This window comes from Janthinobacterium sp. SUN176, from assembly GCF_030587335.1.
Lineage (GTDB): Bacteria > Pseudomonadota > Gammaproteobacteria > Burkholderiales > Burkholderiaceae_D > Janthinobacterium > Janthinobacterium kumbetense.
The window spans coordinates 55856-113526 of record NZ_JAPWIA010000003.1; the positions used below are offsets into that span (position 1 = coordinate 55856).

47 protein-coding genes (2 of these 47 running past the window's edge) are annotated in these 57671 nt (G+C 62.9%); 27 read left to right on the forward strand and 20 right to left on the reverse strand.

Translation table 11 applies throughout. The annotated features are described in order from the left end of the window. The 3 genes from O3299_RS21630 to O3299_RS21640 form a co-directional block, all read left to right on the forward strand. Window positions 1-1616: the 3' portion of a glutamine--tRNA ligase/YqeY domain fusion protein gene (locus tag O3299_RS21630; protein WP_305063171.1), read on the forward strand. It extends 151 nt beyond the left edge of the window; 1616 of the gene's 1767 nt are visible here — the last part of the coding sequence; the start codon falls outside the window, past its left edge; its stop codon occupies window positions 1614-1616. A 201-nt stretch (window positions 1617-1817) separates the two neighbouring features. Next, a complete protein-coding gene (locus tag O3299_RS21635; protein WP_305063172.1) occupies window positions 1818-3677 on the forward strand; it encodes a CHASE domain-containing protein in 1860 nt (619 codons plus the stop codon). A 189-nt stretch (window positions 3678-3866) separates the two neighbouring features. After that, window positions 3867-4583 (forward strand): hypothetical protein, encoded by a 717-nt coding sequence (locus O3299_RS21640; RefSeq protein WP_099665221.1) that lies wholly within the window; start codon window positions 3867-3869, stop codon window positions 4581-4583. Between the two features lie 87 nt (window positions 4584-4670). On the opposite strand, the gene O3299_RS21645 is transcribed toward O3299_RS21640, so the two are convergent. The 3 genes from O3299_RS21645 to O3299_RS21655 form a co-directional block, all read right to left on the reverse strand. Then, window positions 4671-4910, reverse strand: a complete 240-nt coding sequence (locus O3299_RS21645; RefSeq protein WP_029496207.1) for a hypothetical protein — start codon at window positions 4908-4910, stop codon at window positions 4671-4673. Window positions 4911-5612: 702 nt separating this feature from the next. Continuing rightward, window positions 5613-5873, reverse strand: coding sequence for a hypothetical protein (locus tag O3299_RS21650; protein WP_034759943.1), 261 nt, complete (start codon window positions 5871-5873; stop codon window positions 5613-5615). Between the two features lie 83 nt (window positions 5874-5956). Next, a complete protein-coding gene (locus O3299_RS21655) occupies window positions 5957-6874 on the reverse strand; it encodes an SDR family oxidoreductase (RefSeq protein WP_305063173.1) in 918 nt (305 codons plus the stop codon). Between the two features lie 12 nt (window positions 6875-6886). Between O3299_RS21655 and O3299_RS21660 the strand changes: the two genes are divergently transcribed. From O3299_RS21660 to O3299_RS21680, 5 genes are all read left to right on the forward strand, one after another. Beyond that, entirely contained in the window at window positions 6887-7912 is a 1026-nt protein-coding gene (locus O3299_RS21660) for a CDP-6-deoxy-delta-3,4-glucoseen reductase (RefSeq protein WP_251349880.1), read from the forward strand. Between the two features lie 71 nt (window positions 7913-7983). Then, window positions 7984-9255, forward strand: a complete 1272-nt coding sequence (locus O3299_RS21665; protein ID WP_305054376.1) for an MFS transporter — start codon at window positions 7984-7986, stop codon at window positions 9253-9255. A 38-nt stretch (window positions 9256-9293) separates the two neighbouring features. Then, on the forward strand, window positions 9294-9959 hold the full coding sequence (locus O3299_RS21670) for a DUF1345 domain-containing protein (protein WP_305063174.1): 666 nt from the start codon (window positions 9294-9296) through the stop codon (window positions 9957-9959). 224 nt (window positions 9960-10183) lie between these two features. Continuing rightward, window positions 10184-10561, forward strand: coding sequence for an HPF/RaiA family ribosome-associated protein (locus O3299_RS21675; RefSeq protein ID WP_034781728.1), 378 nt, complete (start codon window positions 10184-10186; stop codon window positions 10559-10561). A gap of 258 nt (window positions 10562-10819) precedes the next feature. Then, entirely contained in the window at window positions 10820-11785 is a 966-nt protein-coding gene (locus tag O3299_RS21680; RefSeq protein WP_092612043.1) for a GGDEF domain-containing protein, read from the forward strand. Window positions 11786-11891: 106 nt separating this feature from the next. Here the strand turns inward: O3299_RS21680 and O3299_RS21685 are convergent, their stop codons facing one another. After that, window positions 11892-12521, reverse strand: a complete 630-nt coding sequence (locus O3299_RS21685) for a DUF5610 domain-containing protein (RefSeq protein ID WP_257218719.1) — start codon at window positions 12519-12521, stop codon at window positions 11892-11894. Window positions 12522-12668: 147 nt separating this feature from the next. Here O3299_RS21685 and sbcB point away from each other — a divergent pair, with 147 nt between their 5' ends. Further along, a complete protein-coding gene (gene sbcB / locus O3299_RS21690) occupies window positions 12669-14117 on the forward strand; it encodes an exodeoxyribonuclease I (protein WP_305063175.1) in 1449 nt (482 codons plus the stop codon). 43 nt (window positions 14118-14160) lie between these two features. Here the strand turns inward: sbcB and pyrF are convergent, their stop codons facing one another. Continuing rightward, the gene (gene pyrF, locus O3299_RS21695) at window positions 14161-14985 is read right to left on the reverse strand and encodes an orotidine-5'-phosphate decarboxylase (RefSeq protein ID WP_305063176.1); all 825 of its coding nucleotides are present in this window, start codon (window positions 14983-14985) and stop codon (window positions 14161-14163) included. A 167-nt stretch (window positions 14986-15152) separates the two neighbouring features. On the opposite strand from pyrF, the gene O3299_RS21700 reads away from it, so the two are divergent. The 5 genes from O3299_RS21700 (at window position 15153) to O3299_RS21720 (ending at window position 18950) form a co-directional block, all read left to right on the forward strand. Next, complete coding sequence (locus O3299_RS21700; protein ID WP_034781723.1) at window positions 15153-15767, forward strand: LemA family protein; 615 nt, start codon at window positions 15153-15155, stop codon at window positions 15765-15767. A gap of 1 nt (window position 15768) precedes the next feature. Next, window positions 15769-16602: a YgcG family protein gene (locus tag O3299_RS21705; RefSeq protein WP_305054373.1), complete on the forward strand. Its 834-nt coding sequence runs from the start codon at window positions 15769-15771 to the stop codon at window positions 16600-16602. Further along, window positions 16602-17123 carry a TPM domain-containing protein gene (locus tag O3299_RS21710; RefSeq protein ID WP_251349873.1) on the forward strand — a complete coding sequence of 174 codons (522 nt, stop codon included), beginning with the start codon at window positions 16602-16604 and terminating at the stop codon, window positions 17121-17123. The genes O3299_RS21705 and O3299_RS21710 overlap by 1 nt, the downstream gene beginning before the upstream one ends. Before the next feature lie 87 nt (window positions 17124-17210). Further along, entirely contained in the window at window positions 17211-17975 is a 765-nt protein-coding gene (locus O3299_RS21715; RefSeq protein WP_099665232.1) for an SDR family NAD(P)-dependent oxidoreductase, read from the forward strand. Window positions 17976-18524: 549 nt separating this feature from the next. Then, on the forward strand, window positions 18525-18950 hold the full coding sequence (locus tag O3299_RS21720) for a VanZ family protein (protein WP_305063177.1): 426 nt from the start codon (window positions 18525-18527) through the stop codon (window positions 18948-18950). 21 nt (window positions 18951-18971) lie between these two features. Here the strand turns inward: O3299_RS21720 and O3299_RS21725 are convergent, their stop codons facing one another. Further along, on the reverse strand, window positions 18972-19250 hold the full coding sequence (locus O3299_RS21725) for a hypothetical protein (protein WP_305063178.1): 279 nt from the start codon (window positions 19248-19250) through the stop codon (window positions 18972-18974). Between the two features lie 220 nt (window positions 19251-19470). On the opposite strand from O3299_RS21725, the gene O3299_RS21730 reads away from it, so the two are divergent. Beyond that, on the forward strand, window positions 19471-19959 hold the full coding sequence (locus tag O3299_RS21730) for a hypothetical protein (RefSeq protein ID WP_305054371.1): 489 nt from the start codon (window positions 19471-19473) through the stop codon (window positions 19957-19959). Window positions 19960-20088: 129 nt separating this feature from the next. Here O3299_RS21730 and O3299_RS21735 read toward each other — a convergent pair whose 3' ends face one another. Both O3299_RS21735 and O3299_RS21740 read right to left on the reverse strand, forming a co-directional pair. Further along, window positions 20089-21216, reverse strand: coding sequence for a peptidase M24 (locus tag O3299_RS21735; protein WP_305063179.1), 1128 nt, complete (start codon window positions 21214-21216; stop codon window positions 20089-20091). A 194-nt stretch (window positions 21217-21410) separates the two neighbouring features. Beyond that, on the reverse strand, window positions 21411-22916 hold the full coding sequence (locus tag O3299_RS21740; protein WP_305063180.1) for a dipeptidase: 1506 nt from the start codon (window positions 22914-22916) through the stop codon (window positions 21411-21413). A gap of 214 nt (window positions 22917-23130) precedes the next feature. On the opposite strand from O3299_RS21740, the gene O3299_RS21745 reads away from it, so the two are divergent. Together O3299_RS21745 and O3299_RS21750 are read left to right on the forward strand one after the other, a co-directional pair. Then, the gene (locus O3299_RS21745) at window positions 23131-24129 is read left to right on the forward strand and encodes an LLM class flavin-dependent oxidoreductase (RefSeq protein ID WP_289906289.1); all 999 of its coding nucleotides are present in this window, start codon (window positions 23131-23133) and stop codon (window positions 24127-24129) included. Between the two features lie 208 nt (window positions 24130-24337). Then, window positions 24338-25558, forward strand: coding sequence for an MFS transporter (locus O3299_RS21750; RefSeq protein ID WP_305063181.1), 1221 nt, complete (start codon window positions 24338-24340; stop codon window positions 25556-25558). 45 nt (window positions 25559-25603) lie between these two features. On the opposite strand, the gene O3299_RS21755 is transcribed toward O3299_RS21750, so the two are convergent. The 6 genes from O3299_RS21755 to O3299_RS21780 all read right to left on the reverse strand — a co-directional run bounded on the left by O3299_RS21755 (window position 25604) and on the right by O3299_RS21780 (window position 32938). Further along, complete coding sequence (locus tag O3299_RS21755) at window positions 25604-27226, reverse strand: M28 family peptidase (protein ID WP_305063182.1); 1623 nt, start codon at window positions 27224-27226, stop codon at window positions 25604-25606. Window positions 27227-27376: 150 nt separating this feature from the next. Beyond that, window positions 27377-28213, reverse strand: coding sequence for an HDOD domain-containing protein (locus tag O3299_RS21760; protein ID WP_077400451.1), 837 nt, complete (start codon window positions 28211-28213; stop codon window positions 27377-27379). A gap of 121 nt (window positions 28214-28334) precedes the next feature. Beyond that, window positions 28335-29411 (reverse strand): BMP family ABC transporter substrate-binding protein, encoded by a 1077-nt coding sequence (locus O3299_RS21765; RefSeq protein WP_305054365.1) that lies wholly within the window; start codon window positions 29409-29411, stop codon window positions 28335-28337. Window positions 29412-29432: 21 nt separating this feature from the next. Next, window positions 29433-30362, reverse strand: a complete 930-nt coding sequence (locus O3299_RS21770) for an ABC transporter permease (protein ID WP_099665241.1) — start codon at window positions 30360-30362, stop codon at window positions 29433-29435. Further along, window positions 30355-31431, reverse strand: coding sequence for an ABC transporter permease (locus tag O3299_RS21775; protein ID WP_099665242.1), 1077 nt, complete (start codon window positions 31429-31431; stop codon window positions 30355-30357). The genes O3299_RS21770 and O3299_RS21775 overlap by 8 nt, the downstream gene beginning before the upstream one ends. Next, window positions 31424-32938, reverse strand: coding sequence for an ABC transporter ATP-binding protein (locus O3299_RS21780; protein WP_305063183.1), 1515 nt, complete (start codon window positions 32936-32938; stop codon window positions 31424-31426). Before O3299_RS21780 ends, O3299_RS21775 begins: the two co-directional genes overlap by 8 nt. 440 nt (window positions 32939-33378) lie before the next feature. Between O3299_RS21780 and O3299_RS21785 the strand changes: the two genes are divergently transcribed. From O3299_RS21785 to gluQRS, 8 genes are all read left to right on the forward strand, one after another. Continuing rightward, complete coding sequence (locus O3299_RS21785; RefSeq protein ID WP_099379553.1) at window positions 33379-34191, forward strand: outer envelope protein; 813 nt, start codon at window positions 33379-33381, stop codon at window positions 34189-34191. 78 nt (window positions 34192-34269) lie between these two features. Next, window positions 34270-36135, forward strand: coding sequence for a type VI secretion system baseplate subunit TssF (gene tssF, locus O3299_RS21790; protein WP_305063184.1), 1866 nt, complete (start codon window positions 34270-34272; stop codon window positions 36133-36135). After that, window positions 36099-37139: a type VI secretion system baseplate subunit TssG gene (gene tssG, locus O3299_RS21795; protein WP_305063185.1), complete on the forward strand. Its 1041-nt coding sequence runs from the start codon at window positions 36099-36101 to the stop codon at window positions 37137-37139. Before tssF ends, tssG begins: the two co-directional genes overlap by 37 nt. Window positions 37140-37216: 77 nt before the next feature. Beyond that, window positions 37217-39358 (forward strand): type VI secretion system Vgr family protein, encoded by a 2142-nt coding sequence (locus O3299_RS21800; protein WP_305063186.1) that lies wholly within the window; start codon window positions 37217-37219, stop codon window positions 39356-39358. 2 nt (window positions 39359-39360) lie between these two features. After that, entirely contained in the window at window positions 39361-40659 is a 1299-nt protein-coding gene (locus O3299_RS21805) for a DUF2169 domain-containing protein (RefSeq protein ID WP_305063187.1), read from the forward strand. Continuing rightward, window positions 40656-45626 carry a PAAR-like domain-containing protein gene (locus O3299_RS21810; protein WP_305063188.1) on the forward strand — a complete coding sequence of 1657 codons (4971 nt, stop codon included), beginning with the start codon at window positions 40656-40658 and terminating at the stop codon, window positions 45624-45626. Before O3299_RS21805 ends, O3299_RS21810 begins: the two co-directional genes overlap by 4 nt. Window positions 45627-45634: 8 nt before the next feature. Then, window positions 45635-46063 (forward strand): hypothetical protein, encoded by a 429-nt coding sequence (locus O3299_RS21815; RefSeq protein ID WP_305054357.1) that lies wholly within the window; start codon window positions 45635-45637, stop codon window positions 46061-46063. A gap of 167 nt (window positions 46064-46230) precedes the next feature. Continuing rightward, window positions 46231-47151 (forward strand): tRNA glutamyl-Q(34) synthetase GluQRS, encoded by a 921-nt coding sequence (gluQRS, locus tag O3299_RS21820; RefSeq protein WP_305054356.1) that lies wholly within the window; start codon window positions 46231-46233, stop codon window positions 47149-47151. Between the two features lie 203 nt (window positions 47152-47354). Here gluQRS and O3299_RS21825 read toward each other — a convergent pair whose 3' ends face one another. Continuing rightward, a complete protein-coding gene (locus O3299_RS21825; RefSeq protein ID WP_305063189.1) occupies window positions 47355-49580 on the reverse strand; it encodes a TonB-dependent receptor in 2226 nt (741 codons plus the stop codon). 508 nt (window positions 49581-50088) lie between these two features. Between O3299_RS21825 and O3299_RS21830 the strand changes: the two genes are divergently transcribed. Next, window positions 50089-52764 (forward strand): PAS domain-containing protein, encoded by a 2676-nt coding sequence (locus O3299_RS21830; RefSeq protein WP_305063190.1) that lies wholly within the window; start codon window positions 50089-50091, stop codon window positions 52762-52764. Continuing rightward, a complete protein-coding gene (bla, locus tag O3299_RS21835) occupies window positions 52757-53650 on the forward strand; it encodes a class A beta-lactamase (RefSeq protein WP_305063191.1) in 894 nt (297 codons plus the stop codon). Before O3299_RS21830 ends, bla begins: the two co-directional genes overlap by 8 nt. Before the next feature lie 13 nt (window positions 53651-53663). Here the strand turns inward: bla and O3299_RS21840 are convergent, their stop codons facing one another. From O3299_RS21840 to O3299_RS21860, 5 genes are all read right to left on the reverse strand, one after another. Then, window positions 53664-54098: a DUF695 domain-containing protein gene (locus O3299_RS21840; protein ID WP_070257244.1), complete on the reverse strand. Its 435-nt coding sequence runs from the start codon at window positions 54096-54098 to the stop codon at window positions 53664-53666. Window positions 54099-54137: 39 nt separating this feature from the next. Next, on the reverse strand, window positions 54138-54800 hold the full coding sequence (locus O3299_RS21845) for a hypothetical protein (RefSeq protein ID WP_305054353.1): 663 nt from the start codon (window positions 54798-54800) through the stop codon (window positions 54138-54140). 133 nt (window positions 54801-54933) lie between these two features. Further along, the gene (locus O3299_RS21850) at window positions 54934-55797 is read right to left on the reverse strand and encodes a hypothetical protein (RefSeq protein WP_305054352.1); all 864 of its coding nucleotides are present in this window, start codon (window positions 55795-55797) and stop codon (window positions 54934-54936) included. 74 nt (window positions 55798-55871) lie between these two features. Beyond that, on the reverse strand, window positions 55872-56867 hold the full coding sequence (locus O3299_RS21855) for a PHB depolymerase family esterase (RefSeq protein ID WP_305063192.1): 996 nt from the start codon (window positions 56865-56867) through the stop codon (window positions 55872-55874). 124 nt (window positions 56868-56991) lie between these two features. Further along, a protein-coding gene (locus O3299_RS21860) for a TonB-dependent receptor (RefSeq protein WP_305063193.1) crosses the window boundary here: on the reverse strand, window positions 56992-57671 show its 3' end. It continues 1525 nt past the right edge of the window; 680 of the gene's 2205 nt are visible here — the last part of the coding sequence; its start codon lies off the right edge, out of view; the stop codon is at window positions 56992-56994.

Here is a 57671-nt window from a genome sequence, read left to right on the forward strand (position 1 = left end):
TGCACGTGGGCCACGCCAAGTCGATCTGCGTCAACTTCGGCCTGGCGCGCGATTACGCCGGCCAGTGCAACCTGCGTTTCGACGACACCAATCCGGCGAAGGAAGAGCAGGAATACGTCGACACCATCATGGACAGCGTGAAATGGCTGGGCTTTGACTGGGAACCGAAGCAGGCCGATGGCCAGAGCCACCTGCATTACGCGAGCGACTATTTCGACCAGCTGTACGCGATGGCCGAGTACCTGATCACGGCCGGCTTTGCCTATGTGGACAGCCAGAGCGCCGAAGACATGGCCGCCAACCGGGGCAATTTCGGCCAAGCGGGCAAGAATTCGCCCTTCCGCGACCGTCCGCGCGACGAATCGCTGGCCCTGTTCCGCGCCATGAAGGCGGGCCAGTTCAAGGATGGCGAACACATCCTGCGCGCGAAGATGAGCGAAGATGCCATGAGTTCGCCGAACATGAACTTGCGCGACCCGGCCATCTACCGCATCCGCCATGCGCACCACCACCGCACGGGCGACGCCTGGTGCATCTATCCGATGTACGACTACACGCACCCGATCTCGGACGCGCTGGAAAACATCACGCATTCGATCTGCACCCTGGAATTCCAGGACCACCGCCCGTTCTACGACTGGCTGCTGGAAACCTTGTCCGCCGGCGGCTTCTTCCGGCAACCGGTGCCGCACCAGTTCGAATTCTCGCGCCTGAACCTGACCTACATCGTCACCAGCAAGCGCAAGCTGCGCCAGCTGGTGGAAGAAAAAATCGTCGACGGCTGGGACGACCCCCGCATGCCGACCCTGGTGGGCATGCGCCGCCGCGGCTACACGCCGGAAGCGATTCAATTGATGTGCGAACGCACGGGCGTGACGAAATCCGACGGCTGGATCGACTACAGCGTGCTCGAAGGCTGTTTGCGCGAAGACCTGGACCCGAAGGCGCCCCGTTCGGTGGCCGTGCTGCGTCCGTTGAAACTGATCATCGACAATTTCCCTGAAAACGACAGCGTGGAATGCACGGCGCCCGTGCACCCGCACTTCCCGGAGCGCGGCTTGCGCACCTTCCCCATCTCGCGCGAGCTGTGGATCGAGGAAGACGACTTCATGGAAGTGCCGAACAAGGGCTATTTCCGCCTGTATCCGCCCATCGACGACAAGCCGGGCAGCAAGGTGCGCCTGCGCTACGGCTACGTGATCGAGTGCACGGGCTACGACAAGGATGCGGACGGCAAGGTCATCGCCGTGCACTGCACCTACTTCCCGGACAGCAAGTCGGGCACGGAAGGCAGCGCCAACTACAAGGTCAAGGGCAATATGCACTGGGTCAGCGCGCCGACGGCCATTCCCGCCGAAGTACGCCTGTACGACCGCCTGTTTACGGACCCGCAGCCGGACGCGGGCGGCAAGGACTTCAAGCTGGCCCTGAATCCGCTGGCCAAGGAAGTGGTGCAGGCGTGGCTGGAACCGGGCGCGGAACTGGCCCAGCCGGAACAGCGCTTCCAGTTCGAACGCCACGGCTATTTTGCGGCCGACCGGGTCGACAGCCAGCCGGGCAAGCCCGTCTTCAACCGCATCGTCACCCTGAAAGACAGCTGGCAGCCCGCCAAATAAGGGCTGGACGGCACACGAAAAAAACCGCTGCGGCGGTTTTTTTTCGTTTCAAAGAGAAATATTGCCTGTTGACTATATTCACGATAGTTTTGTATATTAGGCAGCTATTGAGCAATTTGCAATTTCGATAGTCCTTGTGCAACTGAGTACAGCCACCACCACACAGGCGGCACCCGATTCCTCTTCCTGATGCGGATGGCGATGTCTTCTACTGCCGGCGAACACCCCTTAGCTGCTGAAAAAAGACCGCTGTGGCTGTTCGGCTTTGTCGTCTCGACGATGGTGGGCCTGCTGTTCTACATGGCCGCTTCGCTGTCGATCGAAAGCGATGCCAGCGAACAATTCAACAATCTGGCGCGCAACACCCAGAAAAACATCGAATCGCGCACCAAGTCGTATACCAACCTGCTGCGCGGCACGGCCAGCCTGTTCCAGGCCAACGAACACGTGAGCCGCGAGCAATTCCACCGCTACGTGGCCAACATCGCCCTGCAACAGAACTATCCGGGCGTGATGAATCTCAATTACAGCCAGGAACTCGACGAGACGCAGCGCGCCGCCTACGAAACGGCCATGCGGCGCGACTATCCGCCCGGGCGCGACGGCTATCCGGCGTTTGCCATCCACCCGCCCGGCCCGCGCGCCCAGTATTCCGTGCTCGTATACATCGAGCCGATTGCCAGCGCCCCGGAAAAGTATGGCTACGACATCGCCTCGCGCCCGCAGATCGCCGAAGCGCTGGCGCAGTCGCGCGATTCCGGCCACATCAGCAATTCCGGCGTGCCCGTGCCGATGGACGGCCGTCCCCAGTTGACGGGCATGGCCATGCGCCTGCCCGTGTACCGCTTCGGCATGCCCGTCGATACCGTGGAGCAGAGGCGCGCCGCTTACCAGGGCTCCGTCGGCATCGGCTACGACCTAGTGACGATGATGCGCAGCGCGCTGGCCGACATGCCGGTACGCAACGTCCGCCTGACCCTGTTCGATATCGGCCCGCAGGCGCTGCAACAGCGGGACGTGCCGCTGCAGTTGCCGCACGACATGCGCCCCATCTTCGACAGCACGGCGGCGGGCATGCATGCGCCATGGTGGCAGCCCGGCAGTTCGGGCCGCTACCTGAGCAGCACGCTGCTGATCGAGCACAATGGCCGCGCCTGGCAAGCGCTGTTCAGCGTGCGCAAGAACGACCTGTATTCGCGCTTCGACGCCTTCCTGCCGTGGCTGGCCCTGCTGATCGGCTTTGCCAGCACCATGCTGCTGTACGTGCTGTTCCATACCCTGGCGTCGTCGCGCCGGCGCGCCATCCAGATGGCGACGGGCATGACGGAGGAGTTGCGCGCCAGCCAGATCCGATTGCAACTGTCGCACCAGAAACTGCGCCGCCTGGCCGCGCACGCCGACCAGATCAAGGAAGAAGAGCGCAAGCGCATCGCGCGCGAAATTCACGACGACCTGGGACAGAATCTGCTGGTCCTGCGCATCGACGCCGACATGCTGGCCTCGCGCACGCAGCGCCGCCACCCGCGCCTGAACGCCCGCGCCCGTTCGACCCTGGAGCAGATCGACGCCACCATCAAGAGCGTGCGGCAGATCATCAACGACTTGCGCCCTACCGTGCTGGACCTGGGCGTGAATGCGGCCGTCGAATGGCAGGTGGCGCAATTTCGCCAGCGCACGGGCATCGCCTGCGAAGTGAGCGAAAGCCATGACGACATTTGCCTCAGCGACCAATGCGCGACGGCCCTGTTCCGCATTCTGCAAGAGTCGCTCAGCAATATTTCCCAGCATGCGAATGCCAGCCGCGTGCAAGTCAAGCTGGAAAAATGCCGCGATACGGTGTCGATGAGCGTCAGCGACAACGGCGTGGGCGCGGCCATCGACGGGCGCAACAAGCTCGGTTCGTTTGGCCTGGTGGGGATAGAAGAACGCATCAAGTTGCTAGGTGGCACTTTTTACATCGAAAGCAGCCCCGGCGCCGGCATGAGCGTGCACGTCAGCGTGCCGCTGGGCGCGGACGCCACCGCGTTTCCCTACGAGGAAGAAAGCCGGGCCAGCGGCTGACCGGCACGTGCCCCGCATGAATCAAGCTCAGCTTGCATATTTCGTAATAAGATGCAATATTGATGTAGAACAACTTAGCGCCTGCCCGCCATGGGCAAGGCATTCCTCGACTACTTGCCAGGAGTACACACGCGCCGCTTTCCCTTGTTTCACCGTATTTCCCACAACGCTCTTTACCAAAGGACATTCATGGATACGAACGACAGTTTCAAGGCTATTGCCGATTTGAATTTGGACGCGATCAAGGTCAAACTGATGCACCGGGAGTCAGGCGAAGGATGGAGTCTGGAGAAGGCCAACGCGGTGGAATTCGAATACCGCCGCTTCCTGATCCTGATGAAACAGTTTCCGCAAGAAGAAACGGCGCCCTTGATGGACGTCGATACCTTTTGGCACTACCACATCCTCGATACCCTGAAATATGCGGCCGACTGCGAACAGGTGTTCGGCTACTTCCTCCATCACTTCCCCTACATCGGCTTGCGCGGCGAAGACGACGAAGCGGCGCACCATCGCGTGGGCGAGCGCATGAAGCAGTTGTATGAACAAACGTTCGGGGAAGATTATATCCGCGCTGAAACGGCGTATTCGGGGCGCGCCGTACAGGCGGCGTATTCGGGACGTGCGGTGCAGGAGACGGCTTACTCGGGCCGCGCCGTGCAAACGGCGTTTTCCAGTGCGGCGGTGCAAGCGACGGCTTACTCGGGCCGGGCCGTGCAAACGGCGTTTTCCAGTGCGGCGGTACAGGCGACGGCGTATTCGGGCCGCGCGACCGGGGCTGCCAACACCGCATTTTCCAGCGCCCCTGCCTCACTGGCCGCAGCGGTGGTCAAGTCGTCCTCGACTGGCCTGGAAATGGGGCGCTTCTATGTCGATCGTCCGGTGCTGAACCGCGACCCGCAATAGAAAAGCGGAAAACAGATGTGGCTGCCGCACGCGGCAAGCCTGACGTACCCAGACGGCACCTCTCAGTTTGCCGTCTGTCAGGCGCTCTTAGGCAGCCATCAACTCGCGCAGTTCACGAATGCTGAAATCGCTGATTTCATGCATGCGGATGAGGATCGTGGCGCCGATCGGCAAGGTATTGTGACGAATCTTGCTGATGACCGGTGGCGCCACTTCCAGGGCTCGCGACAAGGCGGCATCGTTTTTCAGTTGCAGCTTGTCGATGATCGCATCGAGGACGCGATTCGGGTTGTAGGTAGGCAAAGAGGTAATTTGTTTGAGAGACATGATCGAAAATCCGTACTTGTTGTATTAGAGCAAAAAGAAACCGAATGTCTCTTCTGCAATAATTCAGGGTAAACACACTAAAAAGCGCCATCACTTATGCGGCTTTTACGCCGCAAACAATATAATACACGCTATTGTTGATTTTTGCGTAACTTAACGCAAAATTGTGATAATTGAAGAGAATTGACGCACTTGGAATGTGCTAGAGGATAACTCAAATTGGAAAAATTTGCTGCAAGTCATCAATTTTTACGATGAGCAACACCGCTATGCATGAGCCAAGCTATGGCCATGAGGGCGCTCAGACGCGCCATTTCGGCAGATAGATGCCAGCCTTGCGCGGCCACGCCGGCCGGGGTGGCAAGCGGGCACGTGCCCGGAACGGCATCCACGCGGCACCAGGCCAGTTGCCGGCGGATTTCATCGGGCGGCGGCGGCGGCTGCAGCGCACGTTCGCGACGGCGCATATAAGCGCGTACCTGTTCCTTGCTGGGGTGACTCGTAGCTCGCATGGCTCGCTCCTGCTGACGGGAAACAGCGTCACGCTATGCAGAGCTCGCCACAAGAGCCCAGACGCGTGACGACATTGCTCACCATATCGCCAGCGCGCCATGACGCGTTTGCGCTGCGTCAAAGGTCACGGCCCCGGTGTTGCGCCGAGACCCGTACTGCGCCATGGCCCCAGCGGCCAGGCCCATATTCTTATTTCTTTTGCTGGCGCACGCGCTGCTGCTGCTTTTCCTGCGTTTGCTGGCGATTCTGCTTGCGCTCGAACAAGGTGACCGCATCTTTCTTGGCTTGTTCGACGGTACGCATTTCCTCATGCGCATCGTGCGGGACAAAAAATTCGGCGTCCTGCGCGGCCACGACGAGCTTGATGGCGGCCTCGTCGTCGAGGTCGTACAGTTCCGTCAGGACGGTGGTGACCTCGTCCAGGTATTCTTCGTAAGTGAGGGTGCTCATGCTGTAGTCCTTAAGTGAGTGGCGCAGCGCGGGAACGGCGCGCTGCGCGCCGGCCCAGCAAAGTGCGCAGATAACCGGCCATTTTACCCGATGCCGGCGCCATCGGCTGCCATCGGCTGCAAGGCATCGGCCACGCGCGCGTAGCGCAGGCGCACGCCCAGCTCGCGCTTGAGGCGGGTATTGTGCAGGCGGCGCGATTCGGACATGAACGACAGCAGCATCGGCGTGACCACTTGCCGCAGCTCGGCCCGCGGCAGGCGCGGCGGGCGCGGCAGGCCAAACGTATCGGCCACGGCATCGAAATACTCGGCCATCCTGAGTTCGCTGTCATCGCTGGCGTGATACACGCGTCCCGGCTTGCCCCGCCACAAGGCCCGCTCGATGACGCGCGCCAGGTCATCGGCATGGATATGGTTGGTGTACACATCGTCGCTGGCTTCCAGGGCTGGCGTGCCTTCGCGCAAGCGCTTCAGCGGCAGGCGGTCTTGCGCATAAATGCCCGGCACGCGCAGGATGGCCACGCTGGCGCCGCGGCGCGCGCCCCAGCCGCGCAAGACCTGTTCGGCGTCCACGCGCCGCTTCGCGCGCGCATTCGCCGGCGCCGTCGGCCGCGTCTCATCGACCCAGGCGCCGCCGCAATCGCCATACACGCCGCTGGTACTCACATACACCATGCGTGCATGCTCGGGTAAAATGGCGACCAGATTGCGCGTGCGCCGGTCCAGCAAGCCCGACGACATGGGCGGCGCCAGGTGCACGACCATCGTCGCCAGTCCCGCCAGCCGTTTCAGGCTGGCGCGCTCGTCGAGGTTGGCCACGATGGGCACGGCGCCGGCCGCCCGCAACTGCGCGCAGCGCGCTGGCTGGCTGGTGACGGCAAAGACGCGAAAGCGCGCGCGCAGCAGGGGCAGCAGCCGCATGCCGACGTCGCCGCAGCCCAGGATCAGCAAGCGCGGCAAGCCTGACGGCTTGCGCAAAGAGTGCATTAACATATTTTTCATCTCAAGGATTGTATGACTTTTCAAATTACTGTTCAGCCCAGCGGCCACCAATTCAGCTGCGAAGCGGACGAAACCGTCCTGTCGGCGGCGATACGCGCCGGCGTCGGCCTGCCGTACAGCTGCAAAAGCGGCGCCTGCAGCTCCTGCAAGGGCAAGATCGTGTCCGGCAGCGTACAGCATAAGCCATACCAGGCCCGCTCCCTGACGGAAGATGAAGCGGCGGCCGGCTACTCGCTGCTGTGCTGCGCCGTGCCTCAGGGCGACCTGGTGGTGCAGGCGCGCGAAGTGGCGGGCAGCAGCGACTACCCGATCAAGAAAATGCCGTCGCGCGTGACCACCATCGAAAAAGTCGCGCCCGACGTCGTCGTGCTGACCCTGCAATTGCCAGCCAGCGAGCGCCTGCACTACCGCGCCGGACAGTATATCGAAATCATGCTGCGCGACAACAAACGCCGCAGCTACAGCATGGCCAGCGCACCCGTCGAAGGCGGCCCCGTGAGCCTGCACGTCCGCCACATGCCGGGCGGCCTGTTCACCGACCAGGTGTTCGGCAGCATGAAGGAGCGCGACATCCTGCGCTTCGAAGGCCCGATGGGCACCTTCTTCCTGCGCGAAGATTCCGACAAGCCCGTCGTGCTGCTGGCCTCGGGCACGGGCTTTGCCCCCTTGAAAGCCATCGTCGAGCACATGATCAACGAGCAGTCGCCGCGTCCGATCACCCTGTACTGGGGCGGCCGCCGTCCGCACGACCTGTACATGGACGCCCTGTGCCGCCAGTGGGCCGCCGACTTGCCGCAGTTCACCTATGTGCCCGTCGTGTCGGACGCGCTGCCGGAAGACGCGTGGCAAGGCCGCACGGGCTTCGTGCACCAGGCCGTCATCGCGGACTTGCCCGACATGTCCGCGTATCAAGTGTATGCCTGCGGCGCACCGATCGTCGTCGAGTCGGCCAATCGCGATTTCGTGCAATTGTGTCAATTGCCGGCCGACGAGTTTTACGCGGACGCCTTCACCACGGAAGCCGACCTGGCCAAGTAAGCATCCAGACAGCGGGGTGCTGCTGGCGCGGCATCCGCTGCCGCTCCACCCCGCTGTTTCCTGGAAATTTCATGTCTCTCGCCTCTGCCGGCAACGGCTTCAGTATCCTGCGTCACCGCAACTTCGCCTGTTATCTTTCCGCCCGCGTGCTGGGCACGGTGGCCGTGCAGATGCAAAGCGTGGCCATCGGCTGGCAGGTGTACCAGATCACGGGCAGCCTGTTCGACCTGGGCTTGATCGGCCTGGCGCAATTCGCCCCCTTCCTCGTGCTCATCTTGCCGGCCGGCCACGTGGCCGACCGCTACAACCGCCGCAACATCATCGCCTGGTGCCTGGCGGCGCAACTGGCGTGCGCGCTGGCCCTGCTGGCGTTTACGTTAAGCAATATTTCCATCGTCTGGCCCGTGTTTGCCGTGCTGGTGCTGTTCGGCAGCGCGCGCGCCTTCATGATGCCGGCCACGCAAGCCGTGCTGGTCAACATGGTGCCCACGCAACACTTCAGCCGCGCCGTCGCGCTCAGTTCATCCAGTTCCCACGTGGCCATCATCCTGGGGCCGACTTTGGGCGGCTTGCTGTACTACTTCGGCCCCAAGGTCGTGTATCTGATCTCGTCCGCGCTGCTGGTCGTGTCCGTCCTGCTGATGCGCGCCACCACCCCGGCGCCGCAAGTGGTGAAACGCGAACCCGTCAGCTGGCATACCCTGCTCGAAGGCTTGCGCTTCGTCTGGTCGAAGCCCATCGTGCTGGGCGCCATTTCGCTCGACCTGTTTGCCGTGCTGTTCGGCGGCGCCACGGCCCTGCTGCCGGCGCTCGCGCATGACGTGCTGCATGCCGGACCCAGTGGCCTGGGCTTGCTGCGCACGGCGCCGGGCGCCGGCGCCGCCCTGTGCTCGATCGCGCTGGCCATGTTTCCCATCACGCGCCGCGTGGGCGCGTGGATGTTCGGCGGCGTGGCCGTCTTCGGCCTGGGCACCCTGGTGCTGGGCAGCACCAGCTATTTCCCGCTGGCCCTGGCGGCGCTGTTCCTGATGGGCGCCGGCGACATGGTCAGCGTCTACATCCGCCACCTGCTGGTGCAGTTCGAGACGCCGGACGAGATCCGCGGCCGGGTCAGCGCCGTGAACGCCGTCTTCATCGGCGCCTCGAACGAGCTGGGCGAATTCGAATCGGGCTTGACGGCCGGCTGGTTCGGCCTCGTGCGCGCCGTGCTCTTCGGCGGCGCCGCCACCCTGGCCGTGACGGGTATCTGGGCCGTGCTGTTCCCCGTACTGTCGCGCATGGACCGCTTTCCCCACCACGAGAAGGAAGCTGCCGCCAGGACGGCCACCGCGGCGAGCGCATAAGGTCTAAGATGCGCTATCCCCACTGACGAATCCGCACCATGAAAATCACGCTTCCATTCCACGGCTTCATCCGCAGCCGCCCCCACCTGAGCATGGCCACGGCCATCGGCGTGGCGGCCGGCCTGCTGCTGCCCGCATCCTGGCAACAGATGACGCGCCTGCTGACGGCGTGGAATGTCGCCGTCTGGTTCTACCTGGCGACGATGGCCTGGATGATGATGCGCGCCAACCACCACAAGGTCAAAGCCATGGCGGCGCGCCAGGATGAGCGGGCGGCAACCGTCCTGTCGGCCCTGTCCGTCGCATCCGTGATGAGCCTGGTGGCCATCGTTTCGCAGCTGTCCTCGATGAAAGACATGGCGCCGGACGAGCGCGCGCTGCATTACGGCCTGACGATCCTCACCCTGGTCGGTTCCTGGTTCCTCGTCGGCACCCTGTTCTGCTTTCACTATGCCCACCTGTACTACCAGGCCGATCCCGCGCTGCGCCCCCTGAAGTTTCCCGACGACGAGCAAAACCCCGATTACTGGGATTTCCTGTATTTCGCCTTCACCATCGCCGTCGCCGTGCAAACGTCGGACGTTTCCGTGCAGACGCGCATGATGCGGCAAATCGTGCTGGGACAATCCGTGCTGAGCTTTTTCTTCAACCTGGTCGTGCTGGGGCTGTCGATCAATATCGCGGCCGGTCTCATCAATGGCTGAGGGTAAATAATTTCGTAGTGGAAACTTGACCTGGCTGAAGGGTTAAGCTCATCTTAATCGTGCGCACCCTCTTGAAATACTGGAAAGAGGAGTAAGATAAGTCATGCACAGGGATCAAGTGCATGAGGCAAGAACCAGGCGCCGATGCGCCCTGGCAGCGGGTTTGCCCACTGCCATGCAAGGCGCCTGAGATGGGTTTTTTTTGAATTGACAGGAGTAAGCATATGCAAATCAATATTCATACCGACAGCACCATCGCCAACACCGCTGGACTGAACGAACATGTGCAATCCGTACTTGAAAGCGCACTGAACCGCTTCCGCGACAACCTGACCCGCATCGAAGTCCACATCAGCGACACGAATGGCCCGAAAGGCGGTGCCGACGATATCCGCTGCGTCATGGAAGCACGCGTTGCTGGCTATCAACCGATCGCCGTGACCGAACAGAACGCCACCGTGCATCAATCCGTTGCCGGCGCCACCGACAAACTGAAACGCGCCATCGATAGCGCCCTGGGCCGCCTGCAAGACAGCAAGCGCCACGCCACCGGCAAGAATGCCGTGATCGATACGGCCGAAGCGGAAGAAACCGCCGAGTAATCCCCACCCGCAGGATTTTCAGAGACTGAGGCAGCCGTTCAAGGCTGCCTTTGCACATCCGGCCCGCCTTTCGCGCGAGGCAACATCCATAGCAAAACCGCAAGCATTCCTGCGTATTGACGCGGCAATGAAATAATTGTCGTATTTCTCACAGTAAGTGACCTCAAGCAAGCCTTTGGCGTTACAGCCAAGGCCGCTTTACGCTATCATGAAGCTACCGGCCCCCTGCTCGCGCGCCGGCTTTTTGAAAGTGTGATTGTGGAACAGATCGGCAACTTCGGCGCTTCAGGCTGCAACATCGGCGATTTACAGCTATTTCGCGATGGGGCGGATAGCCAGACGGCCGCCATGCTGGCGCCCTGCCCCGTGATGCGCCTGGAAGCGGGCGAAGCCATTGCCGACACGCAAGGCGCCAGCCTGTACATCGTCCTGCGCGGCTCGCTGGCCGTGGCCGCCGACACCCACACGGGCATGGATGACGGCACCGTCAGCAAGGTCTTGCCCGGCGAAAGCGTGGGCGAACAATCGGTGCTCGATGAAGCGAGCAACCTGGCCGCCATTTCCGCCCTGGAAGAAACCGATTTGCTGGTGATCGACGCGGCCATCGTCTGGGAATTGATCGAACAGTCGAACGGCCTGGCGCGCAACCTGCTGCGGCTGCTGTCCTTCCGCATCCGCGCCGCCAATGCCTTGCTGCGCCGGCGCCAGAAACTGGGCGAATTCTACCGCCAGCTGTCGATGGTCGACAGCCTGACGGGCTTGTACAACCGCGCCTGGCTGACGGATTTACTGCCCAACATGATCGTCACGGCCCACGCCAGCGGCTCGCCGCTGTCGCTGGTGATGATAGACCTCGACCATTTCAAGCGCTTCAACGACACGCACGGCCACCAGGCGGGCGACCAGGCACTGCGCATCGCCGCGCAAGTGCTGGGCGCAGCCCTGCGGCCCACGGATTTTGCCGTGCGCTACGGTGGCGAGGAAATGATGGTGATCTTGCCCGATACCAACGAACACGTGGCCTTGCGGGTGGCCGAGCGCTTGTGCGAGCGCATGCAGCTCGCCGTCATCTTCGCCGACATGCGCAGCGCCTTGCCGCACATCACGGGTTCCTTCGGCGTGGCCAGCCTGGCGGCCGAACAGGACGACCATGCGCTGATCGCCGCGGCCGACGCGGCCCTTTACCGCGCGAAAGCTGGCGGCCGCAACCGGGTAAGCACCTGATAAAAAGCCCATGGCGTCGTTGCATTGCCTCGTCGTACATTCGTACTGCCTTCGGCAATGCGCCTAGCCCTGGACATTTTCTCAGGCGCTTCCGGCGTAATAATGATCAGGCAGCCTTGCTGTCGGCCGGCTTGCCAGCATCCGGCTTGGCGGCATCATCCTTCTTGCTGCTGTGCGCGGCGATGAAGTCGGCATAGCCCTTTTGCACCAGCTCGTACGTCTTGTCGATATTGCCGGCGATGTCGCCATTCAGCACTTTCAAGCCGCCCAGGATGTCGCGCGCTTCCTTGAAGCCTTTTTCCATGCCGCCGCTGATGGTGTCCATGAACTTGGTCAGGGCCGTATCGTCGTCCAGGCCGGGATTCTGTTTCTTGAAAGCATCAAAAAATCCCGTCGACAGCGATACAATGCGGTTCGCCGTCGCTTCGGCGCTGTTGTCCTGCGAAGCCGCGTTCTGGATCGCGTCCTCGCCGTACTGGCCCTTCAGCGCTTCATTGATGTTGGTGATGGCCGTCTTGTACAGCAGCGCCAGCGGTTCGTTCTCGGAACCGATCGACACGTTCAGCGACGCCTGCATGATGGAAGCGTTCAATTGCAGCTTGGTGCGGTCATTCACGCTCATTTCAGCGTTGACGCCGTCCTTTTGCTGGACTTTATCGTCCTTGCCAGCAACGCCCGTACTGACGGAAGTCACGGAAGGGGTGGAATTGCCGCTTGCGGCGATGGGAATTGACACGATAGACCTCCTTGAACGGGCAATGTATGCCACCATGCGGGAAACGCGATGATGACCATCCTCTCGTGTAGTATCGGCAGGTTTTCAGAAAACTGTAGCAGCGGCCGCTTTTGGCGGCCCGGATAACCAATCAAGCAACGACCATCAATGACTAACCAGACCTTTCTTTGGCACGACTACGAAACCTTTGGCGCCCAGCCGCGCCGCGACCGCCCGGCCCAGTTCGCCGCCATCCGCACGGATGCCGACCTCAACGAGATCGGCGAACCCATCATGCTGTATTGCCAGCCTGCCAATGATTTCCTGCCCGACCCGCAATCGTGCCTGATCACGGGCATCACGCCGCAGCAGTGTCTGCAGCTGGGCGTGCCCGAACACCAGTTCGCCGCCACCATCGAAGCGGCCTTTTCGGAGCCGGGCACCATCGGCGTGGGCTACAACACCATCCGTTTCGACGATGAAGTCACGCGTTTCCTGTTCTGGCGCAACCTGATCGACCCGTATGCGCGCGAATGGAAGAACCATTGCGGCCGCTGGGACATCCTCGACGTGGTGCGCATGACGCACGCGCTGCGCCCGGAAGGCATCGAATGGCCGAAGCGCGACGATGGCCAGACCAGTTTTAAACTGGAACACTTGAGCAAGGCCAATGGCCTGGCCCACGAAGCGGCGCATGATGCACTGTCCGACGTGCGCGCCACCATCGCCCTGGCGCGCCTGATCAAGGAAAAGCAGCCGAAACTGTTCGAATTCTGCCTGGCCCTGCACAAGAAGGACCGGGTCGCCAGCGAAATGGGCATGCACCTGGCCGCCGGCGAGCGCCAGCCTTTCCTGCACGTGTCGGGCATGTTCCCCGCCGAACGGGGCTGCCTGGGCGTCGTCTGGCCGCTGGCCACGCATCCGAGCAATAAAAATGAAATCCTCGTCTGGGATTGCGCCTACGACCCGCGCGAACTGTTTACCCTGGACGCCGACACCATCCGCACGCGCCTGTTCACGCGCAAGGACGCCATGCCGGAAGGCATGACGCGCCTGCCCGTGAAAAGCGTGCACCTGAACAAGTCGCCCATGCTGGTCGGCAATTTAAAGACCTTGTCGCCGGCCATGGCCGCGCAATGGGGCATCGATCTGGACGCGGCGAAGGTCAACGCGCAATTCGCCGCCGCGGCGCCGAACATGGATGCCGTCTGGGCCGAAGTGTTCCAGCGCCCGGGCGCGAATGCCGCGCTGGACGTGGATGAGGATTTGTACAATGGTTTCGTCAGCAACGATGACCGCCGCCTGCTCGAATCCTTGCGCCGCGACACGCCGGCCAAGCTGGCCACGGCCCGCCCCTCGTTTGCCGACGAACGCCTGCAGGAACTGCTGTTCCGCTACCGCGCCCGCAATTTCCCGCAAACCCTGAGCGAAGCGGAAAGCCTGCGCTGGGAACAGCACCGCGCCGCCCGCCTGTTCGACGGCGACGCCGGCGCCCGCACCATCGAAATGCTGTTTACGGAAATCGACGTGCTGTCGGAATCCGTCGATGAGCGGGGCGAGGAAATTCTGGGAGAACTCTACGATTACGCGGAGATCGTCGCACCACAGCGTGACTAAATGCAAAATGCCGGGCTAGCCCGGCATTTTTTATGCATGCGACTTAAACCGCGCGGTGTTGATTGATCGCATCGCGCGTTTCAATGGCCACGCGGCGCGCGGCGTCGGCGAAATCTTCGCCCGTCTGCGGCGTGGCGTAGATGATGGCGCGCGACGAGCTGATCATCATGCCCATGCCGTTCGCCGTCTGGCCCGCGCCGACGGTGGCGGCGATGTCGCCGCCCTGGGCGCCGATGCCGGGCACCAGCAGTGGCATGTCGCCGACGATGGCGCGCACCTGCGCCAGTTCTTCAGGGAAGGTGGCGCCGACGACGAGCGCGCACTGGCCGTTTTTATTCCACTTCTCGGCCACCAGGCGCGCCACGCGCTGGTACAGCGGTTCGCCGTCCGTATTCAGGAATTGCAGGTCCGAGCCGCCCGGGTTCGACGTGCGGCACAGGATGATCACGCCGCGGTCTTTCCACGCCAGGTAGGGATCGAGCGAATCCTCACCCATGTACGGGTTCACGGTGACGGCGTCGGCGCCGTAGCGCTCGAACGCTTCGCGCGCGTATTGCGTGGCCGTCGCGCCGATGTCGCCCCGTTTCGCGTCGAGGATCAGGGGGATGTGCGGGTAGTTCTCGCGCACGTAGCGGCAAATGTCTTCCAGCTGCTTTTCCGCGCCCAGCGCGGCAAAATACGCGATCTGCGGCTTGAAGGCGCAAGCCAGGTCGGCCGTGGCATCGATGATGCGCGTGCAAAAGGTGGTGATTCCATCAGGCAGGTCGCGCAGTTCGGCCGGCAGTTTCGCCAGGTCGGGGTCCAGGCCCACGCACAGCAGGGAATTATTGGCCGTCCACGCGGCGGATAATTTATTGATGAAATTCACGGCACACCTTCTCTATATTCAGTTGCAAACCCCGTATTGTAACGCGGCGCAGGCTTGCCACGGCGTCACAAGGCGGTCGGGTCCGGCGGCCGGCGCTTATTAAACCGACATTACGGGCCGTTTCAGGTATATTTGCCTCACCTCCTTTACTCTGCACGGAACCCATCATGCAAATCACCAATCAATTCACCAAATGGCTGCGCCTGGCGCTGAGCGTCACCGTCCTGGCCGGCGTCCTGACGGGCTGCGGCTACAACGACTTCCAGAGCAAGGATGAAGCCACCAAGGCCGCCTGGGGCGAAGTGGTCAACCAGTACCAGCGCCGCGCCGACCTGATCCCCAACCTGGTCAATACCGTCAAGGGCTATGCCACGCACGAGCGCGAAACGCTGGAAGCGGTGACCAAGGCGCGCGCCGCCGCCACCAGTTTCCAGATCACGCCCGAAGTGCTGAACGACCCGGCCGCGTTCGAAAAATTCCAGCAAGTGCAGGGGCAGCTGTCGTCGGCCCTGTCGCGCCTGATGGTGGTATCCGAGAAGTACCCGGACTTGAAGGCCGACACAAGCTTCCGCGACTTGCAGTCGCAGCTGGAAGGCACGGAAAACCGCATCACCGTGGCGCGCCAGCGTTACATCGTTGCCGTGCAGGATTACAACGTGCATGCGCGCAGCTTCCCGAACAACCTGACGGCCATGGTCTTCGGCTACAAGGTCAAGCCATCGTTCACGGTGGAAAATGAAAAAGCCATCTCGACCGCACCGACCGTCAACTTTGGCAAATAAGATGAAAGCCTGGTCCTATCTCGCGGCGCTGGCGACGGCGCTGCTGCTGTGGACGATGCCGCCAGCCGGCGCACAGGGCTTGCAGCCCGTGCCGCCGCTGGCCGCGCGCGTGACGGACAACGCCGGCATGCTGGACGCCAAGCAAAAGGCGGCGCTGGAAGGCGTGCTGGCCGATTATGAAGCCAAGACGGGCAGCCAGATCGCCGTGCTGCTGGTCAAGAGCACGGAACCGGAAGCCATCGAGCAATACAGCATCCGCGTGACGGATGCCTGGAAGCTGGGCCGCAAGGGCGTCGATGACGGCGTGCTGCTGATGGTGGCGAAGGACAACCCCTCGTCCCTGCGCCGCCTGCGCATCGAGGCGGGCCGCGGCGTGCAGGGCGTGCTGACGGATGCGCAATCGAAACGCATCCTGCAAGACGTGATCGCCCCCCATTTCAAGCAAAACGATTACTACGGCGGCCTAGTGGCCGGCGTGGGCTCGATTGCCACCCTGCTGAACCAGGAGCAATTCCCCGCTGCGGCACAGCAAAAGGCGCCAGCCACCGTGGAAGCGGGCGGCATGACCTTTTGGCTGCCGCTGCTGTTCTTCGGCTTCCTCGTCGTGCTGACCCTGTTCCGCTCGCGCGGCGGGCCGACGCGCCTGCAGCGCGGCAGCAACTGGTCCAGCGGCGCCACCGGTGTCGTGCTGGGCAGCATCCTCAGCCAGGCGCTGAACAACCGCGGCGGCGGCGGCTTCGGCGGCGGCGGTTTTGGCGGTGGCAGCAGTGGCGGCGGTGGTTTCGGTGGCGGCGGCGGCGGTTTTGACGGCGGCGGCGCCTCGGGAGATTGGTAATGACGAAACAACTGACATTCGGACAACGCTGCGGACGGGCATTGAAACATTTGCGGGGCACGCCGGCGACGGCGCGCCACGCCTTTCCGGAACGCACCCTGAAAGCCATCGAGACAGCCATCGCCGGCGGTGAAGCGATGCACCAGGCGGAAGTGCGCCTGATCGTCGAAGCGGCCCTGACGCCGGGCATGGCGTACCAGGGCGTAAGCAACCGCGAGCGGGCGCGCGAACTGTTTGCCCAATATGGCGTGTGGGATACGGAAGACAACGTCGGCGTGCTGATCTACATCAACCTGGCCGAACACCAGGTCGATATCGTGGCCGACCGCAACGTGGGCCGCCGCGTCACGCCGGAACAGTGGCAAGCCGTGTGCCGCACCATGACCAAAGGGTTCAAGGATGGCAATTACCACGACAGCACCCTGGAAGCGCTGGCGCAGCTCAATACCCTGCTGCAAAGCCACTTCCCCGCCAACGGCACGCGCGGCAACCAGTTGCCGAACGAGCCCATCCTCCTCTGATTCCTGCCCAGGGATTAAAATCTGCCCATTGCCGCGCGGGCTGGTGTTCCTGTCAGCGCGGCCCCCATACCCCGCCGAGGAGCACACATGAAATTAGTCAATAAAACCGCCATCGTCACGGGCGCCACGCAAGGCATCGGCCTGGCTTGCGCCACCCGCCTGATTGCCGAAGGGGCGCAAGTGATGCTGGTCGACATCAAGGAAGAAGGCGCGCAAGCGGCCGCCGCCCTCGGCCCGCAGGCGCGCTTCTTTTGCGCCGACGTCAGCCAGAAGGCGGATGTGGACGCCATGCTGAAGGAAACCCTGGCGCAGTTCGGCCACATCGATATCCTCGTCAACAATGCGGGCGTCACGCACGCGGCCGATTTCCTCGACGTCTGCGAAGACGATTTCGACCGGGTCATGCGCATCAACCTGAAATCGATGTTCCTGTGCGGCCAGGCCGTGGCGCGCGAAATGGTCAAGCGCAACAGCGGCTGCATCATCAACATGTCCAGCGTGAACGCGGAACTGGCCATTCCGAACCAGGTGCCGTACGTGGTGTCGAAGGGCGCCATCAACCAGCTGACCAAGGTCATGGCCCTGAACCTGGCCTCGCACGGCGTGCGCGTCAACGGCATCGGGCCGGGCACCATCCTGACGGAACTGGCCAAGCAGGCGGTGCTGTCGAGCCCGGAAGCGCGCCACACGATTTTGTCGCGCACGCCGCTGGGCCGCTGCGGCGAACCGGAAGAAGTGGCCGGCATCGCCGCCTTCCTGGCCAGCGACGACGCCACCTACATGACGGGCCAGACCATCTATGTCGATGGCGGGCGCATGGCGCTCAATTACACGGTGGCCGTGAAGGAATGAAGGCAGGCGCGGCAAGTTATATCAAAAAAGAATAATGGTTATCCGAAAAGATCATTAGACACATATCGTGCAACGCAGCATAATGCACCTGTCTCCACTATTCTCCTCCAAGAAAATAGTTTTAAGCCCGCTTTCACCAGCGGGCTTTTTTTTCGCTATCAGTCTTGAAACATGGCTATTCTTGCCATGCTCCACACTCTTTCCGACAATTTGCGCTGCCGCAAAAAAATGTTGCGGCGTGTCATCAGGCCGTCATCTTCACCTCCTATACTTGCTTCATCTGCTGTACAGGCAACCGATATGCCTGACTACAGACAGGTGTGCCGCGATGGCACACCACTCCCCTTTCATGACCGTGGCGGGCGCCCGCAAGGCGCGCGACATGGCAAGTACCGAGCAACTCTCAACTCTTGACCCATTTCATTTGGGTTTTTGGCCCGCGCCCCCGCGGGCCTTTTTTTTGCCTGTCCAGCAAGCTCTTGCGCAAAAACACGGTGGCCCGCCACGCGCATGATATTGTGGCGTCCTTTCCACCTGTCCTGACGCCTCATGCCTGCACCTTTGCCCGAACTGTGTTTTGCCGACCGCTACGAACGCCTGCGCTACCGCACCGCGCTGGTGCTATATGTGCTGGTGATCCTGATCGGCGATATTCCCGGCGTGCGCGCGGACGTGGGCCAGTATGCGTCGGGCGGCGTGCTGCATTCCTTCGGTTATGGCGTGCTGGCCCTGATCCTGTTCAGCGGCACGGGCGGCGGCATGGCGCGCCGGGCACTGCTGTCGGTGCTGATGGTGGCGGCCATGGGCGCGCTGGACGAATTCATCCAGAGTTTCCTGCCCTACCGCCATGGCGCCGTCAGCGACTGGGTGGTCGATGTCACGGCCGCCACGGCGGTCAGCCTGCCGCTGTATTTCCTGTGGCCGAAAATGGTCGCCGCTGCCCTTGGCAAGCACGCGCCGCTGCCCGAAGCCTGAACGGGGGATGGCTCGCGCCCGTCAGGCGCGGTCCGCTTCGCTATCCTGCAGTGCCAGCCGTAACTGTCCCTGGCCCCGCTTGCCCAGGCGCCGCATCAGGGCGCGCGTCTCGCGCCGGCTGCCGGCCCCCATGGCGCGTGCCGTATCGCGCTGCATCTCCAGCAACTGTTCCGAGCGCGCCAGCCGCACCAGACCATGCAAGGCCTGGGCCAGCACATGGCGCGCACGGACATCGTGCACAGTGCCGCCGATGGCCAGCACCAATTCATCGATCAGTTTTGCTGTAGGGCCAGATGACATTTTTTCTCCCGATTGAACAGTGAGGAAACGTGCAGCCGCACGAAGTGGTAATTGCCAGCATCGTTTATACCAAGCACGGCAATTAGACACTTGATCTAGCTCAATCGACAATGACGGCCGCCGAACATCCCTGTTCCGCCATGCTCTTACATGCAGCAATCGCCGCCATCCGCATCACCGCGGGTGCCGATCCTGAGTGTGCGACCATGAGGAGACCAAGATGAGATCAAAAACCACCCTGCTGCTGACCGGCCTGACATGCGCCTTGCTGGCAGCCTGCCATTCCACGGACAAGACCAGTCTGGCGCGCAGCAATAGCGGCGAAACCTATGCCGCGCCGGCCGGCACGACGCCGCAAAGCAGCACGGCCAGCACCGCCAGCAGCACGGCCGCCGATACGAGCAACGCCCAGAGCAGCATGAGCAGCGACATGCGCAACGACGCGAACCAGGCCACCATGAACATCAGCTCGGCCACGGTGCAGTCGATAGAAACCGTGCCGCGCAGCATGGACCAAGGCAGTGGCGACATGCAGGCGGGCACGTCGGGCACGGCCGGCAGCACTTCGGGGGCGGCGGGCAACATGCTGTACCGCGTCACCTTGCGCCTGGACGACGGCACGACGCGCACCTTTGTGCAAAACACCCAGCCCGCCTTCCAGATCGGCGACAAGGTCAGCGTGCAAAAAGGCGTGATGCAGCGCTATTGATCGGTATATTGATCGGTATCAACGCTGGCCGGCGCTGGCCGATTTCCTCCACGCCTGGCCGCCACTTGGCATGTATTTGGCACGCACTTGATACGCATTTGGCACGCAGTTGCCACGCAGTTATCATTTTCAAGCCAAGGCCAGGGTCAGCGGCCGGCTGCGCCCCTGGACCAGGGCCGAGGGCCAGGCCGGGTCATGCGTCAGGTTGTGCAATTGGCTGCCGTCGAGCAAAAACGTGTCTTCCACCGTACTGCCGGGCAGGCTGGGGTGGAAGGCCAGCGCCATGCCCCGCTTGAGGATGATTTCCGTGTGCGCGCCGGCCGCCACTTCGGGCGCCAGGTAGCCGTGGATGCCGCCCTGCCGGCTGGTGCGCACCGTGTCGGGCTGGCCTGCATACGCGTAGGCGCTGTCGAGCGCGTGATACACCATGCTCAGCGCATGACCCGTTTCGCAAGCGTCGAGCGCCACCGCTTCCAGCGCCAGCATGGCCGCATCGGCATCGTCCATGACCACCGCCGCGCCATCGGCGCGATGCTGCGCCGGGCCGAAGCGCCGTTGACGGCTGAGGCTAGCGCACAGGCCGAAACGCCGCGCGCACAGGGCCAGCACGGCTTGCGGGCCCAGCTCCACCTGGGCTGGCGGTGCGCGCCGGTACCGCTGTTGACGCTCCGCCCCGCTGACCAGCACGTGCACGGCCTGCAAGCCCCGCAGCCACAGCGCGCGCGCGCAGGCGGCAGCCAGTTCCAGCTCGCTCCAGTCGGGGCGGGCCTGGCGCAGCGCATCCGCGGCCGCGCGGGCAGCCAGCTGCCCCACCTGCCGGTAGCGCAGCTGTTCCGATTCCAGCAGCACCAGCCGCTCTTCGCGCAAGGCCATGGGCAGGCTGCGTTCGTGCAAGCCCGGCCGGTCGGACAGGACCGGCGCGCCACCGGCCGCATGCTGCACGAAATGCTCGCGCAATTCATACAGCTGCGGCTGCATCCAGGGCGACACTTGCCACGTCCATGGCCCGCGCACCTCTTCCTCGCGCATGCGCATGGCTTCGGCTTCGTCCGTCAAGATATAGGCGGCGTCGCGCGTCACCAGTACTTCCGCGCAGCCGCACTCGGCGGTATGGTAGTGGCTGTTCGACGCGCCCGCCGTGGCCCACGCAAACCAGTCCACGCCGCGCAGGCGCACGGCGCCGGCACGCTGGTCTTCCAGCCAGCCCCGCATCTGCGCCAGCTTGTGCGCCACTTCCAGTTCCAGCGGCCAGTTCATGACCGCCCCTCGTGCGGGCGCCGGCGCGGCGCCAAGCCGCCTGCCCTGCCTGGCGCCAGCCGGGTCTCCTGTTGTGCATGCATAGCTGCTCCCTTCCTACATGGAAACGTAAGACCGGCGCCCCCATCAAAAGTTCAGTGCCCGGATGCGTCTCAGGCTTGCAGTCTATGACTTCCCTCTGTTTTTGCAAGCCGCTATTTCGCCAGCTCGATCAGGACAGCCGTGTACATCTGCAGATTCAGCAGCAGCTGTTTTTCCGTGATGAACTCGTGTTCGGAATGCCCCGTGTACACGGTGTGCGGCATGGCCGGACCGAAGCTGACGGCGTTCGGGAACAGGCGCGAATTGGTGCCGCCGCCGATGGCGACCGGTTGCGGATGCGCGATGCCCGTGTAGTGCCCGAACACGGACAGCAGGGTGGGAATTTGCGGCGCGTCCGTCTGCAGCCACGGTTCGCCGATCTGCACCTGCAGGGTAGCGGGCACCTGGCGCCGCGCCTTCCAGCCATCGAAGGCGGCCGTCACCTGTTGCTGCAGCACGGCCGCCGTCTTGCCTTGCGGACGGCGCAGGTTGATGTTCAGTTCCAGCGCGCCGCCATCTTGCTTGAGTACGGTGGGCGCTACCGTCATCGGTCCCATGAAGCCGTCGCGGTAGGCGATCTGGCCAAAGCGCTCGCCGTAGATGCCGGTGCCCACCAGTTCATTCAGGAACGACAGCATGTCGGCCGCCTGCGTGCCCTGCCACGGCTGCACGGCCAGCGCGTCGGCCAGCATGCTGATGGCGTTGACGCCGTCTTCCGGCTTCGACGAGTGGGCCGACACGCCCAGCGCCGTTACCGTCAAGGTATCGCCAGTGCGCGCGTAGCTGTAGCGCACGCCCTGCTGGCCCTGCGCGCGGGCGCGGATGGCCGCTTCCAGCGCGGCTGGCGCGTGGTCGATCACGGCTTGTGCGTCTTCCGGGATCTGGCTGCCGAAAAAGCCGCCCGCCAGGCGCGTCAGCACGGCGCCGCCCTTGGCCGGCAAGGCCGTGCGCGGCGGCAGGGTCAGCTTGATGGAACCGTAGCCCTTCTCGGCCGTCACCACCGGGTATTCCGCATCGATGGTGATGTTCACTTGCGGCGGCGTGTGGGTTTTCAGGAATTGTTTCAACGGTTCCCAGTCCGATTCCTCGGCCATGTAGACGTACAGCTCGATGCGCTTGCTCAGCGGCACCTGCTGGTCCTGGATAGCCTTCATCGCGTACAGGGCCGTGGCGATGGGCCCCTTGTCGTCTTCCGTGCCCCGTCCCAGCAGCTTGCCCGGTTCGCTGCTGCGATCCAATTCGAACGGCGAACGGGCCCATTTCGCGGGGTTAACCGGCTGCACGTCGCCATGCGTGATCACGCCCACCCGTTCGCTGCCGCTGCCCATGCCGATGATGAGCACGTGGCCGTGATCCTGGAAGTCGAATCCCAGGCGCTGCGCCTCGGCCGCCAGGTAGCGCTTGAAGCCCGTGTGCTGTGGATTGCCGGCAAAGGGCACGGCCGGGTCGGCCACCGTGTTGTAGCTGATCATCTTCGCCAGGCTGGCGATCAGCGGTTCCGGATAGGTGGCCAGCGCGTAGCGGGCCGTGTCCTGCGCCTGCTGGCTGACGGGCGCGGCGTGAACGGAGGGCTGCAGCAGCAGGCTCATCAAAGTCAGCAGGATGGGTTTCTTGAACATGGCGGGGCGCATAAAGTGGGGAGGCCAACTCTAGCATCGCCCGCACCGATTTCCAATCGATACGAGTTTTTTACCGATCAGTACGCAAATTCCCGATTCGCATTATCATGTGCACAGCCTGTCATCCCTGCCGCTTCCAAGGCCGACCCTACTGGGGTCAGGGGATAGACAAATCGTCCATTGTGATTTTCCACCACGTCCCGATATCGCTACCATGATTCCATTTTCCATACTCGACCTGGCCCCCATCGCCGAAGGCAGCGACGCCAGCCAGTCGTTCAAGAACACGCTCGACCTGGCGCAGCACGGCGAACGCTGGGGCTACAACCGCTACTGGCTGGCCGAACACCACGGCATGCCCGGCATCGCCAGCGCCGCCACGGCCGTCGTGATCGCCCATGTGGCGGCCGGCACCAAGACCATCCGCGTGGGCGCGGGCGGCGTGATGCTGCCGAACCACTCGCCGCTGGTCATCGCGGAACAGTTCGGCACCCTGGAAGCGCTGCATCCGGGCCGCATCGACCTGGGCCTGGGCCGCGCGCCCGGTTCCGACCAGACGACGGCGCGCGCCCTGCGCCGCGACCTGCAGTCCGATGCGGAACAGTTCCCGCAAGACGTGCTGGAATTGATCGACTACATGTCCGACGAGCCGCGCCAGCGCGTGCTGGCCGTACCCGGCAAGGGCGCGAAAGTGCCCGTGTGGATACTCGGATCCAGCCTGTTCGGCGCCCAGCTGGCCGCCCACCTGGGCTTGCCGTATGCATTCGCCTCGCACTTCGCGCCCCAGATGATGATGCAAGCCGTGGCGTATTACCGCGAACACTTCAAGCCGTCAAAACAATTGGCGAAACCGTACGTGATGCTGGGCTTTAACGTGTTTGCCGCCGACACGGATGAGCAAGCGCACTTGCGCGCCACGTCAATGCAGCAAGCGTTCGTCAACCTGCGCACGGGCCGCCCGTCGCGCCTGCAGCCGCCCGTGCCCGGTTATCTGGAGCAATTGGGTCCGCAGGAACGCGCCATGCTCGATTCCGTCCTGTCGTGCACCGCCATCGGCGCACCGGACACCGTCAAGGCGAAGATGGCCGCCTTCATCGCCGAAACGGGCGCCGACGAGCTGATGATCACTTCGCAGATCTTCGACCATCAGCACCGGCTGCGCTCGTATGAAATCACGGCGCAAGTGCATGCGGAACTGGCGGGCGCTCGTTAAGTTTTAACTCTCCCCCGGTATATCCCCCTATACCCTTTTCCCGGCCGTCGGCAACGATCGCCGGGATTTTTTTGCCTGGCGTGTTTAGCTGCCGTTTTGCCTGCCGTCTTGCCTGCCCCCTGCCGCAAAATCGGCCCGGCCCGGCAGGAAATGTGCAGCCCCGCTATCATGCTCATCCAAAAGCATTATTCCAAGAAAGCTGTACCGCATGAAATCTGCAAGCTCTTCCGTCGATGCCAGCACCCTGCTGAGCTCCACCCGCATCCTGTTATTCGCCCTGTCCGCCGGCGTGCTCGTCGCCAGCCTGTATTACGTGCAGCCGCTCACGTCCATGCTGGCAGCCTCGTTTGGCGTCAGCGTGCCGCATGCAGGTTACCTGGTCACGGCCACGCAGATCGGCTACGTGCTGGGCATCGTGTTCCTCGTGCCCCTCAGCGATGTGCTGAACCGCCGCCAGTTGCTGACGTGGATGCTGATCGCCAAGATCGGCGCCCTGCTGTTGGCCGCTACCAGCCAGAATATTATCGTCTTTGCCATCGCCAGCGTCTTGATGGGGATCACGTCCAGTGCATTGATGGTGGTCACGGCCATGGTGGCGTCATATGCGCCCGACCACAGCCGGGGCCGCATGGTGGGCACCGTCATGACGGGCTTGTTGCTGGGCATCTTGCTGGCGCGTACCGTGTCCGGCACGGTGTCGCAGATCAGCGGCGGCTGGCGCACCGTCTACGTGCTGGCCGCCATCGTCGTGGCCGCCCTGCTCATCATGCTGCGCCGCATCCTGCCAAACGAAGCACCACGCGGCAAGCTGCAATACGGAAAATTGATGGCCTCGCTGGCCGACATCATCCGCCAGGAACCGCTGCTGCGCCAGCGCGCCCTGTTCTCGGGCCTGGGCCTGGGTACCTTCAGCGTGTTCTGGACGGGCCTGACCTTCTTGCTGAGCGGCGCGCCGTATCACTACTCGGAAATGCAGATCGGCCTGTTCGGCCTGGCCGGCGCCACGGGCGCCTTTGCCGCCAACACGGCGGGCCGCATGGCCGACCGCGGCTACGCGCGCCAGGCCACCTGGCTGCTGGCCGTCGCCTCGATCGCAGGCTGGGCCTTGATCGGCTTTGGCGCCCATTCGCTGGTGCTGTTGTTGATCGGCATCGTCCTGCTGGACATGGGCGTGATGGGCCTGCAAGTAACGCACCAATCCATCATCTATAAACTGGCGCCGCATGCGCGGGCAAGGGTCACCACCGTCTTCATCGCGGGCGGCTTCATCGGCGCCTCGGCCGGTTCGGCCCTGGCCAGCGCCAGCTTTGCCGCCGGCGGCTGGCCTGCCCTGTGCATGGTGGGCGGCGCCATGCCATTGCTGATGCTGCTGGTGTGGAGCAAGTATCGCCACACGCAGCGCCGGCTGGAACGGGCAAGCGCCACCTGAACCAGCGCGAAAAAAACCGCTCGGCCGAGCGGTTTTTTTACGTCCCTATTTCGCTGGCGCGCGCGCCTTGCCGAACGCATCGCCCGCCTTCCAGGCCGGCATCGTCGCGCCATTTGCCACGGCTTGCCCCAGGTTCAGCGTAAATTGCGCCTGCTGCGTCATGCCGGACAAATCCCAGCTGGCATCGTACTCGTCGGTGACTTGATGGTAGCGGGGGCCGTAGGCGGCCGCCTTGGCTTTCGACGCTTCCACGTCCTTGATGTACTCGCGTCCGCCATTGATGGAAAACGCGGGCACGCCCGCCTTGGCAAAACTGAAATGGTCGCTGCGGAAATAACCGCCGGCCAAGTCGGGGCGGGCTGCCGCGATGTGCATGCCCATGGCTTTGGCCACCGTGGCGGCGATCGCGCCCAATTCCGTGCGCTCGCTGCCCTGCGCGCCGATGTCGCGCGTGGCGCCCACGAAATTCAAGCTGTCGAGGTTCAGCGCGGCCGCCGTCTTGCTCAAAGGCCACAGCGGGTCGGCCGCGTAGGCGGCGCTGCCCAATAACCCTTGCTCCTCGGCCGCCACCCACAGGAAGATCTGCGTGCGCTTCGCGGGTTGCTTGACGGCTTCCTGCGCCATGGCCAGCAAGCCGGCCGTGCCCGAAGCGTTGTCGACGGCGCCGTTGTAGATCGTATCGCCCGCCTTTTCGTCATCCTTGCCCTGCTTGCCGAGGTGGTCCCAGTGGCCGCTGTAGATGACGGCTTCATCCTTCAGTTTCGGGTCGGTGCCCGGCACCATGCCGGCGATATTGAATTGCTCCACCTTGCGCACGGCCGATTTCATCTCGCCCGACAGTTTGGCGTTCAGCGCGACGGCCTTGAAGTCCTTGCTTTCCGCCTGCGCGCGCAAGGCGTCCAGGTCCTGCCCGCCAGCCGCAAACAGGCGGCGCGCCGCATCTTCCGCGATCCAGCCCTGCAGCGGCGTGCCGGCCGTGCGGTCCGCCAATTGGAAGCGCTCGCTGCCGCTCCAGCTGTTCTGCACCACGCTCCAGTCATACGAGGCGGACGGTTTCGTGTGGATCAGCAATACGCCCGCGGCGCCCTGGCGCCTGGCTTCCTCGAATTTATACGTCCAGCGGCCGTAATAGGTCAGCGCCTTGCCGGCGAAGCGGTTCGGATCAAGCGCGGTCGGCTGCGGGTCGTTGACCATCATGACGACGATCTTGTTTTTGACATCGGCCCCCTTGAAATCGTTCCAGCCTTCTTCCGGCGCCGTGATGCCGTAGCCGACGAACACGAGCGGCGCATCGAAGGTATGCGCGGCAACGGAGTCGCCCGTGGCCCAGACCCAGTCCGGGCCGAACGCCAGCGGCACGGCCTTGCCGTCCGCCACGGCTTGCAGGCTGCTTTCTTGCGGCAAGGATTTCACGCCGGCAATTTGCACGCTCTGGCGGTAGCTGTTGCCGCGCACGGGTTTCAACCCGGCCATCTGCGCCTGGGTTTCCAGGTAAGCCACCGTCAGGTCGGCGCCGCGCTGGCCCGTGCCCCGGCCTTCCAATAAGTCGTTGGACAGGAAGGCCAGGTGGGCGCGCAGGGGCGCTTCCTGCACGATGGGCAAACCGCTGGCGGCGTGGGCGGAAAACGCCAGCGCAGTCAGGGCGAGGGAAGAAAACAGCTTCTGCATAATATCCTTTGGGTAAGAGGAGGAAAGCGGTCCGGCGGATGGCCGAGCCGGCGATTGTATGCCATGGGGAAAGATGGATCAAAATGCGGACGAAAAAAATCCCCGCGGCAAGGGCGGGGATGGGCGATGGAAGCTGCGTCAGACCAGCAATTACACGAGCAAGGCCGCCGCCAGCGATTCGATCTCTTCCGCCGATTCGTCGAGGATGGTGTGCAAGGTGCTGCCGCCGATGCCGAAGTCGATCTTCGCGGCCGCCTGGCGCCGCGCGGCGCTTTCCGGCGGATGCAGGGGCGAGCCGACAGGCGACAGATCGTTGGCCAGCACCAGGGTCGCGCCCAGGGTGCGGGGCGGGAACGGACTGCCGCCGTGCCACATGCCTTCCACGGCCTGCAAGACCATGTCGGGCACCTGCAGCTGGCGCAGCACGCCGCGGCCGATCAGCTTTTCGCCGTATTCGATCCAGTCTTCGGTATTGTCGTCCAGCAAACCCGGATATTCCTCGGCGCGCGACAGCAGATAAAAGCCACCCACTTCGTGCACGATGGCGGCGAACATGGCCGTTTCCACGTCCACGTGCGTGACTTTCCGCGCGATCACCTGGCTCAGCGCGGCCACGTGGGCCGTGTGTTCCCACAGCTTGGCCGCCTTGGCGCGCAATTGCGGGTCCGTGATCTGGCTGCCCAGCTGGCGCACGATGACGGACGCCACCATCGACTTTAACGTGGCAAAACCCAGGCGCGAGACGGCCGCGCGCACGTTGGCGATTTCATTGCCGGAACGGTTGTAGGCGGCCGAGTTGGCCAAGGCCACGACCCTGGCCGACAACAGCGGCTCGGCCATGACCATGCGGGCGGCCGCTTCGATATGGCAATCGGGGTCGTCCAGCGCTTCCTGCAGCTTCAAGGTGGCCTTGACGTTGGCGGGGAACGTCAGCTCGCCCTTGCTCGCTTGCAGCGCGATAATCTTGAATACTTCCAGTCTATCCATGGGTCAATCTCCGGTACGGGCTTGTTCAAGCTCTGCTCTGTGGGTGGGCCGGGAACGCGCATGTATCCCCGGCCCTGCTCCCGTTTCCGGCAATATTACAGCAAGTTTATACTCAAACCTATTACTTTCCGGAAACTTTCCCTGCCACGCCTTCGACAAAATAATCCATCTTCGTCAGCGCTGCATCGTCCAGCACGCCTTTGTCCAGGCGCACTTTGCCATCGTTATCCTTGATCGGCGCGCTGAAAGGATTGAGCTTGCCAGCTACCAAGTCTTTCTCACGCGCCAATACAAACTGTTTCACGTCGGCGGGCACGGCGGCGTTGATGCCTTCCAGCTTGACCATGCCATCCTTGATGCCGCCCCAGGTGCTGCTGGACTTCCACGTGCCGTCCAGCACGGCTTGCGCCTGCTTCGTATAGTAGTCGCCCCAATGGTGGGTGACGGCGGCCAGTTGCGCCTTCGGACCGTACTTTTTCATGTCCGAGTGGTAGGCGATCGCATACTTGCCCTTCTCTTCCGCCGCCTGCACCACGGCGGTCGAGTCCGTGTGGTGGGTGACCACGTCGGCGCCCTGGCCGATCAGGGTGATGGCTGCGTCGCGCTCCTTGCCCGGGTCGAACCAGCTATTCACCCACACTACTTTCACTTCCGCCTTGGGGTCGACGCTGCGCATGCCGCGCGTGAAAGCGTTAACTCCCTGCAACACTTCGGGGATCGGGAACGCCGCCACATAACCGGCCACATGGGTCTTGCTCATCTTGCCCGCCAACACGCCTGCCAGGTAGCGGCCTTCATAAAAACGCGCATTGGTGTTGGCCACGTTGACGGCGGTCTTGTAGCCAGTCAGGTGGATGAACTTCACATTAGGAAATTGCTTCGCCACTTTCAAGGTGGGATTCATGTAGCCGAACGAGGTCGTGATGACGAGCTTGCTGCCCGTTTGCGCCAGGTCGCGGATCACCCGTTCCGCATCGGCGCTCTCCGGCACGTTTTCCACATACTTGGTGGTGATCTTGCTGCCCAGCGCCTTTTCCATTTCCTTGCGAGCCAGGTCATGCTGGGTGGTCCAGCCCGCGTCGCCGATGGGGCTGATATACACGAAGCCGACATTCAGCGGCACCGTCGCGGGAGCGGCGGCCATGACGGGCATCAAAACAGCACTGCAAACGGCGGCGCATACTAGTTTCTTGGACATGGTTTTCCTTGTGGTGAGTGATTAATTTCCGGGATTGAAATTTTTCCCCAACGAAGCGGGCATGTTGAGCTTGATGTAATTGGCATTGCTGGAAATGAGCACCAGCACGACGATGGCCGCCAGGTAGGGCAGCATCGACAGCAGTTGCGACGCGATGGGCACGCCCAGCGCCTGCGCGTGGAAAGTCAATATCGTGATGCCGCCGAACAGGTAGGCGCCGCCCACCACGCGCGCCGGGCGCCAGGTGGCAAAGGTGGTCAGCGCCAGCGCGATCCAGCCCCGCCCCGCCACCATGCCCTCGACCCACAAGGGCGTGTAGACGAGCGACAAAAAAGCGCCGGCCAGGCCGCAGCAGGCGCCGCCGAACAGCACGGCCGCCAGGCGGATGCGCCGCACGGGATAGCCGAGCGCATGCGCGGAAGCGGGCGACTCGCCCACGGCGCGCAGCACGAGGCCCGCCCGCGTGCGGTACAGAAACCAGGCGATGGCCACGCACAGCAGCAAGGACAGATACACCATCGCATGCTGGCGGAACAGGGCCGGCCCCAGCACGGGAATGTCTTCCAGGTAAGGGATGCCGAAGCGGCCATTCTGCAAGCTGTTGCCCACATACTTCAAGCCGATGTACGTAGACGCGCCCGCGCCGAACAGAGACAGGGCCAGGCCCGTCGCGTACTGGTTCGTGCCCAGCCATACGGTCAGCCAGGCAAAGAAGCCGGACAGCAGCATGCTGGCGCCCGCCCCCGCCAAGAAACCCAGGGTGGGACTGCCCGTGTTGACGGCCACGGCAAAGCCCGTGATGGCGGAAACCAGCATCATGCCTTCCGCGCCCAGGTTCACCACGCCCGCCTTTTCATTCACCAATAAACCGAGGGCGGCCAACATCAGCGGCGTGCCCGCATTGATGCTGGCGGCGATCAGGGGCGCGATGGTGAAAGCCAGGTTATCCATGTTTCCTCCAGCGCAGTTTGTATTGGATCAGCACGTCGCAAGCGAGCAAGGCGAACAGCAAGATGCCCTGGAACACGCCCGTGATGGCGCTGGGCAAGCCGAGGCGCGATTGCGCCAGTTCGCCGCCGATATAAAACAGGGCCATGACGAAGCTGGAAAAAATCACGCCCACGGGATGCAAGCGCCCCACGAAGGCGACGATGATGGCGGCAAAGCCGTAGCCGGGCGACACCGTGGGCGTCAACTGTCCCATCGGTCCCAGCACTTCGCAGGCGCCCGCCAGGCCGGACAGGGCGCCGCAGATCAGCAGCGATGACCACAAGGTCTTGCGCGAGGAAAAGCCCGCATAGCGGGCCGCGGCCGGCGCCATACCGCCCACGCGCAGGCGAAAACCCGAAATACTGCGCGACAGATACAGCCAGCCGCCCAGCGAGGCCAGCAAGGCGAACACGATGCCGATGTGCAAGCGCGTATCGCTGATCACCATCGGCAACAGCAAGCCGTCGGACAGCAGTTTCGACTGGGGGAAATTAAACCCTTCCGGGTCGCGCAGCACGCCATACACGAGATAGCTGAGCAACAATTGGGCGATGTAGACCAGCATCAGCGAGACGAGGATTTCGCTGGCGTTGTAGCGGTCGCGCAGCCAGGCCACCAGGCCCGCCCACACCATGCCGCCGGCCATGCCAGCCAGCAAGGACACGCCGATGATGGCCGCGCCGCCGACGCCGTCATCGAGGTACAGGGCGGCCGCGCCGCCGCAGATGGCGCCCAGGGTCAGCTGCCCTTCCGCGCCGATGTTATAGATGTTGGCGCGAAAACAGATGGCCAGGCCCACGGCGATCAAGAGCAGGGGCGCCACCTTGATGCCCAGCTCGGACCAGCCGTGCGCGTCACGCAAGGGTTCCACGAAGAAGACGGCCAGTCCCGCCAGCGGATCGTGTCCCAGCGCAAGAAACAACAGCGCGCCGCATAGCACCGTGAGCAGCACGGCCAGCACGGGCGACAGCCACGACATCAACCGCGACGGTGTGGGACGGGCTTCCAGCCGCAAGGCGAACTTAGCCATGGATGGCCTCCTGCGGCCACAGCCCGCTCATCCATTGCCCCACCTGCGCCACGCTGGCTTCGCCCACGTCGAGGGACGGTGAAATTTTGCCCTTCGCCATCACCAGCAAGCGGTCGCTGATGTCGAACAATTCATCGAGTTCCTCCGACACGACCAGCAGCGCGCAGCCAGAGTCGCGCAGCGCCAGCAATTCCGCGCGGATTTGCGCGGCCGCGCCCACGTCCACGCCCCAGGTCGGCTGCGCCACCACCAGCACGGTGGGCTCGCGCATGACTTCGCGTCCGACTATGTATTTCTGCAAGTTGCCGCCCGACAAGCTGCGCGCCAGCGCCTGCGGCCCGCCCGCCTTCACCTGGAAGCGGGCGATGATGGCGGCTGCCCGCTGCGCGATGACCTTGTGGCGCACGAAGCCGTGGCGGATGGTGGCGGGTGTCTGCAAGCTCAGCAGCACGTTGTCGGCCAGCCCCATGTCGGGCACGGCGCCCCGTCCCAGCCTTTCCTCCGGCACGAAGCCGAAACCCAGGGCGCGCCGGCGTCCCGGCGGCAAGCGTCCCGCCGGCGTGCCGTTCAGCACGATGCTGCCGGCGGCCGCGCGCATGTCCTCGCCCGACAACGCGGCCAGCAATTCCTGCTGGCCATTGCCGGACACGCCCGCGATGCCGACAATTTCTCCCGCGCGCACGTCGAAATTGATATCCGTCAATTGCGTGGCGAACGGGTGGCTCTTCGGCAGGTCCAGCTGCCGCACGCTCAGCATGACCGCACCCGGCGTGCGCGCCACGCGCGTGACGGCGGGCGGCTCGGCGCCGATCATCATGCGCGACAGGCTGGCCGCGGACTCTTGCGACGGGTCGCACACGCCCGCGTTCTTGCCGGCGCGCACCACCGTGCAGGTATGGCACAGGGCGCGGATCTCGTCGAGCTTGTGGCTGATGTACAGGATGCTGCAGCCTTCCGCCGCCAGCTGGCGCAAGGTGGTAAACAGTTTTTCCACGGCGCCCGGCGTCAGCACGGACGTCGGTTCATCGAGGATCAGCAGTTGCGGCTTGGCCAGCAAGGCGCGCACGATTTCCACGCGCTGGCATTCGCCGACGGAAAGCGTGTGCACGTGGCGCTGCGGTTCCAGGTCCAGGCCGTACTGGCGCGCCGTCGCTTCGATGCGCTGCGCCAGCTCCGCCATGTTGGTACCGGCCGGCAAGCCGAGGGCGATGTTTTCCGCCACCGTCAAAGTGTCGAACAGGGAAAAGTGCTGGAACACCATGGCGATGCCGAGCGCGCGCGCGGCCGACGGGTTGGCGATCTCGACTTCACGGCCATTCCACAGGATGCGGCCGCCGTCCGGTTGCACGGCGCCGTAGATGATTTTCATCAAGGTCGATTTGCCGGCGCCGTTTTCGCCCAGCACGGCGTGGATTTGTCCGGGCGCGACGGTGAGGCAGATGCCGTCATTGGCCACCACGGCCGGATAGCGCTTGCTGATATCGAGTAATTCCAGGCGTGCCGTCATTGTTTTTTTCGTGCCTCGCTGCAAGGTCGCCGGCATCGTCGCCGGTGGAGAAATTCAAGCTGTTGTCTCTATCGTATCGGCATCCGCGGCGCTTGGGGGATGACGCGGCGGCGCGCATTTCTATTTCCACAAAAAAACAACACCTGTATACAATTTTGAAAAAAATTATCAGCTTTACAGCGGCCGCCTTGCCCCGCAAGGGCGAGAAGGTGCGATGATTATATGCAAGAACTGATAGTAAGTATGCAGCCAAGACATATCGCCCGACGCGGCGCTTCTCGCATCATGGATTGAACGGCGCGCAATATGCCCCATCGCAGCGCTTCATGTGGGCTACGCCCCCTGCTATTTCATTTCCCGTTTTCCAACACCGCCATCAGGAGCCGAAAGTGCCAAAAACCATACCGTGTCTGTTGCTCTGCCTCACTACCACCCTGGGCATGGGCGCGACCGCCCAGGCTGCCGAATGGAGCGATACCGCGCTGAGCTGGCGCGCCGGCAATGACTACCGCGAGCCGTTCAATCCGGACGACATCAAGAAAAACATCTTTGCCATCACGCACGCCAGCGGCTACAAATACGGCAGCAACTTCGTCAACCTCGATTTCCTGATCTCCGACAGCAAGGACCCTGGCGCACTCGGTAAAACCTCCGGCGCGCAAGAGGCGTACCTGGTCTACCGCAACACCATCGACATCGGCAAGGTGCGCGGCAGCGACATCAAGTTCGGCCCCGTGCGCGGCGTCGGCGTCACCCTGGGCTTCGACGTCAACACGAAAAATGACGTCGGCTACAACTCGCGCAAGCGCATGCTGGTGGCCGGCCCCACCCTGATGTGGGACGTGCCCGGTTTCTTCAACACCAGCCTGCTGTTGCTGCGCGAAAGCAACGCCCCCAGCGGCGCCTTCCCGCCCATTTCGCAAGTGACGGGCCGCTACACGTATAAAACGCACGCCATGCTGACGGGCGCCTGGGGCATCCCCCTGTCGCCGCTGTTCTCGTTCGAAGGTTTCTTCAATCTCATCGATTCAAAAGGCAACGATGAAGTGGGGCGCAAGACGGCGGTGGAAACGAATATCGACATGCAAGTGATGTTCGACGTGGGCGCGGCCCTGGGCAGCGCCAAGAACACCTTCCGCGTGGGCCTGGAATACCAGTACTGGAAGAACAAGTTCGGCAACTCGCCCGCCACCACGGGCAACGTGGGCCAGACGGCGAAGACGCCGATGATACGCGCGGAGTACCATTTCTAAAATTCATTGTTACGCATCAACACACACTGTCGCGCCTGATGCCAGCATGGAGCTTTCCTGCTGGCGGAGAGCGCGACCGTGGAACAACTATTGCCGTATTACGAGCGTGAGCTGGGCCTGTTCCGCCAGTACACGCGCGAGTTTTCCAGCCGCTATCCGAAGGCGGCCGGGCGCCTGCTGATCGCCGGCGAGACGTGCGAAGACCCGCACATCGAGCGCCTGATCCAGTCCGTCGCCCTGCTCACGGCCAGGGTCGCCAAGCGCCTCGACGACGCCTATCCGCAATTTACCCAGTCCCTGCTCGACACCCTGTATCCGCACTACCTGCGACCGTTTCCCTCATGCTCCATCGTGCGCATCGCCGCCGACGAAGCGCCGGGCGGCGGCCAGCTGGCCCAGCTTGCGCATGTGGCGCGCGGCACGGTGCTGCGCTCGCAGCCGGTGCAGGGCGTGGCTTGCAAGTTCACCAGCGCGTATGACGTGACCTTGGCGCCGCTGACCATTTCTCGCCTGCATTTTTCACCGCTCCTCGACGCGCCGCCCGGCCTGCGCCTGCCCGCCGGCGCAAGCGCCTTGCTGAGCATTCAGTTCACCAGCAGCAGCGAGCAGTACCACCTGGACCAGGCCGGCTTTTCCAGCCTGCGCCTGTTTGCCGATGGCGAACCATCCGTGCGCGCGGCCCTGCTCGACGCCCTGTTCCTGCACGGCGCGGGCGCCTACGTGGCGCTGGACGAACACGGGCCGTGGCAAGCCGTCGCCGGTACCTTGCTGGCGCCGGCCGGCTATGCGGACGACGACGCGCTGATTCCCATTTCCGCCCGTTCACACCCGGCCCTGCGCCTGCTGACCGAATACTTTGCCTTTCCGGAAAAATTTCACTTCATCGATATCGGATGGTCGCTGCTGGCACCGCTGCTGCCGAAACAGTGCCGCCAATTCACCTTGCACCTGCCGCTCAAGGGCGTGCGCAGCGACAGCCACGAAGCGCGCCTCTTGTCCGGCGCCAGCCGCGACAACCTGCTGCTCGGCTGCACGCCCGTCGTCAACCTGTTTGCCAAGTCCGGCGTGCCGATCCGCCTCACGCATACCGAGCCCGACTACGCCCTGGTGGCCGATGCCACGCATGCGTTTGCCTACGACATCCACAGCATCGAAGCCGTCACCGTGGTGCGCAAGGATCAGGCCGGCGATCGCCTGAGCGCCTTCCTGCCGCTGTATGCCTCGCTGCAAGGCGCCCAGGCCGAATATGACCAGGAGCGTGGCCAGGAGTATGGTCAATACTGGCTGGCGCGCCGCGACGAAGCCGTGGCCGCCATCAGCCCCGGCCATGAAATGCGCCTGAGTCTGATCGACCCGCAATTCTCCCCGGACTGCGCGGCCAGCGCCACCGTCTCGACGCAGCTGCTGTGCAGCAACCGCGACTTGCCCACGCAGTTGCATTACGGCTTGCCCGGCGGCGACCTGCTGGCCGAAGACGTGCCCGACGGCATCCCCGCGCGCTTCCTGCGCAAACCGTCACCGAGCATGCGCTTTCAGGCGGACACGCACTGGCGCCTGATTGCGCACCTGTCGCTCAATTACTCGAGCCTGACGCAAGCGGGCCTGGGCGAATTCCAGAAAATGCTCAGTCTGTACGACCTGCCCCGCTCGCCCGCCACGCAACGCCTGATCCAGGGCATCCTCACACTCGAGCACGGCAGCACGCGCGCGTGGATGCCCACCGTACCGTTTCCCACGCTGATGCCCGGCATCGCCATCCGCCTGGGCATCGACGAGCAAGCTTTCGTCGGCTGCAGCATCTATATTTTTGCCCAGGTGCTGCAGCGCTATTTCGCCCTGAACAGCCAGCTCAACTGCTTTAGCCAACTGACGCTGCGGTCCCAACGCAGCGGCGAGGAAATCCTGCGATGCCCGGAACGCAGCGCCGACGCCACGCCAGCGTGATCCAGCAATTGCTCGACGCGCCACAGCGCTTCGAGTGCTTCCAGGCGCTGCGCCTGCTGCTGGCCTGGCTGGCCGCACACGGCGTCGACGAGCACACGGCGCTGGCAAAGTTCGTGCGCTTCGACAATAGCGTCTCGCTGCGCTTTCCCGCCAGCCAGGTCGAGGCGCTCACGACCGGCGGCATAGCCGATGCCGATACCCTGCTGCAAGCGTTGCTGTCCGGTCCCGGCCAGCCCATCCACCTCACGCCCGCCTTCATGGGCCTGCTGGGTTGCCAGGGCAGCTTGCCCAGCCACTATTCGGAGCGCATCGCCGCGCACCAGCACAGCGAACGCGAGAATGGCCCGCGCGCTTTTCTCGACCTGTTTTCCAGCCGCGCCGTCGCCCTGTTTTACCAGGCCTGGCAAAAATACCGCATCGAACAAGCCGGCCATGCGGGCGACTTCCTGTCGCGCCTGCTGGCCCTGGCCGCTTGCCGCCCGGGCCAGGACGAGGCGGCGGCCGGCCTGTACAGCGGCTTGCTCCAGCAACACGACGTCTCGTCCATCGTCATGGCGCGCATCCTCGGCGACCATTTCGGCGTGCCCTGCCACATCGACGAGGCGACGGGCGCCATGGATGTACTGGCGCCGCGCGAACAAACGGCGCTGGGCAGGGAAAACGCCGTGCTGGGCCAGCGCGCCCTCGTCGGCGAGCGCTGCCGCCGTCCCGACCTGGCCGTGCGCCTGCGCCTCGGCCCGCTCACGGCGCAGCAGCACGCCAGCTTCCTGCCCCGTGCCCCGGCCAGCCAGGCGCTGCGCCACATGCTGATGCTGTTCGGCCAGCCGCTCGTGCGCTACGACATCGTGCTGGTGCTGCGCGCCAGCGAGGTGCGGGGAATGGCGCTGACGGCCGCGCCACAAGGCGGCCTCGGTTGCAACAGTTTCCTCGGCGATACGGCAGCGCCACGCCACCGCGATGACATGCACTACCAAATGCAATTGATGCCCTCATTCAACGATTGAACCTTGCGGCCGCGCAAAACGCTTGTGTTCGCTATTGCTACAGTCGGCCAACGATCCCTACCGTGAAGCGATGCACGATGAGCCAGTTCCCCGATACGACGGCGGCATGGACGGCAATAACGGGCGACATGCAGGGCCAACGCCTGCTGCGCCTGCACTTTCCGCATGGCGATGGCCCCGCCGGTATCCAGTTCCTGGCCAACAGCCTGGCCGCGAGCGAAAGCCTGTCGCGCGACTTTTCCTACGTGGTGGAAGTGCTGTCCGACGACGCCAGCGTTGCGCTCGACAAAGTGATGGGCAAGATGGTGACCGTCGACCTGGTGCGCGAAGACGGCACCTTGCGCCACTTCAATGGCTACGTATTTGAATTTCGCTTCCTGCGCACGGACGGCGGTTTCGCGTTTTACGAGATGGTGCTGGAACCGTGGCTGTCGCACCTGCACTTGCGCCAAAACAATGTCGCCTTCCACGGCTTGACGGTGGCGGCGCTGACGGACAAGGTCTTCGATGATTACCTGATGCGCGACTACAAGCTGGCCGCCGGCGGTCCGGATCCCGCCATCACCTACACGTGCCAGCACAACGAGAGCGACCACAACCTGTTGCACCGCCACTGGGAACAACTGGGCTGGCACTACCGCTACGAACACCGCCTTGACGGCCACACCTTGTGGCTGTCCGACGACAGCACATCCGGCAAGCCCATCGATGGTGATCTGAGTGAAATCCCCTTCCAGCATCAGGCCGGCTCCCTGGAAGACGATGGCGTGCATCAATGGAGCACCGTGCGGCGCATGGCGCCAAGCCAGATGACGGTAGCCAGCTTCAATTTCAAGAACCCGCGCAGCGCCCGCGCCAGCCGCGACTCGCTGAACCGTCAGGGCGCCGTGCCATCGCTGGAAGTGTATGAAAACACGGGCAGCTACGGTTTTAAAAACATCGACGATGGAGAACAGCTGGCCCGGCGCCGCATGGAAGAGCGCGACGCCCAGGGACAGCTGTTCGAGGCACAAGGCAACGATCGCACGGCGCAACCAGGGCGCTGGTTCACCCTGGGCGGGCATTTCGACAGCGCCGCCAGCGAATACCTGATCCTGTCCGTACACCACTACGCCAGCAACAACTATCAGCAAGGACACGGCGCCACTTCGCACTACAGCAACACCTTTACCTGCATCGCCCGCGCCATCCCCTGGCGCCCCGGCCGCAATTTCCACAGCCGCGAACCGAAGATCTACGGCGTGCAGACGGCCACCGTCGTCGGGCCGCCCGGCGAGGAAATCCACACGGACGGTTACGGGCGCGTAAAGGTGCAATTCCACTGGGACCGCCTGGGTACCTTCGACGACAAGAGTTCGCCGTGGATACGCGTGATATCGAACTGGGCCGGCCCGAATTTCGGCCACATCAGCCTGCCCAGGGTGGGCATGGAAGTGGCCGTGCAATTTCTCGACGGTAACGTCGCCATGCCCCTCATCATCGGCTGCGTCTACAACGCGCGCAACATGCCGCCGTGGGAGCTACCGGCGAACAAGACGCAGAGCGGCATGCTGAGCCGTTCCTCAAAGAAAGGTTCGACCGCGCACGCCAACGCCTTGCGCTTCGAAGACCGCAAGGATGCGGAAGAACTGTGGCTGCATGCGGAAAAAGACCAGCGCATCGAGGTCGAGCATGACGAATCGCACTGGGTGGGCAATGACCGGCGCAAAACCGTCGACCGCGATGAAACCGTGCACGTCAAGCGCGACCGCACGGAAACGGTGGACCACGATGAAGACATCACCGTGCACAACAACCGCCGTGAGCGCGTCGACCATGACGAACACATCGACATTGGCGACAACCGCCGCGAACACGTGGGCGGCAACGACCAGGTGCAGATCGACGGCCACCGTTCGGAACGGGTGACCCTGGCCAAGGACGAAACCATCGGCCTGGCCAAGGTGCTGACCATCGGCGCCGCCTACCAGACCACCGTCATCGGCGCCATGAACACCACCGTGGTGCTGGCACAGGCCGAGCAGATCGGCCTGGCGAAAAGTGTCATCGTCGGCGCCGACAGCACACTCACGGCCGCCGACTCGCACACGATGACGGTGGGCACATCCAGCATCACCATCACGCCAGGTCGCATCGAACTCGTTGCCGATGAAATCATCATCCGCGGCAGATCGAAGGTGCAGATCCATGGCGACGACATCGACAACAATCCGGGCTGACGATGAACGAAGCCGGCACAGCCCATTTCGATATTCCCAACCTGCTGTTCGACAACCGCACGCCGCACGCGGCCAGCCAGTTCGACATGCTTGACCAGTTTGGCGCAGCCTTCCATGTGGTGGTGGCGCGCATGGGCTACATGCTTGGCCCCTGCGGCGCGGACGGCCTGGCCAGCCTGCTGCCCATGGCGCGCCAGTCGCCGCTGGCCACGCAAGACCTGCACCTGGACGACGACACGCAGGCGGGCACCGTGCAGGAAAGCGACTTCGCGCCCTATAAACCGCGTTGCGACGTGATCGTCAATGGCGTGGCGCACGCGCCGCGCGGCCAGGCGATGCCGCAATTTCTCGTCAACCTGAAGGTGCAGTCGGAAAAGAAGACCCTGATCGACAAGACCCTGCAGGTATGCGGCGAACGCGCCTTCCGCAAGAAAGCCGCCCTCACGCGCCTGGTGCAAGGCTGTGCCCGCATCGCCACCGTGGGCTTGCTGCGGCCCAATCCGTGGCAGCTATCTGCACCGGTAGCGTTCCTGCAATTGCCGCTGCACTATGCCTACGCGTATGGCGGGCAATGCCGCATCGCGGCCGATGACTGCACCGCGGCGGCGCACGATTCCTGCCAGGCCAATCCCCTGGGACGCGGTTTCGCGCGGCACTGGTACCTGGATGGGAAACATATCGATGAGGTGCCCGCGCCCCGTATCACGCAGCCGTCGTTGCCGTGCACGGCCGCCCAGTTCTGGCAAGGCGCCGGCGGCAAGGAACTGCCGCCGCCGGCGGGGCTGGCCGTTATCGGCCGTGGCTGGCTGCCGCGCCGCGCGCTGGCCGGCAACATCGTCGTCAAGGATCAATGGGATGCCGACGACATCCCCGCCCTGCCGGAAGACTTCGATTTCGCCTACTGGAACAGCACGCCGCCCGACCAGCAATGCCCGCATCTGGCGGGACTGGAACAATTCACCTTGACCAATCTGTGCCGTCACGACCATCGCTCGGCCCGCATCGACCCGCGCGGAAACACGGTGCTGCGCTTTTCCCTGCCTCGGCAGGTGCTGTGTTTGCTGCTGGCGGACAAGAACGACCAGTTGCTCGTCTGGCGCCTGGCCATCGATACGGTGCTGGTCGATCCCGAGGCGGGCACCGTGGAACTGGTGTGGCGCGCCATCGTGCCGGCCGACGCGGGCCAGATCGCGTCGCGCTTGCTGCACGTGATGGAGCCGGCGCAAATCGCGCGCATCGAACTGCTGGAGCAAGCGCAGGAAGCGCTTGGCGAAGCCGCCGGGCAAGGCAAGAAACCATGACGAATGAAACCGTCACCAAGGCTTCGCGCTTCTATTGCGTCAGCCTCAGCCCTGATATTTGCAAGACACCCGTCGGCTCCAGCACGCCACCTATTCCCTACAACATCATCGGCGAATTCTCGGAAGCACAGAACGCCTCGCCCAACGTCAAGTCACACAGCGAGCCCGTCATCCTGCACCAGCGCAGCACCATTCCCACCGTCAAGGGCGACGCGGCCGGCAAGGCGGGCGGCGTCAAGAGCGGCACCGTCGGCAAGCAGGTCGACACCAAGGTGGCCAGCCCCATCCACCGCGCCAACGGCGCCGGCCTGGTGCAGATGGGGCGCGAAGTATGGATGAATTCGCGCAATACGGTGGGCAAGATTTATGAACGGGGCGCGGAAGCGGCCAAGCCCGTGCTCAAGGAACTGAAGGCGGCGACACGGGAAGCGACACAGGATTACAAGGATCATGGCTCCAAGAAAATGCATGGCACCGCCGAAGATCTGGTGGACGTGGGGGGCACCGTGCTGACAGGCAGTGCCGTGCTGGGTGTCGCCGGACTGGGCGCTGCGGCAACCGGCGTTGGCCTGCCGGCAGCTGCCGCGATGGAAACAGCGGCAGCAACTGGCGCGGTTACCGGCACGGCGACCGTTGTGACAGGCACGGCCATGGAAGCGTCGGCCACGGTGCTCGACCAGGCGGCCGATTACATATTGACAGGCAAGACCCCTGATTTACTCAATACGGCCTCGGACATCGTCACGAATGCGGCAGGCACATTACTGCAAACGGCGCTCTTCAGCAAGATTCCCGGTGGAAAAATACTGAGCAAGTTCCTCGGTAAAAAAGCGGCGCCGACCATCAACAAGGTGAAGGACAAGCTGGTCGGCAAAAAGCCGGACAAGCCACCGCCAAAACTCGACAAACCTCCCCCGAAAAACGGCGGCGACGACGGCAAGAGCCGTGGCAAGAAAGAACCGAAATCGGAGCCGCCTTCCGACTGCTGCCCCAAGGATAGCGGGCCCGCAAAAAAACCCGTCAAGGGCCGCAAGCCCGTGCATTTCGGCACGGGACAGGAAATCCTGTACCAGACGGATTTCGCGCTCGAACGCAGCATCCCCATCGCCTGGACGCGCGGCTACCGTTCCGGCGCCGAATGCGAGGACTGGGGCTTGCTGGGCGCGCGCTGGTCTACGCCCTACACCACCAGCCTGTCGCTGTGCGATGCGGGCATCGTGTTGCACGATGACAGCGGCCGCGCCCTGCGCCTGCCTGGCCTGAAACCGGGCCAGCAGTACGACAGCCGCAAGGAAGGTTTTACGCTCACGCGCGACGGCGCCGACACTTTTACCGTGCTGTGGCGCGACGGCAGCGTCGACCGCTACGCGCACGCTGAAGGCGGCTGGCTGCCGCACGGCTACGACGGCGTCAACGCCATGCTGGCCCCGACCGCTCCCGTCGCCACGCAACGCTTTGCACTCGTGCGTAGCGAAGGGCGCGATGGACGCGGCATCAGCATCGAACGGTTGATCGATGCAAAACCGGGCGAAGTAGTGCTGCGCCTGCGCAGCGACGATGGCGGCGTGCTCGAAGCCATGCGCGGGGAGTCGGAAAAGGCCATCCACATCGGAAGAGTCGACGAGGTGTTGCCAGACGGCAGCCGCCTCTGCCACGTCCGCTACGCCTATGCCGTCGAGACGAACGATACCCTGGCGCCCTTCGCGCCGCGCCACAACCTGATCAGCCAGTCGAATGCGCTCGGTGACACGCGTTGCTACAGCTATCGTCACCATTTGCTCACGTCGTGCAGCAGCTACACGGGTTTTAGTTACGAGCTGGAATGGATCAGCCTGGACGCGCTGCGCGCCCGCTGGAGCGGTTCCCCATTGAACGAACCGGAGCTGGCCGAACGTTTCCCCATTACCCTGGCCAACAGCTACCAGGCGCGCGCCATCGCCACGCGCGCCCAGGACGGCAGCGAGCACACGCGCATCGATTACGTGGACAACGACACCAGCCGCGTCACGGAAAACGGCGACGTCCTCGAATACACCTTCGACGCCAACTGGCTGGTCACCGAAGTGCGCCGCGTCATCAATGGCAAAACCGCCTCGCTGGGCCGGCGCGAATGGGACCGCGACGGCATGCTGCTGGCCGATATCGACGCCAACGGCGCCGCCATGCGCTATGCCTACGATGCTGCCGGCAACCTGACCCGCAGCACCGATGCCAAGGGACACAGCAGCAGCATCGCATACGATGCCGGAAATCAACCTATCGCCTTCACGGATGCGCTGGGCAACACAACCTTGCGCGAATACGACGCGGCAGGCCGTCCCTTCAGCATCACGGATGCACTGGGCCACGTCACGCGCTACCGCTACGACGAGCGCGGCCAACTGGTGGAACTGATCGACGCCAGGGGCGGCAGCAAGCATTTTCAGTACAACCGCCAGGGCTCGCTGACCAGCTACACGGATTGCTCCGGCCACACCAGCGAATACCGCTACGATGCACTGGGGCGGCTGGCAACAGCCCGCGATGCACTGGGCCATGCCACCCGCTATGCCTATGACGCGCTGGGCCGGCTGATCCGTCTCACGGCGCCCGATCAAACTTGGGAGCAATACGCCTATGATGGGGACGGCAATCTGCTCCTGCACCTGGATGCGGCCGGTCAGCAAACGCGCTACCGCTACAACGGCCAGGGCTTGCCCGTCGAACGCACGGACGCCATCGGCCAGACCTTGCAGTATCGCTACGATGGCGCGCTGCAACTGACGGAATTGATCAATGCCAAGGGCGAAAGCTACCGGCTCGCGTATCACACGGAAGGCTGGCTGACGTCGGAAACAGGCTTCGACGGCAAGCGCACCGAATACAGTTACGACCAGGCCGGCAACCTGACCGCCACCGAGTGCGGCAGCCAGCGCACGCAGTTGCTGCGCGACGCGCTCGGTTTGTTGCAAGTCAAGACCACGGCGGACGGCATGGTGCGCTACGCCTACGATGCGCTGGGCCGCCTGACGGCAGTGTCCTCCCCGCAAGCCGAACAGCGCTTTATGCATGATGCGCTGGGCCAGCTGATCGAGGAGCGCAGCGCCTGCTTTATGCAAACGCTGCCCGAAGCTCCACGGTTGCCGAATGCCCCGCGCGTACCGGACGCCAGCTTTGTCATGACGCATGCCTATGATGAACTGGGCAACCGCATCCAGACCATCCTGCCGAACGGTCGCCGCATCGACACCCTGCGCTATGGCTCCGGCCACTGGCATGGTGTGCTGTGGCAGGGCCAGACCGTGGTCGACGTGGAGCGCGACAAGCTGCACCGGGAAAAGCAGCGGCAGCTGGGCAGCAGCGGCTTGCTGGCCACGCGCCAGTACGACCCGCAATCGCGGCTCACCCAGCTGACCCTGGCACGCGGCGCCAATGCGCCCGCCCCTGTGCGCGAACGCCGCTTCGACTACGATGCGCAAGGCAACCTGACCACTATTTTCCAAACGGGTTCCACGGCTGCCGCCCCGCTCGGCAAACTCAGCTACGCCTATGACCCCGTCGGCCAGTTGCTGTCCGCCGTGCAAGCGGGCCTGGCCGAACACTTCACCTTCGATCCGGCCGGCAATCTGGTCGACACTGCGCCCGCTACCGGCAACGTCCTGCAACGCTACGGCGATACGGAATACGACTACGACGAGCAAGGCAATGCCACCGGCAAGCGCTTCCATCCACCGGGCAGGGAATCGACGTGGAGCGACCTGGCACTTGAATACGACGCCGAAAACCGCCTCCGCCACACCACTAGGACAGAACGCCAGTCGCGCCACCGCGCCCGCTATTTTTATGACGCCTTCAGCCGCCGCATCGCCAAGCAGGTAGAAGAAGCACGCTGGAGCAATCGGCAAGACATCACCAAAGACCAGCCCGCCCGCAAGAACGCCACCACCACCTTCTTCGTCTGGGACGGCGACACGCTGGCGCAGGAACTTGGGCACGAAGAAACGGTCACATATTTGTACGAGCCGGACAGCTTCGTGCCGCTGGCCAGGATCAGTTCGCCAACCTGCCGCCAGGCAAGTGCGGTCTACCTGCCGCGCATCGCACAGTGGGATTTACCCGCCACCCTGCACGACGCCGAACTGCAGGCAGCCATTGCGCAAGAACAGGAGGACATTGAAGCGCATCATGTATCGGCATGGCAAGGTATCCAGGCAGCAGCTGACGACGCGGCAGCACACGACCGCATCACCCACTACCACTGCGACCACCTGGGCACGCCACGCGAGCTGACGGATGCGCAAGGGAAGGTAGTCTGGAGCGGGCGCTACAAAGCCTGGGGGCGCTTGCTGCATGTGGAAGGGGAAATCGAGCAGCCGCTGCGGTTTCAGGGGCAGTATGAAGATCAAGAGACTGGGCTGTTTTACAATCGCTATAGGTATTATGCCCCTGAGCCAGGACGTTACCTGACGCAATATCCCATCAAATTACTGGGAGGATTAAATAGCTATAGATATGCAACAAATCCAACTGGTTGGGTCGACCCACTAGGGTTATCAAAAAAATGCAATAAAAATACAAATTGCGATCCATGTATTGGCAAAAATCCAGCAGCTTGGGCAAGCCAATGGCAAGGACATGGTATATACAAAGGTAGAGACAACTGGAAAAATACGATCTTGAAAGCAAATACCATTATTTACGGAGGAGTTCCAGGACAATCAGGATTTTATTTTGACGATGATACATTGACAAAAGCATCTGGAAGCAAGTCAAAGCTAGGTGAATTACTGCAAGTATTACCGCATAGAAAATTTGGTTATCGTCCAGACGTACAGGCTTATAAAGTTAAAAAAGATACGTGTGTAGCAACTAGCATTGCAATGGCTCAAGATGCCACTATTTTTGGCAATGGTGGAGGCAAACAATTTTTCCTATCCGATTTCAAAACCAAGGTTGTAAAAATTGGTCCAAAAATAAAATTAAAATGAGATAAATTATGAAAATAAATACTACTGACGGATCCATCAATATCGGAAAATTCATTACCTTATTCAGAGGTATGAAACGAAATGATTTACTATCACAATCAAAAAAACAAATATGGAAGGATTGGATAAAAAGAGATGGCGAGATAATATCTTACAAGACAACATTAAAAAACGAAAATAAACCGAAAGAAACCATAATTGCAATTGTTTTTTTTGAAAAAAATAATGGCCATATAAAATTCTGGGATATTGGACCAGAAAAAAATACTAATGAAATTCAATCAAAACCGGAAGGGAAATACACGAAAAAAATGAGGGGATGGTTTTTTGAAAACTTCCAACTTACTCTTCCACAATCTGGATCATGGGGCGAGGTAGATGCATTTTATGACCCTCACAATCTTACGACATCAATTATTTGCCACTATCTATATTAGTATGCATGGAAGACAATTTAAAAAACTATTTTTAAGAGCAAAAAATTAAAAAATCAAGTTCGAATTTGACTTACTTTTCACTCTGAACGATACTTTCCATTGCAGACTTACAATATGCCAATCAACTCTGCGACACCAGCACATCAGATTTTCATAAAAATTTTTGCATGACCTCAACGCCCGTCCCCCACATCGGCCGCTTCGCCCCCTCGCCCTCCGGCCCACTGCACATGGGTTCGCTCGTTGCCGCCATGGCCAGTTATCTCGATGCGAAGGTGCATCAAGGAACGTGGCTGCTGCGCATCGAGGATCTGGACTATGACCGCAATGTCGAGGGTGCCGATCTGGGCATCCTGGCCAGTCTGCAGCGCTGCGGCATGCTGTGGGATGGCGAGGCGACGTGGCAGAGCAAGCGCTTGCCGCTGTACGAGGCGGCGCTGAAACAGTTGCAGGACGATAGTCTCGTGTATGCGTGCGGCTGTTCGCGCAAGGAAATCCAGGATTCGGTGCTGCAGGCGGGAGGCCCCAAGGGTGGGGCCGCCGTGTATCCGGGCACTTGCCGCCATGGCTTGGCGCCGGGCAAGGCGGCGCGGGCCTTGCGAGTACGGGTACCGCAGGGAGCGGACGCGGTGTACGCTTTTGCCGACCGCTGGGCGGGTCCGCAGCGGCAGGACCTGGCCAGCGAGGTGGGCGACTTCATCGTGCTGCGCGGCGATGGTTACTGGGCGTACCAGCTGGCCGTCGTGGTCGACGATGGCGCGCAGGGCATCACGCAGGTGGTGCGCGGCGCGGACTTGCTCGATTCCACGCCGCGCCAGCTGTATCTGCAGGATGTGCTGGGCTTGCCCCACCCCGGTTTCCTGCACGTGCCTGTCGTCACGAACGACAGCGGCGAAAAGCTATCCAAGCAGACTGGCGCCCTCGCCTTCGATACGGCAAGCAATGCCGCCGACCTGCTGGCGTCGGCGCTGCTGCCGGCGGCCCGCTTCCTCGGCCTCGAGGTGCGCGCCGACAAGGTGGAAGACTTCTGGCGGCAAGCCATTCCCGCCTGGGCGCAGCGGCTGGCGCAGCTTCCCGAGCATCCATAAAAAAACCCGCCGCGGCGAACCGGGCGGGTAGCAATGCAGGCGCCAGCACATGGCCGGCACCTGGAACCGAACACTTAAGAAAACCGTAGCGAGCGGCAGTGAGTTGCGGCCAAGACGCGCAACTGTGCTTGGCACGGGGCCGCCGAGGCAGTGAGCATCTCAGGCCACAAATCGCGACGCGCAGTAGGTTTGCTTATGTGTTCTTAGAAGTTGCCTTTAAATTGAACGCCAAACTGACGCGGCTCATTGATGAAGCCCGTGCGGTTGTTGAAGTCGATGGCGCCCGTGATACGCTGGGTGTCGGTGATGTTGCGGCCAAAAACGGCCATTTCATACTTGCCGGCATCCCAGGTGTAGCCCACGCGCAAGCCACCTTCGACCATCGGCTTGCCGGTGAATTCGGTGGACTCGTACAGGAAGAAGTTGATCTTGCTGCGGTAAGCCCAGTCCGTGAAGACGAAGAATTCGCCGTTTTCCATCGGGATCGAATAACGGCCCGTGGCGGTGATCGTCCACTTCGGCGCTTGCGGCAACGGATTGCCATTGATGATGGCGAAGCCGGCGGCGTTTTTCGGATCGGTCACGGTGCAGCTGCGGCATGTGGCCACCGACAGGCTCGGATCCTTGATTTCCGTGAAGTTGTAGCTGCCGCCCAGGGACATCTTCAGGCTAGGCGTGACAAAACCTTCCAGTTCCAGTTCCGCGCCGCGGCCATTCGTCTTGGCTGCATTGATCAAACGCGTCACGTTCGAGGTGCCGCCAACGACCGTCAGTTGCTGGTTTTTCACCTGATAGTTGTACAGGCTGAAAGCAACGCGGGCACGGCGCTCGAACAGGTCGGCCTTGATGCCCGCTTCGACCGAGGTGATGGTTTCCGCGTCGGCAACCGTTACGGACACCTTGTCGCTGGCTGGCGCAATACTTGGCGCGCGGAAACCGGTAGCGACACGGCCGTAGAAGTTCACGTCCTTGTTGTACTTGTAGGTACCGCTCAGGTCCCAGTTGACCTTAGCTTTGCTGACATCGGCGCTGGTCGGAGAAATCTGGACGATACGGTCCGCTTCAACGGTGTTGAAATCCTTCTTGTCCTTGGTGTAACGCAAGCCGGCACGCAGCACGAAGTCATCGTTGACGGCATAGTTGACGGAACCGAAGGTGGCCCAGGCACTGTTTTTCTGGCGGCTGGCCAGGTGCGAAACGAGCGCATGGTCGCTACCGCCGAAGTTATCCGTGTAGCCGTTGGCATCTTCGTTGAAGTAGTACACGCCAGCCTGCCAATTGAGCGGACCGGCATTTTTCGATTCGGCGCGGAATTCTTGCGAGTACTGTTTCACGCTCTTGATGCCGCCAGCAGTTTCCACCGGGAATGGAATCGCTGGCACCATGCCTTTTGCGCCGCCATCGATGTCGCCATGCGACACATACTTGCCCACGCGTTCGAAACCGGTGATCGAGTACAGCTTGACGCCGTCGAGTTCCCAGCTCAGGCGGGCGCTGGCGCCATTGGTGCGCAGTTCCTGGAAATTCAAGGCATCGGTGTAGGATTTGGTCGGATTGAAACCGTCGACCAGGTCATTCGTGCCCAGCTTGATGGCGTTGGCGAAGAACACGCGCGCGCTGCCCGTGGTGCTGCGCTGATGCACGTTGAACAGGGCGTTGAACGTGCCGTTCGGCGCATACATCAATTGCACGCGTTCCGCGTGTTCGTTGTAGCCGTCCAGCGCATTTTTCTGGCCCGTAAACGTGTTGTCGACGTAATCGTCGCGGTGCTGACGCAAGGTCGAAACACGCATGGCCCATTCTTTGCTCAGCGGCACGTTGACGGCGCCGTCGAAATTGGTGGTGTTGTGCGTGGCGGCGGAAACGTTGTAATAGCCTTCAACCTTGTCCAGGTTCGGCTTGACGGATTCGAACTTGACCACGCCGGCAGGCGTATTGCGGCCGAACAAGGTGCCTTGCGGGCCGCGCAGCACTTCCACGCCAGCCACGTCGAAAATCGGATAGCCCTTGAGGATAGGATTTTCTTGCACGACATCGTCGTAAATCAGGGAAACAGGTTGCGATGCAAAGATGTTGAAGTCGGTATTGCCGTAGCCGCGGATATAGAAGCGGGGGAAAGTGCGGCCATTCGACGATTCCACGTTCAGGCTCGGCACTTTGCCGGCCAGCACGCGAATGTCTTGTCCACCGGACACCAGCACGTCGAGCTTTTCATCACGCAGCAGCGACACGGAGACGGGCACGTCGCGGATATTTTCCTTGCGGCGCTGCGCCGTCACGGTCACGGTTTCCAGCTGGCTGGCGGCAGGGGTCGTATCAGCAGCGACTTCATCAGCATAAGCCGAGCCGATAGGCAAGGCAGCGGACAGTACCAGCATAGCAGCGCTTTTGGCGCACAAACGCTTGTGCATCTTGGACATCTTGATCATGTTGTTTCCCAGAAGTTTAAAAAAGAATTGCGAAACCTGTCTCCGGGTTATGTACGGCGCTGGATGATCGTTTGCACCATTTCGGTGCAACAGCGCAAGCGGATGTTTCTCCGCTCTCGGCGTCACTGGCTCTGCCCTGGCTGTCGTCCAAGCTGACAGCGGTTCTGGCCGCATCTCCGGGATGTCTGATGAACACCAACTTTTAAGTAAGGCGCCAATTTAATTCAAGCGCCTTATGCGCTGCAAGAATATTGTTATGTAAAATATTCATTCATCAACATAAAGGCCAGACTAGTGGTTATTCAGCCACAATAGCGTGCTCGCCTTGCTATTTCCTCCGATGCCATGCCGCGTGACGCACCTTTTCGCCAGGCCAGCCGAAAGCGGAATTGCTGCCCTGCGAGACAGCCCCGAGGGTAAAAATAGTTGTAATATCGCCAGAATGAAGTTGCCAGACCGCCCCATTCCAGTGCGGCGGCGGCCCCCTGCACCATCATCGATAGCCTCCATGCCAGAACCCAGCCAGCCCAGCAACGCCGTCCCGTCCTCCACCGTCGCCGCCCAGGCGGCGCATCTGCTGCTGAGCGCCCATTGCGACATCGTCTGGAGCACGAAAACCTTCGGCCAGTTCGATGCCGACCAGCCGTCATGGCGCGCCTTCACGGGCCAGACCGAAGCCGAACTGCTGGGCCGCGGCTGGGTCAATGCCCTGCATCCGGACGACCGCAACTTGCCTTACGTCATGCCATCGCACCTGACCAGCGTGTTCGAAGCGGAATACCGGCTGCGCCACGTCAGCGGCGCCTACCGCAACATGCTCGTGCGCATGCTGCCCGTGCTGGCGCCCGACGGCAGCATCATTGAATGGCTGGGCTCGCATTGCGACGTGACGCGGCAACGGCAGACGGAACAGCGGCTGCGTCTGGCCATGCAGGGCGGCCGCATGGGCACGTGGGAGATCGACCTGGGCAGCGGCAGCATGGCCGGCTCCGACGCCTTCAAGGCGAATCTGGGCCTGCCGCCTGACAGCCGCATCGATTACGCGCAGCTGACGGGCGCCATGCTCGACGGCGACCTGCAGCACTGGCAAACGGTGGTGCACGCGGCCATCGCCAGCGCCAGCGATTTCGAAATCGACATCCGCGTGCGCTGGCCCGACGGTTCACTGCACTGGGCGCACATGCGCGGCACCTGCGCCAGCGATGGCGCCGGCAACGTGATCGCCCTGTCCGGCATCTCGCTCGACCTGACGACCAGCAAGCAGAACGAGGAAACCCTGCGCCTGACCCTGGCGGCCGGCGAAGTGGCCACCTGGAACTGGGACATCGTTGCCGACCGGGTCACGGCCGACAGCAATATGGCGCGCTTGTTCCCCGTCAATGCCGATGCGGCCACGGCGGCGCCGCTGGCGCGCTACCTGGACATCATCCATCCCGATGACCGCGAGCAAGTCAGCGTGCAGATTGCCCAGGCGCTGCAGGCGCACACGCCGTTCGAGGCCAGCTACCGCGTCGGCGCCGGCGATGGCCAGTACCGCTCGGTCATCGCGCGGGGCCGCGCGGAATACGCGCCCGATGGCACTCCCCTGCAATTGCCCGGCGTCTTGCTCGACATCACGCGCCAGAAACAGGTGGAAGATGCGCTGCGCCGCAGCGAGGAACGCTATCGCACCCTGATCGACCTGATGGACCAGGCTTTTTGCGTCATCGAAATGCTGTACGACGAGCAAGGCCGCCCCGTCGATTTCCGCTACCTGGAAGGCAACCCCGCCTTCGTCAAGCAATCAGGACTGGACAATGCCATCGGCAAGACCATCCGCAGCTTCGTGCCCGACCATGACCAGCACTGGTTCGACATGTACGACCAGGTCGTCAAGACCGGCGAGCCCGTGCGCTACGAAAACGAAGCCGTGGCCATGGAGCGCTGGTTCGAAGTCTTTGCCGCGCGCCTGGGCGGCCCCGGCAGCCGCCTGCTGACGGTATTGTTCAGCGACATCAGCGAGCGCAAGCGCTCTGAGCAGCCATTGCGCCAGCTGGCCGACAACCTGTCCGAAATGGACCGGCGCAAGACGGAATTCCTGGCCACGCTGGCGCACGAACTGCGCAACCCGCTGGCGCCCATCCGCAACGGCTTGCAAATCATGCGCCTGGCCGCCGACAAGCCCGCCACCGTGGCGAGAGTGCGCGACGTGATGGAACGGCAAGTCAATCAGATGGTGCATCTGGTCAATGATTTGCTGGACGTGGCACGCATCACGCGGGGCCAGATCGAACTCAAGCTGGAACGCGCGGACTTGAAAACCATCATCGCCAGCGCCGTGGAAACGAGCATGCCGCTGATCGAGGCCAGCCGCCATCAATTGCAGGTGCAAGTCGATGAACAAGCGCTGCCGCTCGAGGCCGACCCCACGCGCCTGGCGCAAGTGCTGGGCAATCTGCTCAACAATGCCGCCAAGTACACGCCGGCCGGCGGCCAGATCAGCTTGCGCGCGCGGCGCGATGGCAACGAGGCATTGATCGAGGTCAAGGACAGCGGCGTCGGCATCCCCGCCGAGTCGATCACGACCGTGTTTGACATGTTTACGCAGGTGGGGCAAAACATGGGCCGCGCGCAGGGCGGGCTGGGCATCGGCCTGTCGCTGGTGCGGCGCCTGGCTGAGTTGCATGGCGGCAGCGCCACGGCGGCCAGTCCCGGCGCCGGCCTGGGCAGCACCTTCAGCGTGCGCCTGCCCCTGCTGGCGGAGGCAGCGGCAGCGCCCGCAACAGTGACCACGCCCGCCAGTGCCGCCGGCGGCCCGCATTTCCGCGTGCTGGTGGTCGACGACAATGTCGATGCGGCCGATACCCTTGCCGCCGTGCTCGACATGATGGGCCATGCCACGCAAGTGGCCCACGACGGCGCACAAGCCCTGGCCGTGGCGCCGCAATTTTTACCGGACGTCATCTTCCTCGACATCGGCTTGCCCGGCATGAACGGCTATGAAGTGGCGCGCGCGCTGCGCCGGATACCGGCCGGCGCCAACGTCGTGCTCGTTGCCTTGACGGGATGGGGCGCCGAAAACGACCGCAGCCAGTCGAGTGCGGCCGGCTTCGACCACCATCTGACCAAACCGGCCAACCTGCTTGCCATCGGCGAACTGCTGGCCACCCTTTCCACTCCAACAACACTGACCGACCATGACTGAATCCCTGAACCACGTCCGCCGCCACCTCCTGCTGGCCGGCGGCACCGCCCTGCTGTGCCCGACACCGCTGCTGTTTGCCGCGCCCGCCACCGGCATCGCCGCCGCCCAGACGCAGCTGGCCGCGCTGGAACAGGCCGCAGGCGGACGCCTCGGCGTTGCCGCCTGGCGCCACGGCAGCGAACAGCGCGTTGCCTATCGCGCCGACGAACGCTTTCCACTGGCCAGCACCTTCAAGGCGATGCTGGCGGGCGCCGTGCTGGCCCGCAGCGTCAACCAGCCGGGCTTGCTGGACCTGCACGTGCGCTACGAGAAAAAAGAATTGGTCACGTATTCGCCCATCACGGAAAAGCATCTGGCCGACGGCATGAACGTGGCCGACCTGTGCGCCGCCACCTTGCAGTACAGCGACAATAGCGCGGCTAATTTCTTGATGAAAATATTGGGCGGACCGCAAGCCGTGACGGCGTTTGCGCGCAGCATCGGCAATACGGTGTTCCAGCTGGAACGCTGGGAAACGGAATTGAATAGCGCCATCCCCGGCGAAGTGCGCGACACGGCCAGCCCCGCGTCCATGGCGCACAGCTTGCAGCAATTGTTATTGGGAAATAGCTTGCCGGCACCGCAGCGCCAGCAACTGGACGCGTGGATGCGCGGCAACACGACGGGCGACAAGCGCATCCGCGCCGGCGTGCCTGCCGGCTGGCAGGTGGCGGATAAAACGGGTTCGGGCGCGTATGGCAGCGTCAACGACATCGGCGTGGCCTACCCGGCCAGCGGCGCGCCGCTGATCATCACCGTGTACTACACGCGCGAACAGAAAAAAGCCGACACGAACCAGGACATCATCACGGCCGCCACGCGCATCGTGGCCGCCGCATTGACGTAATTCGTTGACGTAATTACTTCGGCAGCGCGGCCATGAAGCCGGCGTAGGTGGACCAGGCGGGGTCGGCCGCGCTGCGGATTTCAATCGGGAACTTTGGACGCGGCGCCAGCGCCGTGTTCAGGCGATTGAAGAATTCTTCGCCCGACTGCGTGTAATAAATCCATTCGCGCAGGTTCTCGCCCGTCGACACCAGCGCCAGCGTGGCAAAACCTTCCTCTTCCACCACGGGCGCCAGCGCCGCTTCCAGCTCTTCCATGTGCTCGCGCTCGTTCGGCGCGGGCATGCCCGTCTCGTCCTCATAACGCCAGGCGATGATGATGCGGTCCGGCTGCGACGACAGGTCCCAATCGTCATGGAAAGTGTCGACATAGCGGTAGATGATGGCCATCTCGTCGCTGTGCGTGACGATGGTGCCCCAGCTGCGGGCGGAAGTGGAATTTTCGTTCATGGTTGCAACAGTCAAAAAAAACAATCGAGGGGGCGCAGCTTACAGCACTGGCGGGCAAGTCACATTCCACGCGTCATACTGGGCACCGCTCTTGCGCAGCCAGACGCGGGCGTAGCTGTCGCGATCGCTCTTGAACACGAGCGCATAGCGCTCTTCGGCACGCGGTGCGGCGGCGCCCACGTCGACGGCCGCCAGCGAAAACTTCAGCGCCCGCAACGGGGCGCAGGCCGTATTGCCCGCCATCAATAAGCGCGCCCGCTCCAGCAGCGGCTTCTGGTACAGCAGCACGCCTTCCAGTTCCGCATCGGGGACGCGCTGCAGCATGCGCACGGGTTCGGCCACGGGGCGGCAAGTGCCGCGGTCGAGCCAGGCAAAATATTCCATGCCCGCCTCCTGCCAGCGCGCCTGCTTGCCCTCGCCGTGCAGCACGAACTTGGTGCGCTGCGTGCGGCACAGCGCGCCATGACCGCGATACGGCGCCGTTTCCACGCTGCCCACCACTTCGCTGCCGCGTCCGCCCACCACGGGCACGCTCTCGAACACGGTGCGCGCAGCCGGCTCGCCCGGATATTGCTGCGCATAAAATTCCAGCAAGGACGCGCGCTGCTGCGCATCCACCGCCACCACCTCGGCGGCACCGGCAGAGAGGCACACAGCCGACACTACGCACAGCGCCAAGGGGCGCACGATATATCTAGGCATGGATCCAGGCATGGCATTCCTTCATCGACGTTCAAGGGCGGGTATCGCCCAAGCGCAGATTATATAGTTACCAGGAAATACCAGGAGCGTACGGGATCGGGAGGTGCCGAAGCTGGCGAAACCGGCTTGTTCTTCAGTCAGCAGTTGACTTGCTGTCCAGTACTTGCCGCAAGACGTGCCGCTTGGCCGCCAGCGCCGCATCCGCCAGGCTCCATTGCTCCAGCCGCAACGCATACGCGGGCGTCATCATCCAGCCGAACACTTCCGCCTTGTCTTCCTCGGGGCCGTAGGCTGCGTACAGGCTGACGAGGCCCGGCTGCGGGTGGCCCAGGTTCTGGAAGCCCTTGCCATAGGCCGTGGCGCCGCCCTGGCCGTAGGCTGTGCCGGGCGGGTTCAGGGCCAGCCAGGCTGGGTCGCGGTAATAGAAATCGTTGAACAGCCGGTATTCGATGAAGTGGTAGTACTCGTGGTGCACGCGCAGCTCCATGCCGGACGGACACATCGCGGCCAGAAGGTTGTCGGCGTAGACGACGCTGTCGATTTCCGGCGCCGGCATGGCCAGGCGGCGCTGGCCGTCCACGCTCAAATCCTTGACCAGGACGACGTGGCGCAAGCCCGTGCGCGCGAAGACGCCGGCCGGGTAGCGCTCCATGGCCGGCAAGACGATGCTAAGAAGCAATTGCAGCCCGGCACGGTCTTGCTCCGACTCCGTAAAGGCGTGCGCCGCGCTGCCGGGCATGGACAAGGTCCAGGCGGGCGCCAGTTGCAAGGCCGCCAGGCGCGCCGTGGCGATGGCCTGCAACTGCGCCACGCTGGCGTCCCTGGGCGCGACGGGCGCATAGCGCACGTTCCAGTCGCATTCGCTGCGCATGCTGTCTTGCTGGGCGGCACGCTCGAGCGCTTGCGCCTCGGCGGCCGATGGGGCGGGCGGGCCGCCACTGGCGCAAGCGGACAGCAAGGCGACGGCAAGGCAGGACAGCAGGCGGCAAGCAGGCATGGGATTTTTCACAGGCATAAAGTGGGGCGCAATCGCGGCGCCCCATTCTACAAGATGGAAATTTCCCTACGCCATCAGCGCTGGTAATTCTTGAAGAAATTCCAGCTGATCACGGTGGCGTCCGGGCCCAGCTCGTCGCTGAATGGCCAGCCGGGAGGGCCGCCGCTCCACGCGTGGTTCATGCCCTCGACCGTGTACTTTTGCGCGATGACGGCGCCGTTGTGCAAATACGTATCGATGGAATAGCTGCGGCCATACGGCACCGTCTGGCGCACGATGCTGTCGGCACGGTAGCGCACGCTGTCATTGTCGAGGCCATCGTCGCCGTAATCGCTCGTTTGCAGGAATTGCTCGATGGTTTGCTCGCCGTTGACCGGATTGACGACGATGTCGGACGTGCCGTGGAACACCATCGTCGGCATCAGCCGGCGCGGCGAACCCGAGCAGCGCCACGCATCCTTGCCGCGCACTTTCGGATCGAAGGAGCTGCCGTTGAACAGGGAATCGGCGGCCGTGACCATGCCCGTGGCGCCCTTGTACATGCCGCCCGAATGCACCATCACGGCGGCGAACACGTCCGAATAGCAGGCCGCCATGATGGACGCCATGGCGCCGCCGGCCGAGATGCCCGTCACATACACGCGGCTGTCCTGCACCGCATACTTGCTCTTGACCTTGTTCAAGATGCCCATCAGCACGGCCGGTTCGCCCGTGCCCCGCTCCTGGTTCAGCGGCAACATGAAATTCCAGCAGCGCATGGGATTGGCCGTGACGTTCTGGCGCGGATAGACGACGATGAAGTTTTCGCTGTCGGCCAGCTGGTTGTAGCGGCTGACGGCGGCCATGCTGTTGGGCTCGGAGCCGCAGCCGTGCAGCATCAGCACGACGGGCAGCGGCGTGTTCGGATTGTAGTTGCTCGGTAGCCAGACCTGGTACTCGCGCGAGCCCCACAGGCTCGCGTACAGGCCGAAGTCCCACTGGCCGGCTGCGGCCGGCAGCGCGGCCAGCAAGCCGCAGGCGGCGATGAGTGCAGATAAGAAGTGACGCAGTTGCTGATTCAGATGTGCCATGCCAGTCTCCTGATTATTATTAAGGACGAAAACAGCGACAACAAACCGGCTTGATGCATATCAAGCCGGCACTTACGACCAGCGAGGCCGGACCCGGCGGGTCCAGCCCCGATAGTTGAGAACCTTAAAATTTGTAGCCTGCCTTGGCGATGATCTGGCGCGGCGGGCCATAGAAACCGTCGAGGATGAACAGCGCAGGAATGTTGTAGCCATCCGTGCGGTAGCGTTTATTGCCCAGATTGCTGCCATGCAAGCTGAAGGTCCAGTTCTTCGGCGCTTCCCATACGACGCCAGCCGTCCACATGCTGTAGCCACCCTGCGCCAGGGTTTCGCTCAAGTCCGTGGTCGGATACACCTTGCTGCGGTAGCCGTAGCCGACCATGCTGCGCAGGGCGCCGCCAAACACGTCGCGGTCCGTGCGCGTCAGGTTCAAGCCCACTTGCCGGCGCGGCGTATTGCTGAACTTTTGCGTATCCGCAATGTTCTTGCCGCCGCTCATGAACTCGTCATAGCTGGCGTTCAGCAAGGCGAGGAAGCCGTTGACTTCCCACTGGCGGTTCGGCCGCCACGAAAATTCGAACTCGGCGCCTTTCACGGTGGCCTTGCCCGCATTCGTGAAGTCGCCATAGAAGCCGGGCAAGCCGCCCGGCTGCACGTAGCTGGTGAAGACGGACAACTGAATATCCTTGTAGCGGTTGTAGAACAGGGCCACGTTGGCGTCGAACGTATCGTCCGGCGCTGCGTACTTCATGCCCACTTCCAGCGCGTCGAGTTTTTCATCCTTGTACGGGCGCGCGGAATCGG

Bases quoted from the DNA above. Each gene is read 5' to 3' on its own strand.
- O3299_RS21780 (WP_305063183.1), bottom strand. From the start codon at position 32,938: ATGACGGCACGCCTGGAATTACTCGATATCAGCAAGCGCTATCCGGCC.
- sbcB (WP_305063175.1), top strand. From the start codon at position 12,669: ATGACTAACCAGACCTTTCTTTGGCACGACTACGAAACCTTTGGCGCC.
- O3299_RS21840 (WP_070257244.1), bottom strand. From the start codon at position 54,098: ATGAACGAAAATTCCACTTCCGCCCGCAGCTGGGGCACCATCGTCACG.
- O3299_RS21785 (WP_099379553.1), top strand. From the start codon at position 33,379: ATGGGCGCGACCGCCCAGGCTGCCGAATGGAGCGATACCGCGCTGAGC.
- O3299_RS21705 (WP_305054373.1), top strand. From the start codon at position 15,769: ATGAAAGCCTGGTCCTATCTCGCGGCGCTGGCGACGGCGCTGCTGCTG.
- O3299_RS21655 (WP_305063173.1), bottom strand. From the start codon at position 6,874: ATGAAAAATATGTTAATGCACTCTTTGCGCAAGCCGTCAGGCTTGCCG.
- O3299_RS21855 (WP_305063192.1), bottom strand. From the start codon at position 56,867: ATGGCACATCTGAATCAGCAACTGCGTCACTTCTTATCTGCACTCATC.
- O3299_RS21735 (WP_305063179.1), bottom strand. From the start codon at position 21,216: ATGAACTGGCCGCTGGAACTGGAAGTGGCGCACAAGCTGGCGCAGATG.
- O3299_RS21645 (WP_029496207.1), bottom strand. From the start codon at position 4,910: ATGTCTCTCAAACAAATTACCTCTTTGCCTACCTACAACCCGAATCGC.
- O3299_RS21740 (WP_305063180.1), bottom strand. From the start codon at position 22,916: ATGTTCAAGAAACCCATCCTGCTGACTTTGATGAGCCTGCTGCTGCAG.
- O3299_RS21755 (WP_305063182.1), bottom strand. From the start codon at position 27,226: ATGCAGAAGCTGTTTTCTTCCCTCGCCCTGACTGCGCTGGCGTTTTCC.
- O3299_RS21850 (WP_305054352.1), bottom strand. From the start codon at position 55,797: ATGCCTGCTTGCCGCCTGCTGTCCTGCCTTGCCGTCGCCTTGCTGTCC.
- O3299_RS21720 (WP_305063177.1), top strand. From the start codon at position 18,525: ATGCCTGCACCTTTGCCCGAACTGTGTTTTGCCGACCGCTACGAACGC.
- O3299_RS21670 (WP_305063174.1), top strand. From the start codon at position 9,294: ATGAAAATCACGCTTCCATTCCACGGCTTCATCCGCAGCCGCCCCCAC.
- O3299_RS21830 (WP_305063190.1), top strand. From the start codon at position 50,089: ATGCCAGAACCCAGCCAGCCCAGCAACGCCGTCCCGTCCTCCACCGTC.
- O3299_RS21810 (WP_305063188.1), top strand. From the start codon at position 40,656: ATGACGAATGAAACCGTCACCAAGGCTTCGCGCTTCTATTGCGTCAGC.
- O3299_RS21650 (WP_034759943.1), bottom strand. From the start codon at position 5,873: ATGAGCACCCTCACTTACGAAGAATACCTGGACGAGGTCACCACCGTC.
- O3299_RS21715 (WP_099665232.1), top strand. From the start codon at position 17,211: ATGAAATTAGTCAATAAAACCGCCATCGTCACGGGCGCCACGCAAGGC.
- O3299_RS21770 (WP_099665241.1), bottom strand. From the start codon at position 30,362: ATGGATAACCTGGCTTTCACCATCGCGCCCCTGATCGCCGCCAGCATC.
- O3299_RS21775 (WP_099665242.1), bottom strand. From the start codon at position 31,431: ATGGCTAAGTTCGCCTTGCGGCTGGAAGCCCGTCCCACACCGTCGCGG.
- O3299_RS21635 (WP_305063172.1), top strand. From the start codon at position 1,818: ATGTCTTCTACTGCCGGCGAACACCCCTTAGCTGCTGAAAAAAGACCG.
- O3299_RS21675 (WP_034781728.1), top strand. From the start codon at position 10,184: ATGCAAATCAATATTCATACCGACAGCACCATCGCCAACACCGCTGGA.
- O3299_RS21660 (WP_251349880.1), top strand. From the start codon at position 6,887: ATGACTTTTCAAATTACTGTTCAGCCCAGCGGCCACCAATTCAGCTGC.
- O3299_RS21800 (WP_305063186.1), top strand. From the start codon at position 37,217: ATGAGCCAGTTCCCCGATACGACGGCGGCATGGACGGCAATAACGGGC.
- O3299_RS21725 (WP_305063178.1), bottom strand. From the start codon at position 19,250: ATGTCATCTGGCCCTACAGCAAAACTGATCGATGAATTGGTGCTGGCC.
- O3299_RS21750 (WP_305063181.1), top strand. From the start codon at position 24,338: ATGAAATCTGCAAGCTCTTCCGTCGATGCCAGCACCCTGCTGAGCTCC.
- O3299_RS21765 (WP_305054365.1), bottom strand. From the start codon at position 29,411: ATGTCCAAGAAACTAGTATGCGCCGCCGTTTGCAGTGCTGTTTTGATG.
- O3299_RS21815 (WP_305054357.1), top strand. From the start codon at position 45,635: ATGAAAATAAATACTACTGACGGATCCATCAATATCGGAAAATTCATT.
- O3299_RS21745 (WP_289906289.1), top strand. From the start codon at position 23,131: ATGATTCCATTTTCCATACTCGACCTGGCCCCCATCGCCGAAGGCAGC.
- O3299_RS21805 (WP_305063187.1), top strand. From the start codon at position 39,361: ATGAACGAAGCCGGCACAGCCCATTTCGATATTCCCAACCTGCTGTTC.
- bla (WP_305063191.1), top strand. From the start codon at position 52,757: ATGACTGAATCCCTGAACCACGTCCGCCGCCACCTCCTGCTGGCCGGC.
- gluQRS (WP_305054356.1), top strand. From the start codon at position 46,231: ATGACCTCAACGCCCGTCCCCCACATCGGCCGCTTCGCCCCCTCGCCC.
- O3299_RS21710 (WP_251349873.1), top strand. From the start codon at position 16,602: ATGACGAAACAACTGACATTCGGACAACGCTGCGGACGGGCATTGAAA.
- tssG (WP_305063185.1), top strand. From the start codon at position 36,099: ATGCCCGGAACGCAGCGCCGACGCCACGCCAGCGTGATCCAGCAATTG.
- O3299_RS21760 (WP_077400451.1), bottom strand. From the start codon at position 28,213: ATGGATAGACTGGAAGTATTCAAGATTATCGCGCTGCAAGCGAGCAAG.
- O3299_RS21730 (WP_305054371.1), top strand. From the start codon at position 19,471: ATGAGATCAAAAACCACCCTGCTGCTGACCGGCCTGACATGCGCCTTG.
- O3299_RS21640 (WP_099665221.1), top strand. From the start codon at position 3,867: ATGGATACGAACGACAGTTTCAAGGCTATTGCCGATTTGAATTTGGAC.
- O3299_RS21700 (WP_034781723.1), top strand. From the start codon at position 15,153: ATGCAAATCACCAATCAATTCACCAAATGGCTGCGCCTGGCGCTGAGC.
- O3299_RS21845 (WP_305054353.1), bottom strand. From the start codon at position 54,800: ATGCCTAGATATATCGTGCGCCCCTTGGCGCTGTGCGTAGTGTCGGCT.
- O3299_RS21825 (WP_305063189.1), bottom strand. From the start codon at position 49,580: ATGATCAAGATGTCCAAGATGCACAAGCGTTTGTGCGCCAAAAGCGCT.
- O3299_RS21665 (WP_305054376.1), top strand. From the start codon at position 7,984: ATGTCTCTCGCCTCTGCCGGCAACGGCTTCAGTATCCTGCGTCACCGC.